Origin of the sequence: Mesorhizobium sp. ESP7-2 (assembly GCF_020164715.1) — a bacterium.
In the GTDB taxonomy this organism is placed as follows: Bacteria; Pseudomonadota; Alphaproteobacteria; order Rhizobiales; family Rhizobiaceae; genus Mesorhizobium.
The window spans coordinates 1-53,303 of sequence record NZ_JAIUGQ010000044.1 but is presented as its reverse complement, the minus strand read 5'-3'; the positions used below and the strand labels follow the sequence as shown (position 1 = coordinate 53,303).

Sequence of the window (53,303 nt, the reverse complement as noted above, 5' to 3'; positions counted from 1 at the left end):
CTCCCAGCATGCATGTTGAATCAGAACTGCGATGATTTGGGAATCCCACGACTCTTATAAATCTCATCCCGCTCTAGAGCCGCTGCCTCTGGCCTCAATGCCGGCCGGTTCTGCCGCTAGAGAATCCCGCCTTGGGTGCCCATGATGGAAAACGTGGCCGCCCAACCGGTCCAAGGGATGAAAGTCCCGTCTCAGAGTCGGCATATTTGGTTCGAACATCCCTATGACCGCTGAACTATCAGCCGGCGCCACCGATCGCGCCGATGTGCCGGCAAGAGCGATGCTCCTACTGCCGCTGACGGTCGCCTGCGGCGTGTTCATGACCAGCCTCGACCAGAATGTCGTGGTGACGGCTTTGCCGGGCATCAGCGAAAGCCTTGGCCGGCCGCCCAGCCAGCTCGGCCTGCTGATCACCGCCTACGTCGCCAGCCTGATCATCTCGATGCCGCTCGGCGGCTGGGCGGCCGACCGTTTCGGCCTGCGCAACGTCTATTGCTTCGCCTTGCTGGTGTTTGCCGCTTCATCGGCCCTGTGCGGACTGTCTGATAACATCTGGATGCTGGTCGGCGCCCGCGCGCTGCAGGGCTTCGGCGGCGCGCTGATGGGCACGCTCGGCCAGGTCGTCATCCTGTCGACCTTCCCGCGCAGCCGGACCCTGAAGATCAACATGTATATCTCGCTGGCCGGACAGTCCGGGCCGCTGGTCGGTCCGCTCGTCGGCGGTGCGCTGACCACCTACATCTCCTGGCGCTGGATCTTCTTCATCAACGTGCCGTTCGCGCTCGCGGCGGCAATCCTTGCCGCCTCACTGTTCCCGACAATGACCAAGCCGGTGCGCACGCGGTTCGATTTTCCAGGCTTTTTGCTGGTCGGCAGCGGCATGGTCCTGCTGGTCTTCGGCATGGACTCGCTCGCGGCGAAAGACGCGGCCGGCAGCATGATCGCCGCCGAGCTCGTGCTGGCGCTCATCATCCTTGCGTCCGCCTCCTTCTACTGTCTGCGTGTGCGCAATCCCCTGCTCGATCTCAAGCTCCTGCGCATCCGCACCTTCCGCATCTCCTTCCTTACCGGCGGCGGGCTGGATACGATCGGTCTCAGCTCCGTCGTCTTCCTGCTGCCACTGATGTTCCAGCTCGGCTTCGGCATGAGCGCGGTGCAGGCGGGATCGCTGACCTTCGTGGCAGCGGTCGGCTCGGTAGGTATGCGTGTCTTCATGCCACGCCTTCTCAACCGCTTCGGTTTTCGCCGCGTGCTGGTCTTCAACACGCCCGTTGTTGCCGGCATGGTCGCGGGCTTCGCCTTGATGCAAGCAACGACGCCGGTCTGGATCACGCTCACCTACATCTTCGTCTTTGGCGTCTTTCGCTCGGTGCAATGGGCTTCGACCGGCAACCTCGCCTATTCAGACATCGCGCCCGAACAGCTCGCCCGCTTCAGCGCGCTCTACTACATCCTCTGGCAGCTGGCGGTCGCGATCAGCGTCGGCCTGGCGGCTGCGATGCTGTCATTTCTCGCCGGCAACGGGCCGGCCGTCGCCGGCGACTTCCGGATCCTGTTCGTGATCGAAGGCGTCATCACGCTCTGCGCCCTGCTCGCCTATCTCAAGCTGACGCCACAGGACGGCGCCCATGTCAGCGGTCACGGTGCGCACATGAATACGGAATAGCGGGCCTGCGGCGGGCGAAACCTACTCGCTGAACGTCACCCATTCCTCGAGCGGCTCACGATCGGTGCGGAAGGCGTTCTCGGGCTTGGAAGTGTCTTCATAGCCGAGCGCCATGCCGCAGACGACGATCTCCTCGTCGGGAATGCCGAGCACCGGCCGGATCTGCCGGTGGTAGGGCGCGAAGGCCGCTTGCGGACAGGTATGCAGACCCCTGCCCCGCGCCGCGACCATGATGTTCTGCAGGAACATGCCGTAGTCGATCCACGAACCCTGGTTGAGCCGGCGGTCGATGGTGAAGATCATGCCGACCGGCGCGTCGAAGAAGACGAAGTTGCGGTCGTGCTGGGCGCGCATCTTGTCGACTTCCCGGCGACCTATGCCGAGCGCGCCGTAGAGGCCGAACCCGTTGGCACGGCGGCGGGTGAGATACGGTTCGAAGAACTGGGTCGGATAATAGCGATATTCGTCCCAGTCGGCTTTTTCCGCGCGGATGCCGGAATTCATGATGGCATCCGTGATCCGCTGCTTGGTCCCGCCCTTGGTGACGTAGACCCGCCAGGGCTGCATGTTGGTGCCGGAGGGAGCGCGCGCCGCGACAGCCAGTATGTCACGGATCGTCTCGTCGTCGATCATGTCGGGCAGAAATGCGCGCACCGAACGGCGCGACATGATCGCATCGTCGACGATCTCGGCATCAACCGCGATTCGAGCCTTCTTTTCCAGCATGGGCCGTCCCTTAGCCATGTTCTCGATCGGACGTCCCCACTCGCCGCTCGCGGCGGAGCCTTTGCATGAACCGTCAGAATCCTGCAAGCAAATCTTGAGCATTGGTGAAAATCTACTTGATTTTTTCATGAGCTTCATTTCTCATGAAATTCGACTGTAATTTTTCATGAAGTGAGCGATTTGGTCTCCCCTACCGCACGAACATTACAGGGACCTGACGAGCGAGTCCTGGCCGGCGATATCAGGGCCTTGCGCCGGGTGCGAGGGCTGACGCTTGCCGAGATCGCGCTGCAACTCGGCCGTTCGGTCGGCTGGGTCAGCCAGGTCGAGCGCGGACTGTCGACGCCGTCGCTCAGCGACCTCAGGGCTTTCGCCGATTTGTTCGGCGTGCCGATCAGCCTGTTCTTCAGCCATGACGTGCCCGTGGAAAGCGAGCGCGGCGTGGTGGTGCGCGCCGGCAAGCGCCGCACCCTTGGCACCAGCGAATCCGGCCTTGTGGAGGAGCTTCTGTCACCGGACCTCGGTGGTAGCTTCGAGATGGTGCGGTCAGTCTTCGCACCTGGCGCGGAGTTGAAGAACGAGGCCCGCCGCCCGACCGAGGAGGCTGGATACATCGTGTCCGGGCAGTTCGACATCGAAATAGCCGGGGTCTGGCACCGGCTCGGCGAAGGCGACTCCTTCCGCTTCGAAGGCAAGCCTTACCGCTGGCGCAACCCGGGTAGCGAGCCGGCGGTCGTAATCTGGGTGGTTTCGCCACCCGTCTATTGAATGCATGGCACCTAGAACCGTGCAGCGGTTTTGGGAAAAGGACGTGCATCAAACAAAGATAGAAGCGCGACGCGCTCGAAGATTGGGAGAAGAACATGGCGGGTTTGCCGAGCACGGCGCGCGTGGTGATCATCGGAGGTGGCGTTGTCGGCACCTCTTCGCTCTATCATCTGGCCAAGGCCGGCTGGACCGACTGCGTTCTTCTGGAAAAGAACGAGCTGACCTCGGGCTCGACTTGGCATGCCGCCGGCAATGTGCCGACCTTCTCCTCCTCCTGGTCGCTGATGAACATGCAGCGCTATTCGACCGAGCTCTATCGTGGCCTCGCCGACGCGGTCGACTATCCCATGAACTACCATGTCACCGGTTCGCTCAGGCTCGCCCACACAAACGAGCGCATGCAGGAATTCCAGCGCGCCAAGGGCATGGGCCGCTACCAGGGCATGGACATAGACGTGGTCGGGCTCGACGAGATCAAGCGCCGCTACCCCTTCCTTGAAACGCATGAGTTGAAGGGCGCGCTCTACGATCCGAGCGACGGCGACATCGACCCGGCGCAGTTGACGCAGGCGCTGGCCAAGGGCGCGCGCGACATGGGCGCGAAAATCATCCGCTTCTGCCCCGTCACCGGCGTGCGCCGTGAGAAGGACGAGTGGGTGGTCGTAACGGCGCAAGGCGAGATCCGCTGCGAGATCGTCGTCAATGCGGCCGGCTACCGTGCCGCCGAAGTCGGCAGGGTGTTCGGCCGTGAAGTGCCGATGATGGTGATGAGCCACCAGTACATATTGTTCGAGGAAATACCCGACCTGGCCGCCTGGTCGAAGGAACAGGGCAAGAAGCTGCCGCTGCTGCGCGACGTCGACACCTCATACTATTTGCGCCAGGAAAAGGCCGGCATGAATCTTGGTCCCTATGAGCGCAATTGCCGCGCGCATTGGGCAACCCACGACGATCCCATGCCGGACGACTTTTCCTTCCAGCTTTTCCCCGACGATCTCGACCGGCTGGAGCATTATCTGGCGGATGCGGTCGCCCGCGTCCCGATCCTGGGCACCGCCGGCCTGTCCAAGGTCATCAACGGCCCGATCCCTTATACGCCGGACGGCAATCCGCTGATCGGGCCGATGCCGGGCGTTCCCAATGCCTTCGAGGCTTGCGTCTTCACCTTCGGCATCGCCCAGGGCGGCGGCGCCGGCAAGGTGCTGGCCGAATGGGTGACGCAAGGCCAGACCGAATGGGACATGTGGTCCTGCGATCCGCGCCGCTTTACCTCTTTCGCCTCAGCACCGGATTATTGCGTGGCCAAGGGCATGGAAATCTATGGCAATGAATACGCCATCCAGTTCCCGCGTCACACCTGGCCGGAAGGACGTGACAGGAAACTGTCGCCGATCCACGATCGCATCAAGGCGTTCGGCGCCCGCTTCGATGCCTATAATGGCTGGGAACGCGCCACCTGGTACGCGCAGGACGGCGACGACGTCTCCGAGGAAGCGACGCTGACCTTCCGCCGCGAAGGGCCCTGGCAGCAACGCGTCCGCGAAGAGTGCCTGGCGGTCCGCGACGCCGCCGGCATCCTCGACCTGCCCGGCTTCTCGCGCTTCAACCTCGAGGGTCCAGGTGCCGCCGAATGGTTGAGCCGGCAAGTGACCGGCCTGGTGCCGAAGCCGGGCCGCATCGGCCTCGTCTATTTCTCCGACGACAAGGGCCGCATCGTCACCGAAATGTCGGTGGTACGCCATGGCGAAGAGTCCATGACGCTGATCACCGCGGCGGTGGCGCAGTGGCATGACTTCGAATGGCTGAAATCGCACATGCCTGGGGATGCCGCGTTCAAGCTGATCGACCGGACGGAGGAATTCTCCACGCAGATCCTGGCCGGTCCCAATTCGCGCAAAATCCTTGCCGATGTCTGTGAGGCCGACCTGACCTTGCCATGGCTGACGCATCAGGAAACCAGGATCGCCGGCCGCTGGGCCAAGCTGGTCCGCGTCTCCTTTGCCGGCGAGCTTGGCTGGGAGATCCACACCAGGGTCGACGACACCGCGGCAATCTTCGACGCGATCTGCGCCGCCGGGCAAAATCATGGGCTGAAGCCGTTCGGCATGTACGCACTGGATTCGCTGCGTCTGGAAAAGGGCTACCGCACCTGGAAGGGCGACCTGTCGACGGACTACTCGGTCCTGCAGGGCGGGCTCGAGCGCTTCGTCAAATGGGAAAAGCCCGACTTCCGTGGCAAGGCGGCCCTCCAGAACGAGAAACAGCAAGGCGTGAAGAAGCGCTTCGTCACGCTGGTGATCGAAAATCCCGGCGATTGCGACGCGCCTTACATGTCGACGCTCTGGCATGACGGCCAGATCGTCGGCGAGACGACCTCGGGCGGCTGGGGCCATCGCATCGACAAGTCGATCGCGCTCGGCATGCTGCGCGCCGACCTGAGCGAACCCGGTACCGCCGTCGAGGTCGAGATCTTCGGCGACCGCTTCAAGGCAGTCGTGCAGCAGGACGAGCCCTTGTGGGATCCCAGGAACGAAAGACTGCGCGCATGAAGCCGGTTATCCTCACCGATGGCGGCATGGGTCAGGAGTTGGTGCGGCGCAGCAAGTCCGAGCCGACGCCGCTGTGGTCGGCCAGGGTGCTGATCGACGAACCGGACCTCGTGCGCGGCTTGCATGCCGAATTCATCCGCGCCGGCGCCCGCGTCATCACCATAAACACCTATTCGGCGACGCCGGAACGGCTGGCGCGCGAAGGTGCGGAAGACCTGTTCAAGCCATTGCAGAAGCGTGGCATCGACCTCGCCAGGCAAGCGCGCGACGAAGCCGGTGAGGCGGCGATCGCCGGCTGCCTGTCACCGCTTTTCGGCAGCTACGCGCCGGCGCTGACCATCTCCTATCAGGACACGCTCGACATCTACCGCCGTATCGTCGCCGAGCAGGCTGATGGCGTCGACCTGTTCCTGTGCGAGACCATGGCGTCGGCCGAAGAGGCACGCGCGGCGGTCACCGCCGCATCGGAAAGCGGCAAGCCTGTCTGGGTGTCATGGACCCTGGCCGACCACGGCACGCCGCGCTTGCGCAGTGGCGAGACGATTGCTTCGGCGGCGGAGGCGCTCGGAAATCTGCCGGTGGCGGCGCGTCTGCTCAACTGCTGCCGCCCGGAAGCGATCGCGGCGGCCTTGCCGGAACTGATCGAGCTCGGCGGCCCGGTCGGCGCCTATGCCAATGGCTTCACCTCCACCGAAGCGCTCAAGCATGGCGGCACGGTGGATGTACTGCATGCCCGCCACGACCTCGGTCCGGATGCCTACGCCGACCAGGCTGTCGGCTGGGTCGAAGCCGGTGCGGACATCGTCGGCGGTTGCTGCGAGGTCGGTCCTGCCCATATCGCCGCCTTGCGCGACCGGCTGCAACAGGACGGCTACGCCATCTCGGGAGTCTCACATGCCTAAACCATCATCGCGCATCACCGGCATCGTGCCATCGGGCAAGGACGGCTGGGAGGTTCATTTCGCCGCCTGGAGCCGCAAGGAAGCCGGCGAGGACATCATCATGCTGTCGGCCGGCGACCATGATTTCGACACGCCGTCGGAAACGATCGAAGCTTGCGTGGTAGCGGTTCGCGGCAGCAACCATCACTACACGCCGCTCCCCGGCCTGCCGCGCCTGCGCAAGGCGATGGCGGCGGCCTCCAGCGCCTGCACCGGCGTCGAGACGATGCCGGAAGAGGTCATCGCCACATCGGGCGGCCAGGCCGCACTCTACGCGGCCGTGCAGGCTGTTCTCGACCCGGGCGACCACGCCATCGTCGTCGCCCCCTACTATGCCACCTATCCCAACACCTTCAGTGCGGCGGGTGCCAGTTTCACCGTGGTCGAGACACCGGCCGAGGATGGGTTCCAACCCCGCACCGACATGATCCGCGCGGCACTCAAGCCCAACACGCGCGCCATCCTGATCAACACGCCGAACAACCCGACCGGCGCTGTCTATTCGCGCGAGCGCCTGGAACAGCTGGCCGAAATCTGCCGCGAGCACGATCTCTGGCTGCTGTCCGACGAGGTCTACTGGACGCTGGGCGGCGGCGAGCATGTCTCACCGCGCTCGCTGCCCGGCATGGCCGAGCGCACGCTGGTTATCAATTCCATGTCCAAGAGCCATGGCATGACCGGCTGGCGCATGGGCTGGCTGACCGGTCCGGAGAAAATGATCACACTGCTGATCAACCTCAACCTGGTGACGACCTACGGCCTGCCGGCCTTCATTTCGATCGCTTGCACCGAGGCGCTGGAGCAAAACTATGGCGTCAAGGACATCGCCGAACGCTACGCCGCACGCCGCACCGTCCTGCTCGATGCGGTACGCGGCATGAACGATGTCACCGTGCGCGGTTCCGAAGGCGGCATGTATGTCATGCTCGACATATCGGACGTCGAACCCGATGACGAGAAATTCGCCTTCGCCTTCCTCGACAAGGAGAAGGTCGGCGTCATGCCGGGCTCGAGTTTCGGCGAAGCCGCGGCCGGTCATATCAGAATCAGCCTGTGCCAGCCCGAACCCGTGCTCAGAGAAGCCGCCTCCCGGCTGCGCCGTTTCGTTTCCAGCTACCGCCGCGAGGCCGCATGACCACCAGGACTCTTCCCACCAAAGCGCGGGCCGTCATCATCGGCGGCGGCGTCTCGGGCTGCTCTGTCGCCTACCATCTGGCCAAGCTCGGCTGGACCGACATCGTGCTTCTGGAGCGCAAGCAGCTGACGTCGGGCACGACATGGCATGCCGCTGGCCTGATCGGCCAGTTGCGCGGTTCGCAGAACATGACCCGGCTGGCGAAATACTCGGCCGATCTCTACGTCAAGCTGGAAGCCGAAACCGAAGTCGGCACCGGCATGCGCCAGGTCGGCTCGATCACCGTGGCGCTGACCGAGGAGCGCAAGCACGAAATCTACCGCCAAGCGTCGCTGGCCCGGGCCTTCGATGTCGACGTGCGCGAGATTTCTCCCAACGAAGTCAAGGAGATGTACCCGCACGTCAACGTCTCCGACGTGATCGGCGCCGTGCATCTGCCGCTCGACGGCCAGTGCGACCCGGCCAACATCGCCATGGCGCTGGCCAAGGGTGCGCGTCAGCGCGGCGCCACCATCGCCGAGAATGTGAAGGTCACCAAGGTCCATACGAAAAATGGCCGCGTCTCCGGCGTGTCCTGGGCGCAAGGCGAAGACCAAGGCACGATCGAGACCGACATCGTCATCAACTGCGCCGGCATGTGGGCGCGCGACCTCGGCGCCCGGAACGGCGTCAACATCCCGCTGCACGCCTGCGAGCATTTTTATCTCGTCACCGAGCCGATCCCTGACCTCGGCCGCCTGCCGGTGCTGCGCGTGCCGGACGAGTGTGCCTACTACAAGGAAGACGCCGGCAAGATGATGCTCGGTGCCTTCGAACCGGTGGCCAAACCATGGGGTATGGACGGCATCCGCGAGGATTTCTGCTTCGACCAGTTGCCGGAGGATATGGACCATTTCGAGCCGATCCTCGAAATGGGCGTCAACCGCATGCCGATGCTGGCCACCGCCGGCATCCACACTTTCTTCAACGGCCCTGAAAGCTTCACCCCCGACGACCGCTACTATCTCGGCGAGGCGCCGGAACTGCGCGGCTACTGGATGGCGACCGGCTACAATTCGATCGGCATCGTCTCGTCCGGCGGCGCCGGCATGGCGCTGGCGCAGTGGATCAACGACGGCGAAGCGCCGTTCGACCTCTGGGAGGTCGACATCCGCCGCACGCAGCCGTTCCAGAAGAACCGCCGCTATCTCAAGGAGCGCGTTTCCGAAACGCTCGGCCTGCTCTATGCCGACCATTTTCCTTACCGGCAGATGGCGACATCGCGTGGCGTGCGCCGCTCGCCCCTGCATGAGCATCTGAAGGCGCGCGGCGCCGTGTTCGGCGAGGTCGCCGGCTGGGAGCGCGCCAACTGGTTCGCGCGCGAAGGCCAGGAACGCGAATATCGCTATTCCTGGAAGCGGCAGAACTGGTTCGACAACCAGCGCGAGGAACACCTCGCCGTCCGCAACAAGGTCGGGCTGTTCGACATGACCTCGTTCGGCAAGATCCGTGTCGAGGGCCGCGACGCCTGCGCCTTCCTGCAAAGATTGTGCGCCAACGACATGGATGTGGCGCCGGGCAAGATCGTCTACACCCAGATGCTCAACCAGCGCGGCGGCATAGAGAGCGACCTCACCGTGTCGCGGCTTTCGGATACGGCCTATTTCCTCGTCGTGCCGGGCGCCACGCTGCAACGCGACCTCGCCTGGCTGCGCCGGCATATCAGCGAGCAGTTCGTCGTCATCACGGACGTAACCGCGGCCGAAAGCGTGCTCTGCCTGATGGGGCCGGATGCGCGCAAACTGATCCGGAAGGTCAGCCCGAACGACTTCTCCAACGAGAACAATCCGTTCGGCACCTTCCAGGAGATCGAGATTGGCATGGGCCTCGCTCGGGCGCACCGCGTCACCTATGTCGGCGAACTCGGTTGGGAGCTCTACGTCTCGACCGATCAGGCCGCCCACGTCTTCGAGGCGATCGACGAGGCTGGTGCCGATGTCGGGCTGAAACTCTGCGGCCTGCACACGCTGGATTCCTGCCGCATCGAAAAAGCTTTCCGCCATTTCGGCCACGACATCACCGATGAAGACAACGTGCTGGAGGCGGGCCTCGGCTTCGCCGTGAAGACGGCCAAGGGCGATTTCATCGGCCGCGATGCCGTGCTGCGGAAGAAAGAGGCCGGATTGAACCGCCGTCTGGTCCAGTTCCGCCTGAAGGACCCGCAGCCGTTGCTCTTCCACAACGAGGCGATCCTGCGCGATGGCAAGATCGTCGGTCCGGTCACTTCGGGCAACTATGGTCATCATCTCGGCGGCGCGATCGGGCTGGGCTATGTGCCATGCAAGGGCGAGAGCGAAGCGGATGTGCTGGGTTCGACCTACGAAATCGAGATCGCCGGCGAACGGTTTGCCGCCGAAGCATCGCTGAAGCCGATGTATGATCCGAAGGCGGAACGGACGAAGATGTAGCGCCTCTTACCCTTCTCCCCGTTCTACGGGGAGAAGGTGGCCCGAAGGGCCGGATGAGGGGCGGCGCCGAGTTGGCAAGGCTAGCGCTGCCCCTCATCTGCCTGCCGGCATCTTCTCCCCGTAGAACGGGGAGAAGGACGCTAATTTCGCCGCCTAAAACCGCTCCAGCTTCGCCCGCACCTTCACCAGGAACGCCGCCCTCGTCGCGGGCGTCGAGGCATCCATCAAATAATGCGCCAGGAAGAAAGTCTTGCAGCGTCTGGCGCACAGCGCCCGCATGCCGCGCAGCAAGGTCTTGCGTCCGGGTTGGCCGACGACGACGCTCCACCAGGTCGGCGCACCACAGGTGGTGATGACGCCGACCTTGGTCACATGCGTCATCAGCGACTTGATCCCGCCCTTGCCCGCCGGCAGCTTGAAAGCAATGTCGGTCGCCCACACCCGGTCGAGCCAGCCTTTCAGCATCGCCGGCAGCCCGTACCACCAGGTCGGATAGACGAACAGGATCGCCTCGGCCCAGCTGAGAAGCTCGAAATGCGGTTTCAGCGCCGGATCCTGCGGCGCCTGATTGTTATAGCTGCGCCGCTCCTCGCAGCTCATCACCGGGTTGAATTTTTCGGCATAGAGATCGAGCAGCCGCACGTCCCAGCCTCGTCGCGTCAGCACATCCACGGCGGTGTCGCGGATCGCGGCGCAAAAGCTCTCCGGCACCGGATGGCAATAGACGACAAGCGCACGCATCAGAATGCATCCATGCTGGCCGCGACCTTCGCCGTGAAGGTCTTCCGGGTTTCGTCGGTCGACAGGTTCATCGCGTAATGCGCGAGGTAAGTTACCGGTGCGCCCGGCTTTACCGTGGCGCGCAGCATGCGCTTGATCAGCTTGCGCGGCGGGTCGCCCATGAGCATGGCGCGGAACCGGCTGCCGCCATAGGTGGTGACCGCCGCGACTTTTTGTATGTTGTGCAACGACGGCTGCACCTTGCCGTCGACCAGCTTGAACGAGACGCCCGGCAGGAAGACGCGATCGAAGAAGCCTTTCAGGATCGCGGGAAAGCCGTAATTCCAGACGGGATAGGAAAGCACCAGCGCATCGGCATGCAGCAGGCGCTCGACATAAGGCGCCGCAGGGTCTCCGGGGCCGCGCTGATCGTGATAATCCAGCCTCTCCCTGCGCGTCAGCCGTGGATCGAAATCCTCGGCGTAGAGATCGCAATCGTCGACCGTATGACCCGCCGCAGCCAGCCGCTCGACGATCATCCGATGTAGGCCGGCACTGAAGCTGGTCTCGACCGGATGGGCGTAGAGGACGAGGATGTTCATGGGAGGACATCCCGCAAGTCAGCGCGAGGCGCCGCCCTCTGCCCTGCCGGACATCTCCCCCTCGAGGGGTGAGATTGGCAGGTTCGACGTCCCCGATCCGTTTCGGCGTTGGTAATTGTCGAAAGCCCAAGCGACATCCAATCTCCCTCCTTGGGGGGAAGATGGCCGGCAGGCCAGAGGGGGGCGGCTTGGCGCCAACGCTTCATGGATCAGCTTGCCCTCTGCAGCCCCTTGAACAGAAACGTCCGGCCGGAACGATAATCGTAGTCCGGATTCTCCCAGGCGATCATCTTGCCGGGGTTGAGCAGGCCTTGCGGGTCGGTCTCGCGCTTGAAGGCGAGTTGCACCGCGTCGGTCTGCTTCATGCCGCCCTCTTCCAGCGTGTAGCGGTGTGGGTTGAAGATCGGGCAGCCATTTTCCTCATGCAGGCGGATGATCTCGTCGAGCCGCGCCTCGGTGGTGAACTTGACCAGCGGCAGGCCGAAGCAGGTGATATTGCCGTCCAGCCGCACGAACTCGAGATGAGAAAACACTTCGCCGGGAAACATCGCATCCATTTTCTCGACCAGTGCCAGCTGGTTGGGAAAGGGATAGAGCGACTGTAGGTAGGTGATGGCGGGATCGACCCGCAGCGCCCTGAGCGTGGTATGGTTCCAGGCCAGTTCATAGGCCGGCGGCAGGCCCTTTTTCTCTTCCGGCGCAGCAAGAGCGGCGTTGAAGATCACTTCGCCCCCGGCGCGTCGCGTAAAGGCAAGGAACGCGTCCAGCCCATGCTGCGCCACCATGACGACGCATATGCTTTGCCCTTCCCGGAAGAATTTCTGGTGCCGCTTGAAGTAGAGCTGCGGCACGGGCGCTGCGATCGGCGTGATCAGCTTGGTCAGGATGCCGTCCTGGCAGGCCAGCGCGTTACCATAGCGGGCCGCATCCATGAAGGCGTCGAAGCCGACGATGACGTCGATCCACTCATAGGCTGCCGTCAGCGGCATCTCGACTTCCGAGATAATGCCGTTGGTGCCATAGGCATGGGTCACCTTGTGCAGGTCTTCGCCGGTGAGTTCGAGCGTTTTCGGCTCGGCCTCCATCGTCACCACGCGCAGCCGCAGCACATTGCCGAAATCACGCAATCCGCCGAAATTGATCGAGCCGACGCCGCCAGAGCCGCCGGCGATGAAGCCGCCGATCGAGGCGGTGTTGTAGGTTGAGGGCGACAGCCGCAGTTCCTGTCCGGAATGCGCCCGTGTCGCCTTATCGATGTCGGCCAGCACCGCGCCCGGACCAGTCACCACGCGGCCCGGGGCGATTGACTTGATCTCGTTCATCTCGGCAAGGTTCAGCACCACCCCGCCCGACAGCGGCATCGCCTGGCCGTAATTGCCGGTGCCGCTGCCGCGCGGCGTCACCGGCACGCCATGGCGATGACAGGCGGCAAGCACGCGGATCAGTTCGGCCTCGGTCTTCGGCGTCACGATCAGGTCACCGGTGACATGGTCGAGCTGCTGTTTCAGCACCGGGCTGTACCAGTAGAAGTCGCGGCTCTTCTGCTGCACGATGGCCGGATTGTCGTCGAGTTTTATCCCGTCGAGATCGCTTTTGAGTGCCGAAACATCCATCATTCCACCATCAGCCCGTCGAGTTCGGCATAGTCGGGCAATTGCCGGTCGATCGCGCGTCCGGCGCGCACGACGATGCGATCCGATTCGGGTCGCGACAGCAATTCCGTCCAGCTTCGACCTTTGAACAGGACGAAGTCGGCATCGCCTCCGGCGGCAAGCGTGCCGAAGCCATCGAGCCGCATCACCTTGGCCGGCGTTGCGGTGACCGCCTGCGGCCAGTCGGCGACCGGATGGTCGAAATGCAGGATGCGCGTCGCCATGCGGTAGACCTCCAGCATGTCGAGATCGCCATAGGCGTAGAACGGGTCGCGCGTGTTGTCGGAAGCGACGGCCACTGGAATGCCCCTCGCCTTCATCTCGTGCAGCAGCGTCACGCCACGCCAGCGCGGTGTGGTTTGGTCAGCGCGACGGTCCTGCAAATAGAGATTGCACATCGGCAGCGATACGATTGCCAGCCTGGCTTTCGCCACTTTGTCGAGCGTGTCCAGCACCTCGAGATCGGGCTGCCGTGCCAGCGAGCAGCAATGGCCGACGAGGATTTTTCCCTCGAATCCGTTCCACAGGGCTGCTTCGGCGATCTTCTTCAGCGAGATCGCGGCGACATCGTCGGTCTCGTCGGCGTGAAAATCGAGGTCGAGTCCGTGCTTGATGGCCTGCGCGAAGACGTGGTCGAGCAGCTCTTCCAGGTCCGGCACCATATAGGTGACGACGCCGAGCACACCCTTGGCGGCGGCCACCCTTTTGGCCAGCCTGTCGAACCATTTCTTGTCGCGCACGCCCTCGATGCCGAGCAAGCAGGCACCCTGCAATTCGATGCGGCCGCGCCATGCCTCGCGCATCGTCTCGAACACCGGCCAGGAGATTTCCTCCTGCGGCGCGACGCTATCGATATGAGTCCTGAGCGCCCTGGTGCCATGCGCGTAGGCCGAGCGCAGCGAGAAGTCCATGCGGCGCGCGACGTCCTCGGCGCTCCAGCGCGCCACGCGGTCGGCGCCGGTGGCGTTCAGAGCGCCCATGAACGTACCGTCGGGATTGGGCTTTCGTGGCCAGATATGACCCTTGTCGATATGCGTGTGGCAGTCGACGAAGCACGGCAGCACGATACGGCCGCCAAGGTCGATGGCGCCGGCCGGTACCTTTGATGCGGCGTGCGCGGCGACGCTGGAAATCTTGCCGTTCGCGACGGTGATGTCGGTCAGAGCGAAACCATCTCTGTCGAAAGCCGCGGCAAGGCCCGGCGTCAGCGACGCATGAAGCCGGATGTTGGTTAGGTGGTAAGGACCGGAGGTTGGTATCAAGGCACTAGCGCTCCTGCTTCAGCGCGCTCTCGTGCCAGCGCCGCAGAATGAGATGCGAAATCAGCGACAGCACGAGGAAGATCAGGATGCCGGTAAGCGAAATCAAAAACAGCGCCGCGAACAGCCTGGGCGCATTCAGCCGGTAGCCGGCCTCGATGATGCGCGACGCCAGCCCCGAGGACTGGCCGGTGGTGCCGGCGACGAACTCGGCGACCACGGCGCCGATCAGCGACAGGCCGCCGGCGATCTTCAGCCCACCGAGAAAATACGGCATCGCCGCCGGCAGCCTGAGATAGCGCAGCTGCTGCCAGCGCGTCGCGCCGTTGAGCTTGAATAGGTCGCGCAGATTGCGGTCGACCGAGTTGAGGCCAAGCGTGGTGTTGGACAGGATCGGGAAGAAGGCGACGATCCAGGCGCAGAGCAGAAGCTTGGTCGTCTGATTGTCGACATAGATGTTGATCAGCGGAAAGATCGCCACGATCGGCGTTACCTGCAGCACGATGGCGAACGGGAAGAACGACATCTCCACCCACTTAGACTGGGCGAACAAGACCGCCAGCCCGACCCCGCCGACAACCGCGAGCAGCAGACTGAGGAAGGTGATGCGCAAGGTGACCAGCAGTGCGGAAAACAGCAGGCCGGCATCGTTGTAGAGCGTTGTCAGCACGACGCCGGGTCGCGGCAGGATGTACTGCGGAATCCCGTTCCAAACGCAGATACGGTCCCACAGCCAGATCGCCAGGATCATGATCGCCAGCGGCAGCACCCAGCGGCCGATCCGCTCGAGCCGTTCCTGGCGCACGCGGCGCGCTTCCTCGGGGTCGAGTTTCAACGTGCCGTCAATGACCGTCATGATGCGAGCCCGCTGTTGAATTGATGGCATTGACCAGCACATCCGAGGCTTGCCGGCAGAGGGCCGCATAATCCGGCGAGGTGCGGAAAGCCTCGTCGCGCGGATAGGAGGCCTCGATGGCGAGTTCGTCGAACACCCTGCCCGGCCGCGCCGCCATGACGACGACGCGGTTGGATAGAAAGACGCTTTCGAACACACTGTGGGTGACGAAGACGACGGTGAAGCGCTCGTCCTGCCACAGTTCCAGCAGATCGTTGTTGAGCTTGAAGCGGGTGATCTCGTCGAGCGCGGCGAACGGCTCGTCCATCAACAGCACACGCGGCTTGGTCACCATGGCCCGCGCGATCGAAACCCGCATCTTCATGCCGCCGGACAGCTCGCGCGGCACGGCGTCATCGAAGCCGGTCAGGTGCACCCGCGCCAGCATCTCCGTGATCGCCGGGGCGGCCTTGGCGCGGGAAATGCCTTTCAGCCTGAGCGGCAGCCAGACATTGTCGAAGACGCTGGCCCAGGGCAGCAGCGTCGGCTCCTGGAAAACAAAGCCGATATTGGCGCGGTCGAGCGAACCGCCGCCGCGCCAGTCGAGCCCACCCGATGTCGGCGTCGACAGGCCGGCAATCAGCCGCAGCGCCGTCGACTTGCCGCAGCCCGACGGCCCGAGCAAGCTGAGGAAATCCCCTTCCCGGATCGTCAGGTCGACATCGCTGAGCGCCGTCACGCCATTGGAAAAGACCTTGCCGACGCCACGCAGCGCCAGCAAGGTCGGAGCCATGTCCGAGGCGGGCGTTTTCGCCACCTGTTCCCGCATCATGCCGGGCCGGCCTATTTCTTCAGCTCGAGCCCGACACCCTTGTTGATGAAGGCCAGCGTGTAGGCCTTCGTGATGTCGATGCCTGCAGGCGTGACCTTGGCCTTGACCATCTTGTCGTAGAAACTCTTGATCCGCGCATCGGTCATGGCGCCGATGCCGAGTTTCTCTGTGTCGCCGGAATCGGCAAGGCCGAACTTCTTCATCTGCTCGATCGAGAAGGCGATCTGCTCGTCGCTCATGTCAGGATTGTCTTTCTTGATCATGTCGTTGGCGGCCTTGTTGTCGCCGTAGAGGTACTTGTACCAGCCCTTGGCCGAGCCATCGACGAAGCACTGGACCACCTCGGGTTTCTTGTCGATCGTGTCCTGCATCACCTCGATCGTGGTCGAATAGGTGTCCCAACCGTAGTCGGCGAGCAGGAACTGGTTCGGCACGAAGCCGCCTTCCTTCTTGACCGCGAATGGCTCCGAAGTGACGTAGCCCTGCTGGATCGACTTCTTGTTGGCGATGAAAGGAGCGGTGTTGTAGGTGTAGGGCACGCGCTTTGACGCGTCGAAACCGAGTTCGATGACCATCCACTGGAAGAAGGTCTGCGCACCTTCATCGCCCAGAATGTACTGGTCGGCGTTCTTCAGGTCTTCCCATTTGTCGAGCCCCTCACCTGGGTGGGACATGATGACCTGCGGATCCTTCTGGAAGTCGGCGGCCACGACACGCATCGGAATGCCCTGCTGGACGGCATCGAAGGCCGACAGCAAATTGCCGCCCATGTAGAAATCGATCTTGCCGGCCAGGAGCATCGGCCGGCCGCTGACCTGCGGGCCGCCCTGCATGATGGTGACGTCGAGACCACAGGCGGCATAGGTGCCATCCGCCACGGCCTGGTAATAGCCGCCATGTTCCGGCTCGGCGAGCCAGTTGGTGCCGAAGGTGACTTTTTCATTCGCCGCCGCACCCAGAGTGCTGCCCGCAAGGAGCGCCACCACCGCGACCGAAATCTTCTGTTTCACGTACATTGACACCGCCCTTATTTTGCACCGGCGCGCTGCGCGCCGTGCTTGACACCAAAGATTCAAGAAGCAAGACACATGCCACCGGCGTCGCTCGCCAGGACCCGCCCGCCTGCACCACAGCCATCTGCGAAAGCCGGAAAGGTCGTGCTGCACCGAAGGGCATCGTGCCTATTTTTTGAACGCCTGTCCACAATCGCACCGGCGACATGCACTGCCATCTTGATGGTGCAATGCATCCGGCCTTAGGCTGACGATATCCAGGAGATTGCCATGTTCAAGTTCCTCGCCCCGAAGTCGATCAAGCCGCCCTTTGCCCGTTACAGCCACGGCGTCGAGGTGCCGGCCGGCAAGCGGCTGGTGCTGTGCTCCGGCCAGGTTGCCATCACGGTGGACGACCAGATCCCGGAAGACGCCGGTGCGCAGGCAGAACTCTGCTTCAGGAACATCGCGGCGATCCTGGGCGAGGCCGGGCTGGGACTTGGCGACATCGTGCGCATCAATGCCTACGTCACCGACCGTGCGCATCTGCGGCCCTATATGGAGGTTCGCGACCGGCTGTTTTCGAGCCCGGCGCCGGCCTCGACGCTGATGATCGTTTCCGGCTTTGCCCGGCCCGAATTCAAGGTCGAGGTCGAAGCCATCGCGGCCGGGTGATCGACAGGCCGGCCGCACCGCGCTAGGTCTGCCCTGTTCATTTGAAGAGGCGTGACATGACCGTAGCAAAAAGACGCGTCTGGTGGGGCGACTACCGGACAACCGAGTATGCCTCGATGGATCCCGAGGCGACGATAGCCGTGCTGCCGGTCGCGGCGATCGAGCAGCATGGGCCGCATCTGCCCGTCTCGACCGACACCTCGATCATGAACGGCATGCTCGACACGGTGATTTCACGCCTGCCCGAGGACCTCGACATCCGCATCCTGCCGGTCCAGGCGGTGGGCAAGTCGAACGAGCATCTGCACGCGCCGGGCACACTGACCCTGCCGGCAACGACGCTGATCGAGGCGTGGACCGAGCTTGGCCTGTCGATCGCGCGCGCCGGCGTGCGCAAGCTCATCGTCGTCAATTCGCATGGCGGCAATGAAGAGATCATGGGCATCGTCACGCGCGAACTGCGCGTGCGCGAAAAGATGCTGGCGGTGAAGACCAGCTGGCAGCGCTTTGGCCGCCCGGCCGGCATGTACACCGAGCTCGAGGACCGTCACGGCATTCATGGCGGCGACGTCGAGACTTCGCTGATGCTGCATTTCCGGCCGGATCTCGTCGACATGGGCAAGGCCGACAATTTCGTTTCCAACGTCGCGGACGCCGAGAAGGAATTCGCGCTGCTGCGCCAGACCGGCACGCATGCCTTTGCCTGGATCGCCAGCGATCTCAACCCGAACGGCGTGGTCGGTGATGCCAGCATTGCAACGGCAGAGAAAGGCCGATTGACCGCGGAATATCAGGCCGACGGCTTCATCGGCCTGGTGCGGGACGTGCGCAAGGCAAAGCTCGCCGAGTGGCTGAAGTAGCTAGCCGTCGATCTTGAGGGCGAAGGGCGTGCCTTCGAAGGCGTCGGCGCCGCGCCCGATCGCCTCGATCGCCTCGATCATGCGGCCATTGCGGTCGAGCAGCGTGTCCGCCGCCGCGATCAGCCGCGGATTGGGCGTCGCCGAAGGCGACAGCGCGCGCAACGTCTGCGCCAGTTCCACCTCGTCGCGTTTCGGCGCCAAAGCTGCGGCGATAATATAGGCCGAAGCGGTCGAGCGGCTGATGCCGGCATAGCAATGCACGACCATGGGCTTCACCCGGTCCCAGCGGCGCGCGAAATCGAGCAGGTTGCGCACATGCTCCTCGCCCGGCATGGTCATGCCCTCCTGCGCCACCGCGATGTCATGCATGACCAGATGCAGGTGGTTTTCCCTGGGGATCGAAGCCGGACGCACCACCTCGGTGCCGGCCGCAAGCAGCGACAGCATGCGGTCGGCGCCGGTCCTGGCCACGGTTTCCTCGATCTTCGCCAGCGAGCAGACATGGATCATTGTTTCGAACCTTTCGACCGATCCTCGCGCCGCGACGCCCAGTCCGCAAGAGCGGATTCAAGCCTGCGCCATTCCTCCTCACTCCCCGGCAGACCGGCGCGCAGGACATGCGGCCGGTCGGAGAAATGCCGGAGCAAGATGCCGCTCTCGCCAAGCGCGGAAAACAGGCCGGCGGCATCGGGCAGGCTGAGATAGCGGAACAATGTGGTGCCGCCCGCGACGCGAATGCCGAAACGACCGAACAGCGCATCGAGCCGCGCCGCGGCATCCGCCAGCGACGTCCGCATCGCATCCTGCCAGTCGAGATCGGCGAGCGCGCGGATGCCGTATTCCAGTGCCGGTCCGGCGACGGCCCACGGCCCGAACTGCATGTTCAGCCGTTCAGCCGTCGGCGCATCGGCAAGCGCGAACCCAAGCCGTAGACCGGCCAGACCAAAGAACTTGCCGAAGGAACGCAGTACGATGATGCCACCTTGGCCGACGTAGGCGGCGAGACTGTGCTCGCGTGGGCCGACATCCATGAACGCCTCGTCGACGACCAGCAGCCCGCCCTTGGCGCGAAGTCCGGCAGCCAGCGCCAGCAGCCGGTCACGCTCGATGATGCGCCCATCCGGATTGTTCGGATTGACGATGATGGCGAGGTCGGCTTCGGCCAGCGCCGCGAAGTCACGGACCTCGACCATCTCGTGCCCGGCAATCGCGGCCGCCCGGGCGTGTTCGGCATAGGTCGGCCCCAGCACCAATGCCTTGCCGGGCTTCACCAGCGAAGTCACCCGCGGCAGCAGGATCTGCGTACCGGGCGCCGCCACGACGTTTCCTGCGGAAGGCGCGCCATATGTCTTGGCCGCGATCTCAATCAGTTCGCGCCCACGCGCGGCCTCCGGCAATCGCCACAGGGAGGTGGCGGGCAGGTCGAAAAGCGGGTAGGAGTGCGGATTGATACCGGTCGAGAGGTCGACGAAAGGCAGCACGGCACTGGGGAAAAGCGCCCTTGCCCGGCCAAGACTTCCACCATGGTCCACCGCTCCTTCAAGAAGCCTCATGTCAGTCCTGATCGCTTTCCTGTCATTGGTTGTCGAATTCGCCCTCGGTTATCCCGACTGGCTGTTTCGCGCCATCGGCCATCCGGTGACGTGGTTCGGCAGGCTCATATCCTTTCTCGACTTAAGCCTCAACCGCGCCACTGATCCCGACGCGCTGCGTCGTCAACGCGGTGTCCAGGCGCTTTTGGTCATTGTGCTGATGCCGGCGCTAACAGGTCTTTGCGTGCAGCTTGTTCTACTCTGGTTCGTCCCCTTGGGGTGGATCATTGCCGTCCTTCTGGCGACATCGCTTCTGTCGCAGAAGAGCCTCTATGAACATGTCGAAGCCGTCGCCGACGCGCTCGACAGTGGAGGCCTCGACATGGGCCGAGCCGCCGTCTCGCGGATCGTCGGCCGTGATCCCGAAACGCTGGATCGCGCCGGCGTCTGCCGTGCCGCGATCGAAAGCCTGGCGGAGAATTTTTCCGATGGCATCGTCGCCCCAGCCTTCTGGATCGGCGTCGGCGGGCTGGCCGGCGGCGCCGCCTACAAGGCGGCCAACACCGCCGATTCGATGATCGGCCACCGCACCCCACGCCACGAGGCCTTCGGCTGGGCGGCGGCGCGCTTCGACGATTGGATCAACCTGCCGGCATCACGGCTGACGGCGCTGCTGATCGTGCTGGCGGCTTTCCTGGTTAAGGGCACCGACCCCAGCAATGCCTGGCAGGCGGTACGGCGCGACGCGAAAAAACACCGCTCGCCCAATGCCGGCTGGCCGGAAGCAGCGATGGCCGGCGCGCTTGGCCTGGCGCTCGCCGGGCCACGCAGCTATGGCGGCGTGGTGGTGGACGACATTTTCATGGGCGAAGGCGGCCGGCGCGAAGCCGACAGCCTCGACATAAGGCGGGCGCTAACCCTCTATCGAGTCGCCGATTATCTGCTGATTGGCCTGTTTGGGCTGGTCTCGGTCGTTGTTTTTGTAGTGTGATCGTCCGGAGCGGTTGCGAACTGCCTCACCAGCTAACACGGGCCTCTTTTGCATTTGGATTTGCTGCCTTCCCGAACCTTTGATCGCATAGCCACCGGTAGCTGCAGGAGAAGATTTGAGCACGGGTTCGATGACAGCAAAAAGTCGTTCGGCATCCGGTCCATACATGTAGAGGACACATTTGCCCCCACCAAATTCATCGCCATCAAACTCGCCTGCGGATGCGTTCCCGACAGCTTGCTCCAGTCTCTGCTCAAGAGCGATAATGGTTTCTCGTTCCTGTGGCGTTCCGAACTGACCATCGCTGAGAAGAAGATAGACGATTACTGCTTGCTCCAATGAACAGCCTCCGGTTGGTGAACAATCAGAACTCGATCCCCTGCTGAGCTTTCACGCCCGCCGAGAAATGATGCTTGGTCACGCCCATCTCGGTGACCAGATCGGCGGCCCCGATCAGCGCTGGCTTGGCGTTGCGGCCGGTAACGACGACATGCAGGCCCTCGCGCCGGCCCTTCAGCGCCGCTACCACCTTGTCGAGATCGAGATAATCGTAGCGCAGCGCGATGTTGAGTTCGTCGAGCACGACAAGGCTGATCGAGGGATCGTCGATCAATTCCCGCGCTTTGGCCCAGGCAGCCTCGGCGGCCGCGATGTCGCGCTTCAAATCCTGCGTCTCCCAGGTGAAACCCTCGCCCATGGCGTGCCAGACGACCCGGTCGCCAAAGGCGGCGAAAGCGTCCTTCTCGCCGGTGTGCCATCTGCCCTTGATGAACTGGACGACGCCGACGCGCTTGCCGTAGCCGAGCATTCTAAGCGCCAGCCCGAAGGCGGCCGTGGTCTTGCCCTTGCCGGGACCGGTGTTGACGATCAGCAACCCCTTCTCGATCGTCTTGCCAGCAACCTCGGCGTCCTGCACCGCCTTGCGCTTGGCCATTTTGGCGCGATGGCGTTCTTCATCCTTGTCGTCGATGTCAGTCATTTCACTTCACCTTGAGCGGTAGCCCCGCCACCATCAGGAGCACCGTGTCGGCGACTGCGGCGACCCGCTGATTGAGCCGGCCGGCGTCGTCGCGAAAACGCCGCGCCAGCGCATTGTCGGGCACGATGCCTTGCCCGACCTCGTTCGATACCACGAACCACGGCCCGCGCGGCCGCGACAGCACGTCCGCCAGCCGTCGGCACGCCGCGTCAACGTCGTGATCGGCCAACATGTGATTGGTCAGCCACAGCGTCAGGCAGTCGACAAGCACCGGCTGATCATCCGGCAAGGCTTCCAGCGCTTCGGCAAGGTCGAGTGGCGCATCGATGGTCGACCACCCTTCGCCGCGCCGCGAGCGGTGCAACGCGATGCGCTCGCGCATCTCGTCGTCATAGGCTTGCGCCGTGGCGATATAGGCCCATGGCGAGGGCAATGCCGCCACCAGGGTTTCGGCGTGGGGGCTCTTGCCGGAGCGCGCGCCACCGATGATGAAAGTCAGCTTGCAGCGATCAGGCAAAGCTGTCGCGCAGGCTGGTCGCCGTGCCGGTGAAGCGCCTGCGCACCACGCCGACGACGGCGCCGAGCACCAGCCAGAACACCAGATTGGTCACCGTCACCGCCACCACGAACTGATGGTGCAGGCCTTCCGGGATCGGTGTTTCGAAACTGGCGGGCTGCGGCGCGCCGACGACATGCGGGGCGACGATCAGCAAGACGGCGAGGATGGTCAACGGCAGCGATCTGCGAAACACGATCAGGCCAAGGCCGATGGCGGTCGCCGCCGCCGTTGCCGTCCACCAGATCTGACGCGGAAGAAGATCGGCCGCCGGCATTGCCGGCAATTCCGGCTGCAGGCCGAGGCCAGGCGCCAGCGTGAACACGGCAAAGCCGGCCAGCCCCCAGAACACGCCCTGGCGCCAATTGCCGATGCCGCCGGCAAACTCGGAAACCGCGACCAGGACCAGCGCGAAACCGATGCCGGTGACGATATTGGCAACCACGCTGAAGGCGAAACGCTCGAAACCGTCGGCCGGCGCCCAGGCTTCGTCTTCCTCCGCCGGCGTCTTGGCTTCGACGGCTGCTGGCGCGGCAGAACTCATCGCATTCCCAGCGGGCGCGACCGTGCTTACGGCGCTGGTATCGGGTGCCGCGCCATGGTCGTGGTGATGGCCGCCGCCGGCCTTTTCGTAGACCTCCGCCTTGAGGATCAGCGGCACTGTCGCATAGGCCTGCATGCAGGCGAGAACGACACCGGCCACGAGCCCCGCGATCGCCGCGACGAACACGACGTTGCGAAACAGATTCATGAAGTCAGATCCTCGTCAGTGGCAGGGAAACGCCATCGAGTGGCGATAGTCGTGGGCGGCATTGTGGACCGCATCGATATGCGAGAAACCGACAAAGCCGACGACGAAGATGCCGAGCAGCGCCGCGAGCGCGAGCTGCATCAAGCGCGACTGCGAGGAGACGGAGGCGCCGAGGGAGACGGAAGCGGTAGTCATGTCTTGTCCTTTCGCCCTCCACCCGAGGGCATCGAAGTCAGTTTCCTGTCGCCGGCAGGTCTCCTGGCTCGCGGATAAGCGCCCTTCCCCACCTTCCCGAAGGAAAACCTTCAGTGGCATATGGAGAGGACTACCGCACACAGTTGCGGGGGCAGCCACGGCATTAGACAGGAATTCCTGTCCGCACCGCATTCCCTCTTGGCTCCAAAAAGGAACCGACGACGCTGGTGATTATAGGGAAATTCGCCGCGCGCGGCAAACCAAATTCCGACAGCCGCCAGCGCAGGAGCGTCGTATCGGCAAAGCCGCTCCCATCCCGTCCTGATTGACAAACTCCATGGCCGGGTGTCGGCTGGCAACCCTCACAGGAAGCCAGCCATGCAGCCCGATGCCAGCGAGCGCGAGCCCTATAACGGCCTGACCCGAACCGAGCCGTCGCTGCCCTCATCGGCCTATTGGCATCAGGAGAACTATCAGCGTGATCTCGACGCCATCTGGTACAGAAATTGGCTGCTCGTCTGCCGCGAGGCCGACCTTGCCCAGCCTTTGGCATTCCGCACCTTCCGCGTCGGTACGCAGGAAATTCTTGTGTTGCGCGACGAGACTGGCGCGTTGCGTGCCTTCCACAACACGTGCCGGCATCGCGGCTCGCAGCTTTGCCAGGAAAGCGAAGGACGGCTGAAGGCGCGGCTGATCACCTGCCCGTATCATGCCTGGTCCTATTCGCTGCACGGCGACCTTGTGCGCGTGCCATCGAAGTCGCTGCCTGATGGCTTCGACAAGGCCGATTATCCGCTTTATAGCGTCGCACTCTCGGTGTGGCGGGGCTTCGTCTTCGCCAATCTTGCTGAAGATGCCGCCGGCTCGGCGCAGTCATCCTTCGACCCGGCCTCCGGCGACCTCGGCAACTGGCCGCTGGACACGCTGGTGTCGGGCCATGTGCTGCGCAAGGTGATGAACTGCAACTGGAAGATTTTTTGGGAAAACTTCAACGAATGCCTGCACTGCCCGGGCGTTCACAAGGACCTGTCGCGGCTTGTGCCGATCTATGGCCGCGGTCTGATGAGCCGGCACGACGATCCCGAATGGGCGCGCCATGCCGCCAATGATGCGCCGGAGTTTTCGGGCGGCCTGCGCGCCGGGGCTGAAACATGGTCGCGTGACGGGCGGACGCACGGGCCGGTCTTCCCGGGCTTGACGCAGGCGGAACGAACCGCTGGCCAGACCTACGTCACCAGCCTGCCCTCGATGTTCATCGTCGGCCATGTCGACTATGTCAGGACCGTGCGGCTGGTGCCGCTCGGCCCGGAGCAGACCGAATTGACCGCCGAATGGCTGTTCGCGCCCGAGGCGCTCGCCGAGACCGACATCGACAACATCGTCGCCTTCGGCACACAGGTGCTGGAGGAGGATGCCGCCATCTGCGAGGTCAACCAGAAGGGCCTGCGCTCGATGCGCCATCAAGCCGGCGTGCTGATGCCCGAGGAGTACGACTTGCATCGTTTCCACAATTGGGTGCGCGAGCGCCATACGGCGCTTTCGCTCTGATTTTCAGAGGGATTTCGGCAGATAGCGCCAGGTCATGAAGCCGCAAAACGCTGCCAGCAGGCCGAGCGTGACGAACACCGATCCCAGTCCGAAGAAGGCCAGCACCACCGAATAGACCAGCGGCGGCGTCAGTTCGGAAAAGTCGAGATAGGTGCGGTAGACCGCCGCCATCTGCGCGCGCTCATAGGAGCGCACCGAGCGCATGAAGGCGGTCGAACCCAGCGCATCGAGTGCGATGGTGAAGAAGGCGCCACACAGCAGGAAGGCGCCGGTGAGCAGCGGTACGGTTTCGCCCACGGCACCGGCGGCCAGCAGCGACGCCGACATGGCGAAATAGGCAAATGTCATGGTCCGGCGGCCGCCAAAGCGCTTTCCCGCCTTGCCCCAGAAGATCGCCATGAACAGCAGCGCATTGCCGGCCGAGACCAGCAGGCCGCCCGCCAGTTCACCCTCGCCGGTGATCACCATGAACAGCGGTCCATAGACGAAGAACGTCGTCCAGAAGCAGGATCGGCCGAAGGCGATCAGCCAGGCGAGCCTGAGCCTCGGCTGCGCCACGAAGCGGCCGATATTGGCGAGCGGATTGGCCGGCCGCGTCTTGCCGGGGCGGATCGACGGGTTGTCGCCCAGCCGGTACGTCCAGAACAGCGCCAGCAAGGCCATGGCGAAAACCGCCACCGCGCCATGCGCGGCGTAGATGCCGAAATGCGCATAGAGGAAGATGCCAAGCGTCGGCCCGCCCGTCCAGGCGACCATCGACCACGCCATGCGCAGCGATTCGGCTTGCATGAAGTCGGTCTTGCGGATGTGGTCCATGATGTAGAGGTTGAGCGTGATCGAAAGCGCACTGGCACCCATCACCCGGCACAGCATCCCGGCCACTTGCCCGGCGAGCGTATGAGTGACGAAGAACAGCGAGCCGATGGCGAGCAGGCAGGCGCCCGCCGTGTAGACCCAGCGCCGCGCGAAGCGGCGGATCAGCATCGGCATGAACAAGGTCACCGACAGGCCGAGCATGGACACGACGGTATAGAGGATCGAGACGATCTGCTCGTTATGGAGGATCTCGTAGGCCTGGATCGGTATGACGCTCGAAACCATGGCGCGGGCGAAGGATTCCACCGCGTAGAGCGAGGCGAAGGTGCGCGCATCCGCGGCCTTGAGGGCCGGAAGCCAGATCGGATGGCGCACATGCGTGGACATTGCTTCCCCAAAGCAGAATCGCGGCGTCAAATCTGCCGTGGACATTTCAGGCCCATTAAGAGGAAACCGACGCACATCCGGCAAAAGCGAAGCCGGTCAAAGGCTTTCCGGCGCTGGCCCAACCCGGCGGCTGACGCGCACCCGCCGCGCGACCCAGGCCAAGGCGACCGGCCTTCTTCTATCCGGTGCAACCGTGATAGTCGTCTTGTAGGGGCTGAATCAGATCGCGAGACCATGAGCATCCACACGCCGACCGCACCCGCTCCGGAGCCATCGAAGCGCATCGTCCACATCGATATCTTGCGCGGCGTCGCGCTAATCGCGATGGCGAGCTACCATTTCACCTGGGATCTGGAATTCTTCGGCTACACCGATCCCGGTCTCACCGCCTTCGGCTGGTGGAAGATCTACGCCCGCTGCATCGCCTCGACCTTCCTGTTCCTGGTCGGTGTCAGCCTGTATCTCGCGCATGGCCGACAGATCCGCTGGAACGGTTTCTGGAAGCGGTTCGCCATGGTTGCAGGTGCCGCGGTCGCCATCTCGATCGTTACCCGCATCGCCACGCCCGATGGATTCATCTTCTTCGGCATCCTGCACGAGATCGCACTCGCCAGCCTGCTTGGCCTCGCCTTCCTGCGCCTGCCGGCCCTGCTGACGCTTGTCGTCGCCGCGCTCGTCATCGCCGCGCCAGTCTACCTGCGCTTCGAGGCCTTCGATCACCCCTGGCTGTGGTGGATCGGCCTTTCCGCCATCAATCCGCGTTCCAACGACTACGTGCCGCTGTTCCCCTGGTTCGGCGCGGTGCTTCTCGGCCTTGGGGCGGCGAAACTGGCGTCCGCTTCCGGCATACGGGCACGCCTGGCGAGCCTCGTGCCCGGCCGTTGGGCCAATCCGCTGGTCTTCATCGGCCGCCACAGCCTGGCCTTCTACCTGATCCACCAGCCGCTGCTGATCAGTTGCGTCTGGCTGTTCTCGCAAGTGATGCCGGCGCAGGTCGAGCCTCCGCAAGTCAATTTCCTGAAAACCTGCCAGCGCTCGTGCGAGCAGATGCGCAACGCAACCTTCTGTTCGAGCTATTGCGGCTGCATGCTCGAGACGCTTCAAGGTGAAGGCTCTCTTGATCGGCTCTTCAACAACGACCAGACTGCCGACTTCAGGGCGCATCTGTCCGATCTTGCCGCAACGTGCACCGCCAAGACCGACGACAAGATGACGGAGGGAGGGACACAATGATCGAGCCGAAGCCTGGGACCGAACCGAAGCCTGGGGTGATACCGTGGCCGCCGGTGATCTACGCTGCCGCGATCGCGATCAGCATCATCCTCGGCATGCTCTATCCCTTGCCCTGGATCGGCGACCTCCTGGGCGACATTCTGTTCGCCGCCGGCTGGGTGGCGTTATTCACCGTCGCCGTACTCTGGTTCACCGCGATCCGCACCATGATACGGGCCAGGACAACGCTCAATCCCAACGCCGTACCCGATCATCTCGTCACGACCGGTCCCTTCGGCGTCACCCGCAACCCGATGTACCTGGCCAATACGCTGCTGTTGATCGGCGTTGCCTTCGTCTCGGGCATCGCCTGGTTTTTCCTGCTTGCCTTCGTCGCCGCCTTCGTCACCCAGAAGCTCGCGATCGAGCGCGAGGAAAAGATGTTGGCGGCGAAATTCGGCAAGAAATACCGCGACTATGCGAAAAGAGTGCGACGCTGGATCTGAGCGGGTTTAGGTGTTGACGCCGAGCTCGACCAGCCGCTCGACGCAAGACTCCTCGGCCTGGTCGAGTTCGGCCAGCGTCTCCTCGAGATCGCGGCGCTTTTGCCTGAGATCCTCGCGCTTTTCCTCGATGCGCTTGATCATCAGCTTGAGCTGCCCGACCTCGCCCGGCGGCTCCTTGTACATCTGGATGATCTCGCGGATCTCGTTGATCGAGAAGCCGAGCCGTTTTCCGCGCATGATCTGCCGGATGAGGTGACGGTCGGAAGGGCGAAACAGCCGCGTGCGGCCGCGCCGCACCGGCTGCACCAGTCCCTCGTCTTCGTAGAAACGCAGCGTCCGCGTCGACACGTCGAATTCGCGGGTCAGCTCGGTGATCGAATAATATTCCCGCATTGTCACTCCATGCGGGAATTCCGGGCATTCGCCATGCGGCGCCCTTCCCTCCCGAACCAAACCGTTGCCACACCGGAATCGACGCGGCACCCCGTGCGAGCCTCGCACGGCATTTACGTAAAAGTCAATTGAGACGCCTAACGGACGCTGAACCACCAGGTCGCGAGGCCAAGGAAAGCAAAGAATCCAACGACATCGGTAACGGTGGTGACGAAGACCGCCGAAGCGACCGCGGGGTCGACCTTGAACCGGTCGAGCAGCAACGGGATCAGGATGCCGGCAAGGGCCGCCACGAACATGTTGATGATCATCGCCGCGGCGATGATGCCGCCCAGATTGGGGTCGTGGAACCAGACGGCCGCGACGATGCCGATCAGGATGGCGAAGACGATGCCGTTGATGAAGCCGACGCCCATTTCGCGGCGGATGATGCGGCCGGCATTGTAGATGTCGAGATCCCTGGTCGCCAGCGCCCGCACGGTGACGGTCATGGTCTGCGAACCGGCATTGCCGCCCATGCCGGCCACGATCGGCATCAGCACGGCGAGCGCCACGATGTGCTCGATCGTGCGGTCGAACAGGCCGATCACCGAGGCCGCCAAAAATGCCGTCAGCAGGTTGACGAGCAGCCAGGGAACGCGCGAGCGCGAGGTCGCCAGGATGCTGTCGGAGAGCTCCTCGTCGCCGACGCCACCCATGCGCAGCAGGTCTTCCTCCGCCTCCTGCTGGATGACGTCGACGACGTCGTCGATGGTCAGCACGCCGACCAGCCGCTCGTTCTCGTCGACGACGGCGGCCGACAGAAGGTCGTATTGCTCGAATTCCCGCGCCGCCTCTTCCTGGTCCATGGTGGCTGGGATGGCGTGCCGCGTCTCATGCATGACTTCCTCGACCTTGACCGCGCGCTTGGTGCGCAGGATCTGGTCGAGATCGATGGCGCCCAGCAGCTTGAAGGTCGGATCGATGACGAAGATCTGGCTGAAGCGGTCGGGAAGGTTCTTGTCCTCGCGCATGTAGTCGATGGTCTGGCCGATGGTCCAGAACGGCGGCACCGCGACGAACTCGGTCTGCATGCGCCGCCCGGCGGTCTCTTCCGGGTAGTCGAGCGAACGGCGCAGCCTGATCCGCTCGGTGAACGGCAGCCGCGACAGGATTTCGTCCTGGTCTTCCGGCTCGAGGTCTTCGAGGATGTAGACCGCATCGTCGGAATCGAGTGCCTGCACCGCTTGCGCGATCTGCGCATTGGGCAGGTTGTCGACGATATCCATGCGGATCGCCTCGTCGACTTCGGTCAGCGCGGAAAAATCGAAGTCGGCGCCCAACAGTTCGACCAGCGCGCGCCGCTGTTCGGGGTGCAGCGCCTCGATGAGGTCGCCAAGTTCCGACTGATGCAGGTCGTCGACCTGGCGCTTGAGGATCAGCGTATCGCGATCGGCGATCGCCGCGCCGATCTGGGCAAGGAAGGACGATAGGACGGCACCGTCCTCGCCATAGATGTCGGCGTGGTGCTCGTCGGCGGCCCTGGCGCCGGTCGTCCGTTCGTCCTGGCCTTCCACCAGCGCCTCCCGCCATCAGAATCCCGGAAAAGGTGCAAATCAGGTCTAGACCATGAGTCCGCAAAGTGGAAACCGGTTTTCGGTCCGGTGCCCATACAAAAGTAACGGCAACCCGGCACGCTTCAACTTCGCAACATGTTCTTCTAACGCACGGGAATCTCAGGCCAAACGCGTTCTTGTCAGCTCATCCCGTGTTTTTACCGATGCCGAGTTGTCGTACCCGCGGACTGCCGATTTCATCAAATGCCGGCCACGCTTCGGCTTCCGGCGGCGCGACAGCCGATGTCGCTGGGGAAAGAGCACCCCCGCGCCATTGGAGCAGAATTGTCATGATGCAGGTCCAGGCATCGGCTGGACCCGCCAGGCCATAACAAAAAAAGCCGGAAGCCCTTGAAGATCAGGTCACGGACAGAGGACAAGGCAATCGAAGAGCAGCGCGTTCGCGTGGTCGTGGCCGAGCGCAATCCGCTCGTCATATCGGCGCTGCGTGAAATGCTGGACTGCGACGGGCGCTTCGAACTTTTGGCCTCGGTACAAAGCGGCAGGCATTTCCTGGAGCTTGCGGCGGCACAGGAGTTCGATGTCGCCGTGATCGGCTGGAAGCTCTCCGACATGGACGGCGCCGACGTCCTGGCCGAGGTCCAGGGCAGCAAGCTCGACGTCCGCATCGCGGTCTTTTCAAATGACCATGACATCGGCATCCTGAAACAGTGCGTCCGCCTCGGGGCGCAAGGCTACTGCTTCCAGTTCGACGATCCCGCCATCATCTTCGACACGATCCTGGCTGTCGCGCACGGCCGCATCTGCATCCCCTATATCGACATCAACAAGGTCAACGACACGCCTCTCTCCCGGCTTACCGTGCGCGAGCGTGAACTGCTGGCGGTACTGTCCGATGGCTGGACCAATTTGCAGATCGCGACCCGGACCGGCATCTCCGAGAATACCGTAAAATACCATCTCAAGAATCTCTACGACAAGCTGGACGTCCGCAACCGCGCCATGGCGGTCGCGCTCTATTCACGAGAGAGGCGCAGCCAGAAGCAGCCTTTCGGGTAGGGCGACCGGGTAGGCCATGCCCACCCGCACGCGGCAAATTCTTACCCGCCAAGGTGTTGTTGCAATCAGCCGTCGAAACGAAACTCCCCACCACCGCTTTGCTGGATCAGGAGGAGTTCGCACCATGGCCGGTTTCACCCATCTTTTCATTCCCGGGCCGACCAATATCCCCGAACAGGTGCGGCAGGCGATGAACCTGCCCATGGAGGACATGCGCGCTGCCACCTTTCCCGACCTCACCCTGCCGCTGTTCGAGGACATCAAAAAAGTCTTCAAGAACGAGACCGGCCGCGTCTTCATCTATCCGTCCTCCGGCACCGGCGCCTGGGAAGCGGCGATGACCAATGTGCTCAGCCCCGGCGACCGCGTGCTGATGTCTCGCTTCGGCCAGTTCTCGCATTTGTGGGTCGACATGGCCGAGCGGCTCGGCTTCGAGGTCGAGGTGATCGACTGCGAATGGGGAACCGGCGTTCCGCTGGAACTCTATGCGGAGCGGCTGAAGGCAGACAAGACGCACCGCATCAAGGCGATCTTCTGCACCCAGAACGAGACGGCGACAGGTGTCACCAGTGACGTGGCCGGCTGCCGCGCGGCACTCGACGATGCGAACCACCCAGCGCTGCTCTTCGTCGACGGCGTCTCGTCGATCGGCTCGATCGATTTCCGCCAGGAAGAATGGGGTGTCGACTGCGCCGTCAGCGGCTCGCAGAAGGGTTTCATGCTGCCGGCCGGCCTCGGCTTCTTGTCGGTCAGCAAGAAGGCGCTCGTCGCTTCCAGAATCGCCACTCACCGGCGCTGTTTCTTCTCCTTCGAGGACATGATCCGCGCCAACGATGCCGGCTATTTCCCCTACACGCCGGCGACACAGCTGCTGCGCGGCCTGCGCGCCTCGCTCGACCTGATCGCCGAGGAAGGGCTCGACGCCATCTTCGCCCGTCACCATCGCCTTGCCGAAGGCGTGCGCAAGGCGGTCGATGCCTGGGGCCTGAAGCTCTGTGCCAAGGCGCCGAAATGGCATTCGGACACGGTCAGCGCCATTCTCGTGCCCGATGGCATCGACAGCGGCGACGTCGTCAAGCGCGCCCACCAGGCCTACCAGACATCACTCGGCGGCGGCCTCAACAAGGTGTTCGGCAAGGTTTTCCGCATTGGCCATCTCGGCTGGCTGAACGAGGTGATGGTGCTGGCCTCGCTGTCATCGGCTGAAATGGCGCTGCTCGATTGCGGTGTGCGGCTGGCGCCGGGCTCGGGCGTCGGCGCCGCCATCCAGCATTTCCGCGCCTCGGCCGCAATGCCTGTCGCCGAAGCCGCCTGAGGGGAGAGAAGATGAGCCACACCATCAACCACCTCAGGAAACTCAGGCTCCAGCGCAGCGAGCTGGCGGTTCCCGGCTCCAGCCCGGAGATGATCGACAAGGCGGCCAACAGCGCCGCCGACTTCGTCTTCCTCGACCTCGAGGACGCCGTCGCCCCGCCAGACAAGGAACGCGCCCGCAAGAACATCATCCAGGCGCTCAACGACATCGACTGGCGCGCCAAGGGCAAGACCGTTTCGGTACGCATCAACGGCCTCGACACGCACTACATGTATCGCGACGTCGTCGACGTGATGGAACAGGCCGGCGACCGGCTGGACACGATCCTAGTGCCGAAGGTCGGCGTGCCGGCCGACCTCTATATGGTCGAGGCCATGGTCAACCAGGTCGAGATGGCCAAGGGTTTCAAGACACGTGTCGGCCTGGAAGCGCTGATCGAGACCGCGCTCGGCATGGCCAATGTCGAGGCCATTGCCGCGACGCCAGGCCGGCTGGAGGCCATGCATTTCGGCGTTGCCGACTATGCCGCCAGCAACAAGGCGCGGACCGTCAATATCGGCGGGCTCAACCCCGACTATCCAGGCGACCAGTGGCATTTCGCCCTGTCGCGAATGACCGTCGCCTGCCGCGCCTATGGATTGCGCGCCATCGACGGGCCGTTCGGCGATTTCTCCGATCCGGAAGGCTACAGGGCGGCCGCCAGGCGCGCTGCCGCACTCGGTATCGAAGGCAAATGGGCGATCCATCCCTCGCAGATTGCCTTGGCCAACGAGGTGTTCTCGCCGCCGGAGAAGGAAGTCACGCGCGCCCGCCGCATCCTCGAAGTGCTGAAAGAGGCCGAGGCGCAGGGCAAGGGTGCCGCCGCGCTCGACGGCAAGATGATCGACGCCGCGTCGGAGCGCATGGCGCGCAACGTGCTGGTGGTCAATGACGCCATCGAACGCGCCGGCCAGCTTAATTAGCCAACGAGAGCCGCGCCTCGCGGCATCTTGACGATTTGGGGAGGAGAAAAAATGGACATCCACGAATATCAAGCCAAGGAACTGCTCGCCCGGCATGGAGTGCATGTGCCGCGCGGCGGCCTGGCCTACAGCCCCGAACAGGCCACCTACCGGGCGCGTGAGATCGGCGGTGGCAAATGGGTGCTGAAGGCGCAGGTCCATTCCGGCGCGCGCGGCAAGGCCGGCGGCATCAAGCTGTGCGCCAATGACGAGGAGATTTCCAACGCCGCCGAAGCCATGCTCGGGCGCAAGCTGGTGACCCACCAGACCGGCCCGCGCGGCAAGCTGATCTCGCGGCTCTATCTGGAGGAAGCCGTCGACATCGCGCAGGAACTCTATCTTGGCTTCGTGCTCGACCGCAAGGAAGAGCGCGTCATGATCGTGGCCTCGGCCGCCGGCGGCATGGAGATCGAGGAGATCGCCGAAAGAGCGCCGGATTCCATCATCCGCGCCACCGTCGATCCGGGCGTCGGCATGCAGCGCTTCCAGGCGCGCGAGATCGCCTTCGGGCTCGGGCTGGAGGACAGCCTGATCGGCAAGGCGACCGAGACCATCTTCAGCTGTTACCAGGTGTTCCGCGACTACGACGCCTCGATGCTGGAGATCAATCCACTGGTGGTGACCCGCGACGGCAGCCTGGTCGCCCTCGACGCCAAGATGTCGTTCGACGAGAACGCGCTGTTCCGGCGGCCGGAAATCTCCGAATTGCGCGACAAGAGCCAGGAAGACCCGCGCGAAACCTTCGCCAGCGACCGCGGTCTCTCTTATGTCGGTCTCGACGGCAATATCGGCTGCATCATCAACGGCGCAGGCCTCGCCATGGCGACGATGGACATGATCAAGATCGCCGGCGGCGAACCGGCCAATTTCCTCGACATCGGCGGCGGCGCTTCGCCCGAACGGGTGGCGAAATCCTTCCGCGCCGTGCTCGGCGACAAGAATGTCGAGACCATCTTGGTCAACATCTTCGCCGGCATCAACCGTTGCGACTGGGTTGCTGAGGGCGTCATCAAGGCGATCCGCGAGGTCGGCGTCAACGTGCCGCTGGTGGTGCGGCTTTCCGGTACCAGGGCCGAGGAAGGACGCAAGATCCTGGCCGATTCCGGCGAGGCGGTGATCGTCGCCGACACGCTCGCCGAAGCCGCCGAAAAAGCTGTCGCCGCTTGGCGCGCGGCCACCAAGAAAAAAGCAGCCTGAGGGAGGACGGAAAAATGGCAATCCTGCTCAACCGCAGCACGCGCGTCATCGTGCAAGGTTTCACCGGCAAGATCGGCAGCTTCCATGCCGAGGACATGAAGCGCTACGGCACCAAGCTCGTCGGCGGCGTCACTCCCGGCAAGGGCGGACAGACGCATCTCGGCCTGCCGATCTTCAACACCGTCAAGGGCGCGGTGCGCGAAACCCGGGCCGAGGCCAGCATCGTCTTCGTGCCGCCGCCCTTCGCCGCCGATTCGATCATGGAGGCCGCGGATGCGGGGATAAAGCTCTGCGTCTGCATCACCGACGGCATCCCCTCGCAGGACATGATGCAGGTCAAGCGCTACATGCGCCGCTACCGCTTCGAGGACCGCATGCGGCTGGTCGGGCCGAACTGCGCCGGCATCATCACGCCGGGGCAGGCGCTGATGGGCATCATGCCCGGCTCGATCTACCTTCCCGGCCGCGTCGGCATCGTCGGCCGCTCGGGCACGCTGGGCTACGAGGCCGCCTCGCAGATGAAGGCGCTCGGCATCGGCGTCTCGACCAGCGTCGGCATCGGCGGCGATCCGATCAACGGCTCCTCCTTCAAGGACGTTCTGAAGCTGTTCGAGCAGGACGACGAAACCGACGCCGTGGTGATGATCGGCGAGATCGGCGGACCGCAGGAAGCCGAAGCCGCGATCTGGGCGCGCGACAATATGAGGAAGCCGCTGATCGCCTACATTGCCGGGCTCTCCGCCCCGAAAGGCCGCCGCATGGGCCATGCCGGCGCCATAATCTCGGCCTTCGGCGAGTCCGCGCAGGAAAAGGTCGAGATCCTGAAAGAGGCCGGCGTCATCATCGTGCCGACGCCGTCGTCCTTCGGCGATGTGGTGGCGGAGACGCTGGAGCGAACGAAGAAGGCGGCTTGAAGCGGTTTGGAACAGAGCAGACGCATCAAATTTCGGGAGGACGAGCGCAGCCTCTTGTTGCGCCTGCTGCTTCAGGTCGCAAGCGCGCGCGAGCCCGAGATCGCCGCCGTTCTGACCGGACGCAGGTCACTTGTCTCGCTTGCGGCGGAGCAGCGCATCCCGGCGCTTCAGGCGAGCGGCGTTTGGTTCCAGTTGCTGGCGATTGCCGACGAGTTGCTTGCCATGCGGGCGCGTCGCGAACTCGAACAAGGCGCCGGTGTCGACGAAATGCCCGGCTCCTTCGGCAGTGTGATCGCGCGGATGGCGGCGAACGGCCATTCGGCGGCGGAGGTCCAGGCGAGGCTCGACGAACTCTGCGTCGGCCCGACCATGACCGCGCACCCGACCGAGGCCAAACGCGTCACGGTGCTGGAGATCCACCGACGTATCTATCGCAAGCTGACCGAGCTCGACCAGCCGCGCTGGGCGCCACGCGAACGCGACCTGCTGGTCGCCGATCTGGAAAGCGAGATCGAGCTTCTGTGGATGACAGGCGAGCTGCGGCTGGAGCGCCCAACGGTCGAACGCGAAATCGCCTGGGGCCTGCATTTCTTTCGCGAAGTCATCTTTGAGGCAACGCCGCAGCTCTATGGAAAGCTTGAAGGCGCCATCGAGCGCCACTATCCGGCGGCGCCGATCAGAATCCCCTCCTTCATGCGCTATGCCTCGTGGATCGGCGGCGACCGCGACGGCAACCCGAATGTGACGGCCGCCGTCACCGCCCATGCCCTGGCCGAATACCGCGATACCGCCTTGGGCTGGTATTTGGCGCAGATGCAGCGGCTGGTGACGGTGCTCAGCGCCAGTTCGAACGTCATCGACCTGCCGGCCAGCTTCAAGCCGGTGTTGCATACTGCGCTTGATAAAAGCGGACAGGCTGACGTGATCAGCGCCCGCAACCCTGACGAACCGCTTCGCCAGTTTGCTTCGGCCTTGTTTGCCCGCCTAATAGCCACGCGGGACGGCAGCGCGGCAGCGTACCCGTCGGCAGAGGGGTTTCGTTCCGATTTGAACGCGCTGTCTCGCGTTCTCGAAGCAATCGGAGGGCGCGCGGTAGCCAGGCGTTTCGTCCAGCCCCTGCTTTGGCAAGTCGGAAGCTTCGGCTTCCGCACCGTCTCGCTCGACATCCGGCAGAACTCCACGGTCGTCAACCGCGTGCTGGCCGAGCTGTTTGCACTGACAAATCCCGCCGATCCGGCCGAAGCCGGCACGCCGCAATGGTCGGCGCGCATTCGCAAAGCTATCGCCGAGGGTGAGCGGCTGGAGATCGACGCCAGGTACCTCTCGCCTGAAGCAGGTGAACTGCTTTCGACATTCTCCGTCATCGCCAAGCACATCTCCAGCTCGGATCCCGACGCTGTCGGCTCTTTCGTTCTCTCGATGACCCGCTCGGTCGACGATCTGCTCGCGGTCTATCTGCTGGCACAATATTGCGGACTCTCAACCGCGCCCGCCGGCGGCACAATCAGGCTGCGGATCGTGCCATTGTTCGAGACCATCGCCGATCTGCAGGCCGCGCCGGGCATATTGAACGGATTGCTCGACGTCTCTTTGGTGAGGCGCACGGTGCGCGATTTCGGCGCGCGCCAGGAAATCATGCTTGGCTATTCGGATTCCAACAAGGACGGCGGCTTTCTCGCTTCCAATTGGGAACTGGCAAAAGCGCAAAAGCGCCTCGCTGCCGTCGGGCGCAAGCACAAGGTCAGGATCAGTTTCTTTCACGGTCGCGGCGGCTCCGTCAGCCGTGGCGGCGCGCCGACCGGCCGAGCAATCGCGGCGCAGCCGCAAGGCACCGTCACTGGCACCATGCGGGTGACCGAGCAGGGCGAGGTCGTATCGTCGAAATTCGCCAATCGCGGCACCGGCCTTAACCAGCTCGAAATTCTCGCCGCCGCCGTTCTGGCCCACAGCGTCGTATCGCCCGGAGATGTCGAACCGAAGGAAACGCCGGAGTTCGATGAGGCGCTGGAAGCGCTGGCGGGCATGTCACAGGCATCCTATGCCCGGTTGATGGCCGAGCCCGGCTTCCTCCAGTATTTCAACGAGGCAAGCCCGGTCGCGGAACTGACGCTCCTGAAAATGGGCTCACGGCCGGATCGCCGTTTCGGTGCCAGCAGCATTGCCGACCTGCGCGCCATTCCATGGGTGTTCGCCTGGAGCCAGAACCGTCATCTGCTGACCGGCTGGTATGGCATTGGCAGCGCGCTCAGCGCTTTCGTCACGGTGCGTGGCGAGGCTGGGCGCGAACTTCTGGGCCGCATGTTCGAGCACTCGCGCTTCTTTCGCCTGATCGTCGACGAGGCCGAGAAGACGCTTTACCAATCGGACATGGAGATCGCGCGGCTCTACGCCGGCCTGGTGTCCGACAGCGACGCGGCCCACCGAATCCATGCCCGCATCGCCGCTGAACACGAGTTGACGCGACGCCTGATCGGCGACCTTACGGGAGGCGATCTTCCCGAGCGCTTTCCGATGTTCAGGCGGCGTTTCGACAGTCTGCGGCGACAGATGGACGACATCCACAGGCTGCAGGTCGATCTGTTGCGCGATGTCAGGGCAAAGACGGCGGATCCAAAGCGTGCGACCGATGCTCTGCTTGTATCGATCAATTGCATCTCGGCTGGCCTTGGGTGGACGGGATAGCTCGCCGGCTGGTCGAGCTGCCACATCAAGGCGCTTACGCAACGCCGTTTCCAGAAAGCCCCACATCAACAAAACCTCGCCGATCGTCGCCATCAAATCGCGCATGGTTCGGCTGGGAGCTAGGGCGTCGGTCATGGGAACAGATTTGCACACGAACTGTGGCGTTGGAAAGCTGAGCGTGCCGAGGCCACTCCACGTTTCAAGAAGAACCGAGGAGGAAAACCTTCATAGGTCTTGGCTAAGGAAGCCATTGGTGCGGTCGAGACGGCTCGAACTGAAATTTAGATGCTTTAAATCAGATAGTTACCTGTCGTATTTCGAAATTTTGTAGTGCAATTAGCAGTGCATTTTACCGGTAGATGTGAATACGCTCCGCGACCCTTTCTGGAGAATCGCCGACCGAGAAACCCGGGGTCGACCGTAGAGTCCTCACGGATTTGGCGACCTTCCTTCGGAGATTTGGTGGGCCCGGAGGGCGTCGGAAGAAAATCGATTTCATTGGCTTCTTCGTGGGCCCGAACCGTCAAATTTCCCGCATTGTTCCGTATCATCCCGCGACGAATTGCTGACTGGAGGCGATCGAGGAAACGCTATCGCCTCGCTACGCGGGCAATTCGCGTCGGAACCTAAAATTCGAATGCTAAGCTTGCTGTGCCACGATTGGCCCTGGCGCCAAAATTCATGAACTAGCGAGGCCAAATGCAGAAGATGACGCCTCAGATATTGGCCAGCGTAGCCAGCATCAGAGCCTGATCGCCAGCGTCGTCATGCCGGGCGGCAGCTCCAGCATCGGCTCCTACTCGTGCAGATAACAGTGTCGGGCGCATCGAAAGATCAACCATTCGACCTATTGGTGAGTACAAGTTTTGGCCGTTCATGACGGGCGAATAAAGCCTCGTTGGACCGTATCTGCTCGTCGTCCTGCGGAAGCCATGGACAGGAGTATCCATCGGCGTCTCGGCTCAAGACGCTCGCCGGTCGTCGGCGATGGGAAAGCTCTAAGCCTCCTCCTTCTTTGCTTTCGCAAAGCCGCGATCGGTTGCGATGAACCGTTCAAGCATCGGCGCGATCAAGCGCGATGGATTGGCAGATGGCTGCCCGGTCTCGCGCCCAAGAATTTCTGCGTATTTCACCAAATCACGGTGCAAAGGCGCCGGCAATTCCACCGTAATCTTGACTGGCTTGTCGTCGCTGATCGTTGCGAGTTTCAACTTGGCCATATCAACCTCCGTATGGTTCCAGCGCAAGGTCGCGGGTGACGAGGACGCGAACGGGAAACCCGGGTCGGATCGTAAGCGTCGGCGCCACATCGAGTTGCCGCTGAACGACCTGTTGGCCTACTTGGCTAACGCTATCGGAGGCGCCGCTGCGCAGAGCACGCACGATATCGCTGTCCTGGTCGGACGAACCGGCCTGCGCGCCAACGCTTAGAACGGTCGACAACGCCGCAGCCTTGAACAACTCGCCCCAATGATAGTCGACGCCGTCCTCGAGCCCGGCATACCCCTGCTCATCCGCCCCAGGCTGCCGCTCCAGAACGATCGAGCGTCCGTCGGGAAAGATCAGTCTGTTCCAGACGAGCAGCACGCGACGCTGTCCCGAACCAATTGCGTTATCGTATTGCCCAATAATACGAGTGCCTTGCGGGATGAGCAGCGAGCGGCCGGTGGGACTGTCATAGACATTTTCGGTTACCTGAGCGCTGATCTGCCCCGGAAGGTCCGACCGGATACCCGTGATAAGCGCGGCCGGGATCACGGCACCGGCTTGAAGCACATAAGGTGACGCCGGCGGCGTGACGCGATCTGGCGCCACGGTCCGCCGGTCAGCGGCAGCGGACAGGAAGGCAAGCTCGCGATCCTGCGCATTTGGTTGACCGTTCTGACTGGCAGGGTCGATAACTGCAGGGGCGGACGCCTCCGCGGTCCTGGCATCTCCTTGCGTTGTCTGGAAAAAGATGCGTGAGGTTCTGGCCGCTTCCTCTTCGGCTCGCCGGCGTTGCTCGGCTTCGTCAATCGCGGCGCTGGCGATCGACGGTGGCACGACGGCCTGTCCCTTGTTTTGGGCATCAAGGATCGGCCTGCCGAGATCACCAGGCAGCGGCGGCCCAAGGATCGGGCCGGCATAGTCGCGCGGCAGGCGCGCCAGTCCGTCGGCGGGCGGCCGATTGGAGGTAGGGTAGAGCTCTTCACCCTGCTTGATTGTGTTAGCATCCTGCAGCGCGTAGATCAGCGCGCCCGCGACACCGAGCGAGGCGACGAAGCCGATGCCTGCGAGCATCTTGCGCGACAGGCGCGTCACACGCGGCGGGTCGGCGCGAAGCCGCATGGGTTCGACGGCCATATCATTCTCGTTCATGCCTAAAGCTCTCCCCTGTGCCTTGCGTTCGGCGCCTTCGACGCGACGCCGTCGCTTGGTCTCCGCCACAACCCATCGGTTCTTCCTCCATCGATCCGGACGATCCTTACCGTCTGCTGCCGCTTTCCAGCGCCAAGACGCAGTTCGGCCGCACCAAAAAGGCGGTCGACGATCAGGACGTTTCGATAGACGCGGCTGTTGGTGATTTCAGCCTCGCCGTCCGGACCGATCACGAAAATCGGCGGCATCTCGCCTTGCACGATGCCGCGCGGAAACTCGATGTAGACCCGGCGGCCATCGTCATAGGCGCTCACCGGCTTCCAGGGCGGGCTGTCACCGGTAAGGCCGTAGCGATAGTTGCGTGCTGTAACGTCCGGTATGGTCGGTGTTGTGGTGACGGTCTGCAGGAGGCCCGCTTTCAGAGCCGGATAGGACCACGCAACGGCAGGCATGTAGGGCTTCGCGCCTGAGCGTAGCTCAAGCATATAGCTGCGCCGGTCGGTGGCGATGACAAGGTTCGTTGTGATGTCCGCCCGCGAGGGTTTCACCAGGACGTGGACGCGTCGGGCAATGCCGGACCCGCTTTCGGTGTCGCCGATGATCCAGCGCGCGGTATCACCGGCCGCGATCGGACCGTCGCCGGTCAGGCTCTCGCCCGGCTCAAGCGCGATGTCCGTTATCTGGCCAGGTGCGGCGTAGACCTGATAGAGCGCTCCTTCGCTCCATGGGTAGATCTGGATCGCGTTGTAGTAGCCCTCGCGGCGCGGTTCCACGCGCGCCGCGGCGTTGGCGTTCTCGACACGGGCGGCCGGCGTTTCGCCGATGGCGCCGCCCCGTGCCGGGGCCCAGCCCGGTGGCACGCGAAGAGGTTTCGGCCTTGGATCGGTCGCGGCGGCCGGAGCCGGCGGCAAGGGCGGAACATAGGTATCGTAGCTGATCTTCGGCGGCTTCTTCGCAGGCGTGGCGCAACTCGCAAGCAGCGTCGTCCCCGAGACCAGCATGGCCGATAGCAGGTATCTTGAGAAAGTCGTGCCGGCAACAAGACGCGACGTCGGGCTCATTGGCTCATCTCCCGCGACCAGTTGATGGCGTTGACGTAAATGCCGAGGGGATTGGCGCGAAGCCGTTCGGCGTCGCTTGGCATCTGCGTCACGATCGTCAGGATCGCGGTCCAGCGCTCGGTGCCTGAAAGCTGACCGTTTTCGTAGTGATGCTCGATCCAGGCGACACGAAAGGAGTCCGGCGAGGCCCTGATGACCGAAGAAACGTCCACGGCGACTTGGCTCTTGCCGACCTTGGAGAAAGGATCCGCTGCGCGAGCATAGTCGTTGAGCGCCGCCGCGCCCTGGTCGGTGGTCCATTCATAGGCGCGCAGCCAGTCCTGACGCAGGATGATTGGGTCAGCTGGAACAGAGCGCACCTGTTCGATAAAGCGGGCGAGATGCCACGCGATCTGCGGATCGGTCGGCTTATAGTCCGCGGTTGCTGGCGCGGTCGCTTGAGCCTGGCCCAGCCTATCGACCTGCACGACCCAGGGCACGACAGTGCCGCGGCCCGACTGCCAGACGAGTGAAGTGGCGAGCCCCGCCGACAGGATGAGCGACCCGAACGCCATGGCGCGCCAGTTCCGTGCCTGCACGCGTGCCGAGCCGATGCGTTCGTCCCAGATCTGCTCGGCCTTTTGATAGGGGGTTTCCGGTCGAGGGGTCTTGCCGTAGTGGACGGCGGGGCGCCTAAAGATGTTCATGGGTCATTCGCCTTCAGAAAGAGAAACGGAAGCGCCGCCGCCATGGCTGTCGCCGGCGCGCACCGCGTGGGCAGCGGTCTGGGCGCCGTGAGAGAGGCGCTGGGAGCGATGCAAGCGTCTGGCCCATTCGGGCTCTCCTTGAGCGCTGGATGGCCTGCCCGCGCCGGGCGCAGGAGCGGCTGAGGTCTCGGCGCCTCCGATTGTACCCATGGTCGACGAACCGCCGGTGGTTTCAGCGGCCGAACTGGCGCCGGAGGCGAAGCTTGACCTAAGCGATTGACCGGTGTTTGCGGCGGCGCGCTTGAGCGGAGAGGCTGCCGCCGAAGCGCCAGCGCGCGCGATGCCGCCCAAGCCGGAGGCGATGCCTGCCACGCCAGACTGGCTGGCTGCGCCAAGCGTATAGGCGGCCGAACCGCCGCCAGCGAGTGACATACCGCCACGCGCGGCCGACATCGCTCCCGAGGATGCGGCGGTCGCGCCTCGCGCCGCCAGGCCGGCTGCGCCATAGCTCGCCACCGCCATGCCGCCCGCGGCAAGGCCGGGCCGAGGTGTTCGGCCTCGGCGTCGAGCAGCCGGCCGTGAGGGCCGCCAACACAGTAGGGACGAAGCGCCTGTTTCAGGTCATTGGCTTGCAAAAGCACGCTGAGCCCGGTGATGGTGCGCTCCTCGACCGGAGCCGAGGCGAGCGAGGTCAGCGCCGCCCAGATATGCTCCTTTGCGTCCGGGGTGATCACGATGCCCTCGCGTGTCAGGATCGCGACGATCCAGTCAGCCGCCCAGGCGCGCTCGTACGTGTCATGAACGCGGGCGAGCGGCTGCAGCGAAACGGAGGCGTCCATGCCTTCGGTGAGATGACCGCCGAGATCGTGCCAGTCGCCGCCCATGGCGAGCGTCGCCGCCCGGATCGAGCCGCCGAAGTCGAAGGCGAAGATCTGAGCATTGCGGTAGCGGCAGAATTGCAGCGCCATCAGCGCCAGCAGCACCGACTTGCCAGCGCCGGTGGGGCCGACGACCAGCGTGTGGCCAACATCGCCGACATGAAGGACCAACCGGAACGGGGTCGAGCCTTCGGTCTTGCCGTAGAGCAAGGGAGGACTGACCAGATACTCGTCCCGTTCCGGCCCCGCCCACACGGCCGAGAGGGGGATCATGTGGGCGAGATTGAGCGTTGAGATCGGCGGCTGGCGGACATTGGCATAGGCGTGCCCGGGCACCGAACCGAGCCAGGCGTCGACGGCGTTGACGGTCTCGACAATCGCCGTGAAGTCGCGGCCCTGGATGACTTTCTCTACGAGCCGCAGTTTTTCGTCGGCCACGCGCGGGTCGGAATCCCATATGGCGACGGTCGCGGTGACGTAGGCCATACCCGCCATGTCGGCGCCGAGCTCCTGCAGGGCCGTGTCGGCGTCGGCCGCCTTGTTGGCGGCGTCGGTGTCGAGGAGTGCCGATGCCTCGTTGGTCATCACCTCCTTCAGAATCGAGGCGATACTCTTGCGCTTGGCGAACCATTGCCGCCGTATCCTGGTCAACAGGCGGACGGCGTCGACCTTGTCGAGCAGGATCGCGCGGGTCGACCAGCGGTACGGGAAGGCCAGCCTATTGAGGTCGTCAAGCAGGCCGGGTGTCGTGGCGGTCGGGAAGCCGACGATGGTGAGCACGCGAAGATGCTTGTCGCCAAGCCGCGGTTCGAGCCCGCCGGCGAGCGGCTCGTCGGCCAGCAGCGCATCGAGATAGATCGGGGTCTCGGGGACGCGCACCTGATGGCGTTTGGTTGAGATCGTCGAGTGCAGGTAGGTCAGCGTTTGGCCGTCATCGAGCCAGTGGCATTCCGGCATGAACCCGTCGAGCAGGGACAGCACGCGCTCTGTGCGGTCGACAAAGGCACGCACGATCTCACCCGGATCCGCGCCGGACTGGTCGCGGCCCTCATAAAGCCATCCCTCGGCGCGCGTGGCGTCTTCGGGCGGCGGCAGGAAGAGAAATGTGAGAAAGTAGCTGGATACGAAATGAACCCCTTCCTCGTCGAAGTCGGCTTTGCGCTCGGCATCGAGCAGGCCGGAGGCCGCATTGGGAAACTGGCTTTCGGGATAGGAAGCCGCTTCGTGCCGCTGTGCTTCAACGAAGATGCTCCAGCCCGAGCCGAGGCGACGGAAGGCATTGTTGATGCGCGATGCCACCGCAACGAGTTCGGCCGCTACGGCGGAGTCGAGATCTGGCCCGCGAAACCTCGCGGTGCGCTGAAAGCTGCCGTCCTTATTGAGCACGACCCCGGGGGCGACGAGTGCCGCCCAAGGCAGATAGTCGGCAAGGCGAGCAGCAGTCCGCCGGTATTCGGCAAGGCTCATCATAGCGGCGCCCTCAAACCGAGAGATGCCCGGGCAGCCGCAGATGCCGGCGCCCGACCTCGAAGAACAGCGGATCGCGCCTGGCAGCCCACACCGCCGTGACATGTCCAATTGCCCAGATCAGCAGACCGACCAGCCAGAGCCGCAGCCCAAGACCGACCGCACCGGCCAGCGTGCCATTCAGGATTGCGATCCCGCGCGGCGCGCCGCCAAGCAGGATTTGCTCGGTCAGGGCCCGATGAACGGGCACCGTCCACCCCGGCACCGCGTCGAGTTGTTCGAAAGTAGTTGTCATGAGATCAACGCTCCGCCGCCGAACGAGAAGAACGATAGGAAGAAACTCGACGCCGCGAAGGCGATCGAAAGGCCAAAAACGATCTGGATCAACCGCCTGAAGCCACCCGAACTGTCGCCGAAGGCCAGCGTCAGGCCGGTGACGATGATGATGATGACGGCGATGATCTTGGACACCGGTCCCTCGACCGACTGCAGGATCTTTTCGAGCGGCTGTTCCCACGGCATCGAGGAACCCGAGGCATGGGCGCTCGACGCGACCAGGAGATTGACGGCAAGGGCGACGGCTCCTGCGGCCATGTTGCCGTGGCAGCGTGAAAGGAGGCGGATCACGAGGTTTCTCCTGGGTTGGTGGACGTGGCTTCAGCAATGCGATAATCGCCGTCGGGACCGAGGCCCTCGACCCGGACCAGCTCGCTAAGGCGTCGCGCGGCGCCACGTCCGGAGAGGACAGCGACGAGGCCGATCGTGTCGGCGATCAACGCGCGCGGGACAGTGATGACGGCTTCCTGGATAAGCTGCTCAAGTCGGCGCAGGGCGCCTATGCCGGAGCCGGCATGAAGGGTGCCGATGCCACCGGGGTGCCCGGTGCCCCATGCCTTCAAGAGGTCCAGGGCTTCGGCGCCGCGCACTTCGCCGATTGAGATGCGATCGGGCCGCAAGCGCAGCGAAGAGCGAACCAGGTCGGAGAGCGTGGCGACGCCATCCTTGGTGCGCATCGCGACGAGGTTAGGGGCCGCGCATTGCAGTTCGCGGGTGTCCTCGATGATGACGACCCGATCCATCCCTTTCGCCACTTCGGCGAGCAGCGCGTTGGTCAGCGTCGTCTTGCCAGTCGATGTGCCACCGGCAACGAGGATGTTTAAGCGCCCGGTAACGGCGGCGCGCAATATCGCGGCCTGGCCGCCCGCCATTATGCCTGCCGCGACATAGTCATCGAGCGTGAATACGGCGACGGCGGGTTTGCGGATCGCGAAGGCCGGCGCGGCGACCACGGGCGGCAACAGGCCTTCGAAACGCTCGCCGGTTTGCGGCAACTCGGCCGAGACGCGCGGGGAACGGGAATGGACCTCGGCGCCGACATGATGGGCGACCAGGCGCACAATCCTCTCGCCAGCGGCAGGCGCGAGCATTTCCCCCGTATCGGCCAAACCTTCCGAAAGCCGATCCACCCAGATCCGGCCATCCGGGTTCAGCATAACCTCGACGATCGCGGAATCGTCGAGAAACCGGGCAATGGCGGGTCCAAGCGCGGTGCGCAGCATGCGCGAACTGCGCGCGTGTCCCTCGGTATCGTTGCGCGAGATAGCCATCCTGTCCCCGTTTGCGCCGGGAACAGGTCGAACAGTCCCCGGTCGGGGACGATCAAAACAGCCTTGGAGCAGTCCGATTCAACGGGTTTCAGCCGTCATCGTAACGTAGCGCGCAAATACCGGCTAACGGCGGCGCCGAAGGCCGTGGCGCTCTATGGCGACGCATTGCGCCATTCACGGCAAATGCGCGCAATATGAACTTTCGCAATAGTATGTTCATATTTATTGACACTCGACTCCCGCCGGGTTTAAGAGAGAGCCATCGATCGCCTGGCCGTACAGGCGATCGTCCTTTTCACGGCGCGGAGGATTGCCATGAGGTCCGGTCCGGAGGGCACGATTTCTCAGCGCAAAGTCGCCTTCGTTCGGCACGGCGAAACGATACCGGCATCGTTGCCACCCGCCTCGGCAAAGAGTGGTGGCACCCCGTGAGCATGCTCGACATCTGGCTGGGCATTCTACAGGGGCTGGGTATCACCGCACAGGTCACAGCCTATGGCCTGGTCTTCGCGGTCCCCTTCGCGCTCGTTTTCGGCGTCGCGCAGTTTCTGACCACCGGTATGGCGCGCTTTCTGGTTACCGCCGTGATCGAATTCTGGCGCAGCTCCGCGGTCGTCGTCCTGCTTTTCGTCTTTTACTACGTGCTGCCGGTCGTGGGCGTCACTCTATCGGCGCTGACCGTCAGTGCATTGGTGCTCGGCCTCAATAGCGGCGGCTATGCCAGCCAGGCGGTGCGCGCCGGGCTCCAATCTCTTCCTGCCGGCCAGCGCGAGGCTGGCATGGCGCTCGGCCTCTCGCGCCCGGCGATCCTGCTTCTGATCGAGCTCCCCCAGGCGTTGGTCGCCATGAGTCCCACCTTCGTCAACAACCTTATTCAGCTCGTCAAGGCGACTTCCCTTGTCTCGTTGGTCACATTGACGGACATGACGTTCCGCGCCAAGGAAATCTCGCAGACCGAATACGACCCGGTCGCGATCTATTCGGCGCTGCTGCTAGCCTTCTTCGTCGTCTGTTATCCGATCGCACTCGCCGGACGCTGGCTCGAGAAGCGGGTCAATCCCGAAAGAGGAACGCCTCGTGGGATTTAACCTCGATTTCGCACTCTCGACCATCCCGACCATAATCGGCGCGATAGGGAATACGCTGCTCGCCACGGTCTTGAGTTGCCTCGGTGCGTCGGCGCTTGGCTTCATGTTCGAAATGATCCGCCGCGGGGGCGGAGCGCCTGGCCTCGCCGTGCGCTTCCTGATCGACTTCATCCGCTCAACGCCGGTTCTGGCCTGGCTCTATTTCCTGTATTTCGTCATGCCCTTCTACGGGATCCGGCTTGGCGCCATGACGGTGGGAATACTGGGGCTGAGCCTGTATTACAGCGGTTATCTGGCGGAGGTGTTCAAGGCGGGCATCGACGCCATTCCGAGGGGGCAGCAGGAAGCAGCCAGAGCCTTGTCCCTCACCCGCCGCGACACGATCATTTTCATCATCGGACCGCAAATGCTGCGCAACATCGCCGCGCCGCTCGGCAACTACCTGGTTTCGATCCTCAAGGCGACGCCTTATCTCGCGATCCTGGCCGTGCCGGAAATGCTCGGGCGCGCCTTCGATATCGCTTCCGAGACCTATCGTTACGCGGAGCCGCTGACCGTCGCCGGCGTTCTGTTTCTCGCCCTGGCGCTGATCGTTTCTTATGGCGTGAAGTGCATCGAGCAGCGCCTGCTTGCAGCTGGACGTCGCTGATGCTCGCTCAAGCCCCAATCTCCACCGCTCAATCCTTCCCCCTTGTGCGTATCGACGGCCTCAACAAGTGGTTCGGTGCCCTGCAGGTTTTGAAAGACATCGATCTGACGGTACGAGCGGGCGCACGCGTCGTCGTTTGCGGACCGTCCGGGTCCGGCAAGTCGACATTGATCCGCTGCATCAACGGTCTCGAACCTTTCCAGAAGGGAACGATCCAGTTCGAAGCGATAACTCTGGGAAAAGATGCTCGCGATACCGCGCGGGCGCGCCGACAGACAGGTATGGTCTTCCAGAGCTTCAATCTCTTTCCGCACCTCACCGTGCTCGCCAACTGCACGCTGGCGCTGCGCCGGGTTCTCCTGAAACCGGCGCGCGAGGCCGAAGAGATCGCCATACAGCATTTGACGACGGTGCACATCCCCGAAAAGGCGCATGCCTACCCGGCCCAGCTCTCGGGCGGTCAACAACAGCGAGCGGCGATCGCGCGCGCTCTCTGCCTCAATCCCCGCATCATGCTGTTCGATGAACCCACCTCGGCGCTTGACCCGGAAATGATCAAGGAAGTCCTGGACGTGATCATCGCGTTGGCGGGAACCGGCGTGACCATGGTCTGCGTGACCCATGAAATGGGTTTTGCACGCGAAGTCGCGGACGAGATCGTTTTCATGGACGAAGGCCGCATTGTCGAGCATGCCTCTTCCAATGACTTTTTCTCTAGAGCCGCTCACCCACGCGCCCGGCTGTTCCTCGATACCATCCTGAGCCATTGAGGGCAGATGCCTGTGACCCGGCGTGCCGGCCAAGAGCTCGGACGGACGCCAACACGCGTCCGGCAGGTGCCGGACGCGCCAAGCAGGTTACCACTCCGGCGCGAACGCGTAGCCTGCGGAGCGGACGGTCCTGATCACATCGCTTCCCACGGATGCCCGAAGCCTTTTGCGCAGCCTTGCTATATGAACGTCGACGCCCCGCACATCAGTTGCGGCGGCATGTTCAGGCCATGCGGTCGCGACCAGTTCCTCGCGGCTGAAAACCTTGCCTGGTTTTGCCAAAAGGCTTCGCAAAAGCTTGAACTCGATCGGCGGCATGACAATCTCGTTTTGCTTGAAGAATGTCCGGTGGGTCTGTCGCTCGAGCCGAAAATCGCCATGCACCACATCTCCCGAGTCCGTTTCGCGCGATAGCTTCGCAAGACCCGCTTTGCCATGCAGCCAGGTCAGCAGCTGTTCGGGCGCAAACGGCCGCGAAAATATCTCGTCGACGCCAGCCTTGATCAGTTCGAGCTGCAGCTTGCCGGAACGGGGAGCGACGAGGGCTGCGATGGGGATGCCTCCCGTCGCTTCGCTCGATTTCAGCGACAGGCACTGTTTGGCGATTTTGCCGTCGCCGGGTTGACAGTCCAGGATAACGGCAAGCGGCGCCGCCGCCTTGATGACACGTGCGATTTCCTTGTCTGCCGTGATCAGTCGGGTTTCGAAGCCGGCAACCGAGAGGATGTGGCCGAAAACCAGGAAGAAATCCGGGTCCTTTGAGGAGATCAGGGCCAGTGGCTTCATGCGTCCATCAACCGAATCCGAGGCACCATGGGCGCAAACGGCCACTCTGTCTGATTTTTCGCCATTTTTTATGTAACATCAAATCGGTAGAAGCTGCCGAGTGCACACGAATTTACGCCAGAATGCGACAATTTTCGCCACTTTTCGATCTCTCGTCGCACACGGAGCGCACACGAATATATGGCCACCTACCCAAAGCTCTCGTCCGGTTCCTGGCGTGTCCAAGTTCGTCGCAAAGGTCACTACGTCAGTGAGACCACCTTCCTGCGCCGAGACGACGCGCGTCGCTGGGCGACCGAAACCGAGCGCTTAGTCGAACGCGGTGAGTCGCCGACCAAGTCCCGTATAGCGCGCCTTAAAACTTTCGGCGCCTCATCGACCTTCATATCGACGACATGAGCGATGTAGGCAAGTCCCCTCGCCGCTCCAAGGCCGCACCCCTCAATATGCTCCAATGACATCTGGGGAAGATCATCCGCCACGTTTTCGGGGCGCGTCCAGGCGGACGACAAGCATGACTTACAAGGTTGGAATTCTCGCCTTCGACTCGTTGGTCGGCGACCCGAGCAAGGAGCTCGGAGCTCAAATCATCGTACGCCTCCGGCGAGGGCCGCCTTGCGCGAACATGGGCCGGTAGCGAGGCTGCGCTCTTAAGGTCGTCCTTACGAGCGGAGTTCGCAGCACAGCCATGAGCCAGATGACGATATTGACCGGGCCCGAACGCCGTCGTCGTTGGAGTGAAGAGGATCAGTGCCGGATACTGGCCGCAGCATTCGCGCCGAGGGCCACAGTGGCGGCGGCGGCGCGTCAGTACGATGTCGCGACCAGCCTGATCTATAAGTGGCGCCGCACGTTAAGAGCCCGGGAAACGGGCTTTGCCGAAGTTGTCGTGGTTCGCGATGAGCCTGCCGCCGCTTCGGTGCCGGCGCCACCAGCCGTGATCGAGCTGGAGATCGCCGGCAAGGTGCGGCTGCGGATTCCGCTGACCACGCCGCCGACCCTTGCGGCGGCGATGGTGAAGGCGCTGGGCGTATCATGATCCCGGTTCCGAGCCAGGTGCGGATCTGGTTGGCGGTCGGCCGGACCGATATGCGTCGTGGGATGCAAGGCCTCGCTCTGCAGGTCCAGGAGACGTTGGGCCGGGATCCGCATGCCGGCGATCTATATGTCTTCCCCGGCCGCAACGGCAATCTGATCAAGACTATCTGGCATGATGGGCTCAGCATGTCGCTGTATGCAAAACGGCTCGAGAAGGGCCGGTTTCTATGGCCGTCGCCGGCGGACGGCACGGTTTCCATATCACCGGCGCAGCTCGCCTACATGCTCGACGGGATCGATTGGCGCAACCCGCGCCACACGTTCCGCCCGCGGCGCGCGGGCTGAGTTTTTCTTTGATTTGCGCCATTTTCCGCGAGCCAGCGGACGCGTTTTATGATTCACTCCAGGGCATGGTTGCCACCGCCCAGGATGCTGTTCCGGACGATATCGGCGCGCTGAGAGCAGCGCTGAGCGCGGCGCTGGCCAGAGCCGAAGACGAGGCCGCGCGCGCTGCGCTGGTCGAGGCCGAACTGGCGGTCGCCAGGGCCAAGGCATCGGATGATGCGGCGCTGATCGCACATCAGGACCTGACGATCCGGGAGCTGCAGCGGGCGCTGCACGGTCAGAGTTCTGAAGGCTCAGCCCGCCTGCACGACCAGATGGAGCTCACCTTCGAGGAACTCGAGAGCACGGCGACGGAAGACGAGATCGCCGCCGCACAAGCCGCGGCCCGGACCACCGAGGTGGCGCCTTATGTGCGCAAGCGAGCGGCGCGCCAGCCATTTCCCGAGCATCTGCCACGCGAGCGCGTGGTCGAGCCGGCGCCGACCGCTTGCGACTGCTGCGGCGGTCACCGGCTGCGCAAGCTGGGTGAGGACATCACCGAGACGCTGGAGGTGGTGCCACGGCAATGGAAGGTGATCCAAGACGTGCGGGAGAAGTTCACCTGCCGCGACTGCGAGGCGATCAGCCAGGCTCCGGCGCCGTTGCACGCCACCCCACGCGGCTGGGCCGGTCCCGGCCTACTGGCGATGATCCTGTTCGAGAAGTTCGGCCAGCATCAGCCGCTCAACCGCCAGGCTGAACGCTATGCCCGCGAAGGCGTGCCGCTCAGCCTGTCGACGCTCGCCGACCAGGTCGGCGCCGGCGGCGCGGCGCTGATGCCGCTGTTCAAGCGGCTCGAAGCCCATGTGCTGGCCGCTTCACGTCTGCACGGCGACGACACGACGGTGCCAGTCCTGGCCAAGGGCAAGACCGATACCGGCCGATTATGGACCTATGTGCGCGATGACCGACCGTTCGGCGGCGCCGATCCGCCGGCGGCAGTGTTCTACAATTCCCGCGATCGCCGAGGGGAACATCCCGCGGCGCATCGCCGGCTGGAGCGGCATTCTGCAGGCCGATGCCTTTGGCGGTTATGTCGATCTCTATGCGTCGGGTCGTCAGCCGGCGCCTGTTCTGGAAGCCAGCTGCTGGGCCCACGGCCGGCCCAAAGTGTTCGAGCTGGCCGATATCGAAGCGGCGGCGCGCAAGAAGGCGCGCGGCGACAAGCCCAACCTGGTCCATCCGCGAGCGGTTGAAGCCGTGAAGCGCATCGATGCCTTATTCGATATCGAGCGCGCGATCAACGGCATGTCGCCAGGCCAACGCCACGCCGCGCGCCAGGTGCGGAGCCTGCCACTGATCACCGAGCTCAAGCGCTGGATGATCGAGACACGCGACAAGCTCCCCCGCGGACACGATCTGACCAAGGCCTTCAACTACATGCTGCGCCGCTGGTCATCCTTCACCCGGTTCCTGGACGATGGGCGGATTTGTCTGTCGAACAATGCAGCCGAGCGAGCCCTGCGCCGCATCGCTCTCGGCAGAAAGTCATGGCTGTTCTGCGGTTCCGATCGCGGCGGACAGCGCGCTGCCGTTCTCTACAGCCTGATCGTCAGCGCCAAGATGAATGATATCGACCCGCAGTCCTGGCTCGCCGACGTCCTCGCCCGACTGCCCGCCTATCCGGCCCATCGGATCGATGATTTGCTGCCATGGAATTGGAGATCCGCAAAACTGCGGACTCAACCAGCGGCGGCCTGATATGCAGCGCAATAAGGTGCTTCACGTTCACACCGTCGAACGTGTCGCCAGGGACCTCGGCGTCAGCGAAGAGCTCATCCAGGACCTGACGCTCGGTCTCGAGCCCGAGGACGGCGTCATCTGGGTCTACGGGCCAACGATGACGACGGGATCTTGGCCTTCACCGATGAAGGCATCGAGGAGGTCGAACTCCTCCTCGAAGAATATCATCGCGTCTCCCCATCGAAAGCTTGACCTCAGCACTGCGGTGTCATGGCCGCCGGATACGAACGCCTGCGGTCTTCACCGGATGAGTACAAATCATCGCGACCATTCCGTGTAAAACGCCGGTGCCAACTTGTTGACCGCGAAGCCTGGCGAGGGAAGGTCTGCGCTAGGCTAGGGCAGTTTGTGTTGAAGACTGGCTGTTTGGGTCCGGCTGATCGTCGCCCACGACGATTGTGTGCCAGTCCAACAATAAAGCCGTCTCGATTGTTCAGATCGAGACGGCCGGTGATTTATGGCAAAATTGGTTGCGGGGACAGGATTTGAACCTGTGACCTTCAGGTTATGAGCCTGACGAGCTACCGGGCTGCTCCACC

51 protein-coding genes and 1 riboswitch are annotated in these 53,303 nt (G+C 63.5%); of the genes, 24 read left to right on the top strand and 27 right to left on the bottom strand.

All coding sequences use genetic code 11. The features are described 5' to 3' along the window. Positions 1–223: 223 nt before the first annotated feature. Complete coding sequence (locus LB543_RS28900) at positions 224–1,666, top strand: MFS transporter (RefSeq protein WP_224616579.1); 1,443 nt, start codon at positions 224–226, stop codon at positions 1,664–1,666. A 21-nt stretch (positions 1,667–1,687) separates the two neighbouring features. Here the strand turns inward: LB543_RS28900 and LB543_RS28895 are convergent, their stop codons facing one another. Continuing rightward, positions 1,688–2,392, bottom strand: a complete 705-nt coding sequence (locus LB543_RS28895; RefSeq protein ID WP_224616578.1) for a nitroreductase — start codon at positions 2,390–2,392, stop codon at positions 1,688–1,690. 171 nt (positions 2,393–2,563) lie between these two features. On the opposite strand from LB543_RS28895, the gene LB543_RS28890 reads away from it, so the two are divergent. The 5 genes from LB543_RS28890 to LB543_RS28870 all read left to right on the top strand — a co-directional run bounded on the left by LB543_RS28890 (position 2,564) and on the right by LB543_RS28870 (position 10,232). Then, the gene (locus LB543_RS28890) at positions 2,564–3,160 is read left to right on the top strand and encodes a helix-turn-helix domain-containing protein (protein WP_181178478.1); all 597 of its coding nucleotides are present in this window, start codon (positions 2,564–2,566) and stop codon (positions 3,158–3,160) included. 95 nt (positions 3,161–3,255) lie between these two features. After that, positions 3,256–5,709, top strand: coding sequence for an FAD-dependent oxidoreductase (locus tag LB543_RS28885; protein WP_224616577.1), 2,454 nt, complete (start codon positions 3,256–3,258; stop codon positions 5,707–5,709). Further along, positions 5,706–6,611 carry a homocysteine S-methyltransferase family protein gene (locus LB543_RS28880; RefSeq protein ID WP_140758220.1) on the top strand — a complete coding sequence of 302 codons (906 nt, stop codon included), beginning with the start codon at positions 5,706–5,708 and terminating at the stop codon, positions 6,609–6,611. The genes LB543_RS28885 and LB543_RS28880 overlap by 4 nt, the downstream gene beginning before the upstream one ends. Further along, positions 6,604–7,785, top strand: a complete 1,182-nt coding sequence (locus tag LB543_RS28875; protein WP_224616576.1) for a pyridoxal phosphate-dependent aminotransferase — start codon at positions 6,604–6,606, stop codon at positions 7,783–7,785. The genes LB543_RS28880 and LB543_RS28875 overlap by 8 nt, the downstream gene beginning before the upstream one ends. Continuing rightward, positions 7,782–10,232: an FAD-dependent oxidoreductase gene (locus tag LB543_RS28870; protein ID WP_224616575.1), complete on the top strand. Its 2,451-nt coding sequence runs from the start codon at positions 7,782–7,784 to the stop codon at positions 10,230–10,232. The genes LB543_RS28875 and LB543_RS28870 overlap by 4 nt, the downstream gene beginning before the upstream one ends. 153 nt (positions 10,233–10,385) lie before the next feature. Here the strand turns inward: LB543_RS28870 and LB543_RS28865 are convergent, their stop codons facing one another. The 7 genes from LB543_RS28865 to LB543_RS28835 all read right to left on the bottom strand — a co-directional run bounded on the left by LB543_RS28865 (position 10,386) and on the right by LB543_RS28835 (position 17,148). Beyond that, positions 10,386–10,973, bottom strand: a complete 588-nt coding sequence (locus tag LB543_RS28865; protein ID WP_224616574.1) for an NAD(P)H-dependent oxidoreductase — start codon at positions 10,971–10,973, stop codon at positions 10,386–10,388. After that, positions 10,973–11,554: an NAD(P)H-dependent oxidoreductase gene (locus LB543_RS28860; protein WP_224616573.1), complete on the bottom strand. Its 582-nt coding sequence runs from the start codon at positions 11,552–11,554 to the stop codon at positions 10,973–10,975. Before LB543_RS28860 ends, LB543_RS28865 begins: the two co-directional genes overlap by 1 nt. Before the next feature lie 209 nt (positions 11,555–11,763). After that, positions 11,764–13,167 (bottom strand): FAD-binding oxidoreductase, encoded by a 1,404-nt coding sequence (locus tag LB543_RS28855; protein ID WP_224616582.1) that lies wholly within the window; start codon positions 13,165–13,167, stop codon positions 11,764–11,766. Further along, positions 13,167–14,468 (bottom strand): cytosine deaminase, encoded by a 1,302-nt coding sequence (locus tag LB543_RS28850; protein WP_224616572.1) that lies wholly within the window; start codon positions 14,466–14,468, stop codon positions 13,167–13,169. The genes LB543_RS28855 and LB543_RS28850 overlap by 1 nt, the downstream gene beginning before the upstream one ends. Before the next feature lie 4 nt (positions 14,469–14,472). Next, the gene (locus tag LB543_RS28845) at positions 14,473–15,321 is read right to left on the bottom strand and encodes an ABC transporter permease (RefSeq protein WP_140812388.1); all 849 of its coding nucleotides are present in this window, start codon (positions 15,319–15,321) and stop codon (positions 14,473–14,475) included. Further along, positions 15,308–16,132 carry an ABC transporter ATP-binding protein gene (locus tag LB543_RS28840; protein ID WP_224616571.1) on the bottom strand — a complete coding sequence of 275 codons (825 nt, stop codon included), beginning with the start codon at positions 16,130–16,132 and terminating at the stop codon, positions 15,308–15,310. Before LB543_RS28840 ends, LB543_RS28845 begins: the two co-directional genes overlap by 14 nt. Positions 16,133–16,143: 11 nt before the next feature. Next, on the bottom strand, positions 16,144–17,148 hold the full coding sequence (locus LB543_RS28835) for an ABC transporter substrate-binding protein (protein ID WP_140758211.1): 1,005 nt from the start codon (positions 17,146–17,148) through the stop codon (positions 16,144–16,146). Positions 17,149–17,415: 267 nt separating this feature from the next. On the opposite strand from LB543_RS28835, the gene LB543_RS28830 reads away from it, so the two are divergent. Further along, positions 17,416–17,799, top strand: a complete 384-nt coding sequence (locus LB543_RS28830) for a RidA family protein (RefSeq protein WP_224616570.1) — start codon at positions 17,416–17,418, stop codon at positions 17,797–17,799. Between the two features lie 56 nt (positions 17,800–17,855). Continuing rightward, positions 17,856–18,659 carry a creatininase family protein gene (locus tag LB543_RS28825; protein WP_140758209.1) on the top strand — a complete coding sequence of 268 codons (804 nt, stop codon included), beginning with the start codon at positions 17,856–17,858 and terminating at the stop codon, positions 18,657–18,659. Here LB543_RS28825 and LB543_RS28820 read toward each other — a convergent pair whose 3' ends face one another. After that, on the bottom strand, positions 18,660–19,169 hold the full coding sequence (locus tag LB543_RS28820; RefSeq protein ID WP_140758208.1) for a tyrosine phosphatase family protein: 510 nt from the start codon (positions 19,167–19,169) through the stop codon (positions 18,660–18,662). It abuts the gene before it with no gap. Then, positions 19,166–20,212 carry a threonine-phosphate decarboxylase CobD gene (gene cobD / locus LB543_RS28815; RefSeq protein ID WP_224616569.1) on the bottom strand — a complete coding sequence of 349 codons (1,047 nt, stop codon included), beginning with the start codon at positions 20,210–20,212 and terminating at the stop codon, positions 19,166–19,168. The genes LB543_RS28820 and cobD overlap by 4 nt, the downstream gene beginning before the upstream one ends. Here cobD and cbiB point away from each other — a divergent pair. Next, entirely contained in the window at positions 20,211–21,182 is a 972-nt protein-coding gene (cbiB, locus tag LB543_RS28810; RefSeq protein ID WP_140812385.1) for an adenosylcobinamide-phosphate synthase CbiB, read from the top strand. The two genes, cobD and cbiB, sit on opposite strands and share 2 nt — an antisense overlap. Here the strand turns inward: cbiB and LB543_RS28805 are convergent. Genes LB543_RS28805 through LB543_RS28785 form a run of 5 tightly spaced genes read right to left on the bottom strand, consistent with a single transcriptional unit; the run spans position 21,105 to position 23,663 of the window. Beyond that, the gene (locus LB543_RS28805) at positions 21,105–21,521 is read right to left on the bottom strand and encodes a hypothetical protein (RefSeq protein WP_224616568.1); all 417 of its coding nucleotides are present in this window, start codon (positions 21,519–21,521) and stop codon (positions 21,105–21,107) included. The genes cbiB and LB543_RS28805 overlap by 78 nt on opposite strands. A 25-nt stretch (positions 21,522–21,546) precedes the next feature. Continuing rightward, a complete protein-coding gene (gene cobO, locus LB543_RS28800) occupies positions 21,547–22,161 on the bottom strand; it encodes a cob(I)yrinic acid a,c-diamide adenosyltransferase (RefSeq protein WP_140812383.1) in 615 nt (204 codons plus the stop codon). A 1-nt stretch (position 22,162) separates the two neighbouring features. Continuing rightward, positions 22,163–22,678 carry a bifunctional adenosylcobinamide kinase/adenosylcobinamide-phosphate guanylyltransferase gene (cobU, locus tag LB543_RS28795; RefSeq protein ID WP_224616567.1) on the bottom strand — a complete coding sequence of 172 codons (516 nt, stop codon included), beginning with the start codon at positions 22,676–22,678 and terminating at the stop codon, positions 22,163–22,165. Continuing rightward, complete coding sequence (locus LB543_RS28790; protein WP_224616566.1) at positions 22,671–23,468, bottom strand: CbtA family protein; 798 nt, start codon at positions 23,466–23,468, stop codon at positions 22,671–22,673. Before LB543_RS28790 ends, cobU begins: the two co-directional genes overlap by 8 nt. A gap of 15 nt (positions 23,469–23,483) precedes the next feature. Beyond that, entirely contained in the window at positions 23,484–23,663 is a 180-nt protein-coding gene (locus LB543_RS28785) for a CbtB domain-containing protein (protein ID WP_140812380.1), read from the bottom strand. Positions 23,664–23,698: 35 nt separating this feature from the next. Then, a riboswitch (cobalamin riboswitch) is annotated at positions 23,699–23,898 on the bottom strand. 143 nt (positions 23,899–24,041) lie between these two features. On the opposite strand from LB543_RS28785, the gene LB543_RS28780 reads away from it, so the two are divergent. After that, on the top strand, positions 24,042–25,211 hold the full coding sequence (locus LB543_RS28780; RefSeq protein WP_224616565.1) for an aromatic ring-hydroxylating oxygenase subunit alpha: 1,170 nt from the start codon (positions 24,042–24,044) through the stop codon (positions 25,209–25,211). Positions 25,212–25,214: 3 nt separating this feature from the next. On the opposite strand, the gene LB543_RS28775 is transcribed toward LB543_RS28780, so the two are convergent. After that, positions 25,215–26,414 carry an MFS transporter gene (locus LB543_RS28775; RefSeq protein WP_224616564.1) on the bottom strand — a complete coding sequence of 400 codons (1,200 nt, stop codon included), beginning with the start codon at positions 26,412–26,414 and terminating at the stop codon, positions 25,215–25,217. Between the two features lie 234 nt (positions 26,415–26,648). Between LB543_RS28775 and LB543_RS28770 the strand changes: the two genes are divergently transcribed. Together LB543_RS28770 and LB543_RS28765 are read left to right on the top strand one after the other, a co-directional pair. Further along, complete coding sequence (locus tag LB543_RS28770) at positions 26,649–27,647, top strand: heparan-alpha-glucosaminide N-acetyltransferase (RefSeq protein WP_224616563.1); 999 nt, start codon at positions 26,649–26,651, stop codon at positions 27,645–27,647. Beyond that, a complete protein-coding gene (locus tag LB543_RS28765) occupies positions 27,644–28,132 on the top strand; it encodes a methyltransferase family protein (protein WP_224616562.1) in 489 nt (162 codons plus the stop codon). The genes LB543_RS28770 and LB543_RS28765 overlap by 4 nt, the downstream gene beginning before the upstream one ends. A 6-nt stretch (positions 28,133–28,138) precedes the next feature. Here LB543_RS28765 and LB543_RS28760 read toward each other — a convergent pair whose 3' ends face one another. Together LB543_RS28760 and mgtE are read right to left on the bottom strand one after the other, a co-directional pair. Next, positions 28,139–28,525 carry a MerR family transcriptional regulator gene (locus LB543_RS28760; RefSeq protein ID WP_006203215.1) on the bottom strand — a complete coding sequence of 129 codons (387 nt, stop codon included), beginning with the start codon at positions 28,523–28,525 and terminating at the stop codon, positions 28,139–28,141. A gap of 137 nt (positions 28,526–28,662) precedes the next feature. Then, a complete protein-coding gene (gene mgtE / locus LB543_RS28755) occupies positions 28,663–30,081 on the bottom strand; it encodes a magnesium transporter (protein WP_140758198.1) in 1,419 nt (472 codons plus the stop codon). Positions 30,082–30,471: 390 nt separating this feature from the next. Between mgtE and LB543_RS28750 the strand changes: the two genes are divergently transcribed. The 6 genes from LB543_RS28750 to LB543_RS28725 all read left to right on the top strand — a co-directional run bounded on the left by LB543_RS28750 (position 30,472) and on the right by LB543_RS28725 (position 38,249). Continuing rightward, positions 30,472–31,140: a response regulator transcription factor gene (locus tag LB543_RS28750; RefSeq protein ID WP_224616561.1), complete on the top strand. Its 669-nt coding sequence runs from the start codon at positions 30,472–30,474 to the stop codon at positions 31,138–31,140. A 124-nt stretch (positions 31,141–31,264) separates the two neighbouring features. Beyond that, the gene (locus LB543_RS28745; RefSeq protein WP_224616560.1) at positions 31,265–32,455 is read left to right on the top strand and encodes an aminotransferase class V-fold PLP-dependent enzyme; all 1,191 of its coding nucleotides are present in this window, start codon (positions 31,265–31,267) and stop codon (positions 32,453–32,455) included. Positions 32,456–32,466: 11 nt separating this feature from the next. Further along, positions 32,467–33,417 (top strand): HpcH/HpaI aldolase/citrate lyase family protein, encoded by a 951-nt coding sequence (locus LB543_RS28740; RefSeq protein WP_224616559.1) that lies wholly within the window; start codon positions 32,467–32,469, stop codon positions 33,415–33,417. Positions 33,418–33,468: 51 nt separating this feature from the next. Continuing rightward, entirely contained in the window at positions 33,469–34,653 is a 1,185-nt protein-coding gene (locus tag LB543_RS28735; RefSeq protein WP_140758194.1) for a malate--CoA ligase subunit beta, read from the top strand. A 14-nt stretch (positions 34,654–34,667) separates the two neighbouring features. Continuing rightward, complete coding sequence (gene sucD, locus LB543_RS28730) at positions 34,668–35,567, top strand: succinate--CoA ligase subunit alpha (RefSeq protein WP_127871573.1); 900 nt, start codon at positions 34,668–34,670, stop codon at positions 35,565–35,567. Positions 35,568–35,573: 6 nt separating this feature from the next. Then, positions 35,574–38,249 carry a phosphoenolpyruvate carboxylase gene (locus LB543_RS28725; protein ID WP_224616558.1) on the top strand — a complete coding sequence of 892 codons (2,676 nt, stop codon included), beginning with the start codon at positions 35,574–35,576 and terminating at the stop codon, positions 38,247–38,249. A gap of 998 nt (positions 38,250–39,247) precedes the next feature. On the opposite strand, the gene LB543_RS28720 is transcribed toward LB543_RS28725, so the two are convergent. From LB543_RS28720 to trbB, 8 genes are read right to left on the bottom strand one after another with little or no spacing between them, the layout of a single operon-like run. Continuing rightward, positions 39,248–39,469 carry a DUF2274 domain-containing protein gene (locus LB543_RS28720; RefSeq protein WP_140812367.1) on the bottom strand — a complete coding sequence of 74 codons (222 nt, stop codon included), beginning with the start codon at positions 39,467–39,469 and terminating at the stop codon, positions 39,248–39,250. Position 39,470: 1 nt separating this feature from the next. Further along, positions 39,471–40,607 carry a TrbI/VirB10 family protein gene (locus LB543_RS28715; protein WP_224616581.1) on the bottom strand — a complete coding sequence of 379 codons (1,137 nt, stop codon included), beginning with the start codon at positions 40,605–40,607 and terminating at the stop codon, positions 39,471–39,473. Between the two features lie 2 nt (positions 40,608–40,609). Further along, the gene (gene trbG / locus LB543_RS28710) at positions 40,610–41,668 is read right to left on the bottom strand and encodes a P-type conjugative transfer protein TrbG (protein WP_140812366.1); all 1,059 of its coding nucleotides are present in this window, start codon (positions 41,666–41,668) and stop codon (positions 40,610–40,612) included. Continuing rightward, positions 41,665–42,354, bottom strand: a complete 690-nt coding sequence (gene trbF, locus LB543_RS28705; RefSeq protein WP_140812365.1) for a conjugal transfer protein TrbF — start codon at positions 42,352–42,354, stop codon at positions 41,665–41,667. Before trbF ends, trbG begins: the two co-directional genes overlap by 4 nt. Then, positions 42,351–44,702, bottom strand: coding sequence for a conjugal transfer protein TrbE (gene trbE / locus LB543_RS28700; protein ID WP_224616557.1), 2,352 nt, complete (start codon positions 44,700–44,702; stop codon positions 42,351–42,353). The genes trbF and trbE overlap by 4 nt, the downstream gene beginning before the upstream one ends. Before the next feature lie 10 nt (positions 44,703–44,712). Then, positions 44,713–44,994, bottom strand: a complete 282-nt coding sequence (locus LB543_RS28695; protein WP_224616556.1) for a VirB3 family type IV secretion system protein — start codon at positions 44,992–44,994, stop codon at positions 44,713–44,715. Beyond that, a complete protein-coding gene (locus LB543_RS28690) occupies positions 44,991–45,326 on the bottom strand; it encodes a TrbC/VirB2 family protein (protein ID WP_411908793.1) in 336 nt (111 codons plus the stop codon). Before LB543_RS28690 ends, LB543_RS28695 begins: the two co-directional genes overlap by 4 nt. After that, positions 45,323–46,306 (bottom strand): P-type conjugative transfer ATPase TrbB, encoded by a 984-nt coding sequence (trbB, locus tag LB543_RS28685; protein WP_224616555.1) that lies wholly within the window; start codon positions 46,304–46,306, stop codon positions 45,323–45,325. The genes LB543_RS28690 and trbB overlap by 4 nt, the downstream gene beginning before the upstream one ends. Positions 46,307–46,734: 428 nt before the next feature. Between trbB and LB543_RS28680 the strand changes: the two genes are divergently transcribed. The 3 genes from LB543_RS28680 to LB543_RS28670 are packed head-to-tail and all read left to right on the top strand — an operon-like array spanning position 46,735 to position 48,813. Next, positions 46,735–47,394 (top strand): amino acid ABC transporter permease, encoded by a 660-nt coding sequence (locus LB543_RS28680; protein ID WP_224616554.1) that lies wholly within the window; start codon positions 46,735–46,737, stop codon positions 47,392–47,394. Then, positions 47,384–48,043, top strand: a complete 660-nt coding sequence (ehuD, locus tag LB543_RS28675) for an ectoine/hydroxyectoine ABC transporter permease subunit EhuD (RefSeq protein WP_224616553.1) — start codon at positions 47,384–47,386, stop codon at positions 48,041–48,043. The genes LB543_RS28680 and ehuD overlap by 11 nt, the downstream gene beginning before the upstream one ends. Then, positions 48,043–48,813 carry an amino acid ABC transporter ATP-binding protein gene (locus LB543_RS28670; RefSeq protein WP_140812428.1) on the top strand — a complete coding sequence of 257 codons (771 nt, stop codon included), beginning with the start codon at positions 48,043–48,045 and terminating at the stop codon, positions 48,811–48,813. The genes ehuD and LB543_RS28670 overlap by 1 nt, the downstream gene beginning before the upstream one ends. 87 nt (positions 48,814–48,900) lie before the next feature. On the opposite strand, the gene LB543_RS28665 is transcribed toward LB543_RS28670, so the two are convergent. Continuing rightward, positions 48,901–49,599 (bottom strand): winged helix-turn-helix transcriptional regulator, encoded by a 699-nt coding sequence (locus LB543_RS28665; protein ID WP_140812358.1) that lies wholly within the window; start codon positions 49,597–49,599, stop codon positions 48,901–48,903. Between the two features lie 688 nt (positions 49,600–50,287). Between LB543_RS28665 and tnpA the strand changes: the two genes are divergently transcribed. The 3 genes from tnpA (at position 50,288) to tnpC (ending at position 52,722) form a co-directional block, all read left to right on the top strand. Then, positions 50,288–50,638 (top strand): IS66-like element accessory protein TnpA, encoded by a 351-nt coding sequence (gene tnpA / locus LB543_RS28660; RefSeq protein WP_224595414.1) that lies wholly within the window; start codon positions 50,288–50,290, stop codon positions 50,636–50,638. Beyond that, positions 50,635–50,982: an IS66 family insertion sequence element accessory protein TnpB gene (gene tnpB, locus LB543_RS28655; protein WP_140812357.1), complete on the top strand. Its 348-nt coding sequence runs from the start codon at positions 50,635–50,637 to the stop codon at positions 50,980–50,982. Before tnpA ends, tnpB begins: the two co-directional genes overlap by 4 nt. Before the next feature lie 65 nt (positions 50,983–51,047). After that, a protein-coding gene (gene tnpC / locus LB543_RS28650) for an IS66 family transposase (protein ID WP_224595420.1) occupies positions 51,048–52,722 on the top strand; the annotation gives its coding sequence in 2 pieces (ribosomal slippage) (positions 51,048–52,012 and positions 52,011–52,722; 1,677 coding nt in all). The last annotated feature ends 581 nt before the right edge of the window (positions 52,723–53,303 follow it).

Coding starts and splice junctions, on each gene's coding strand:
- LB543_RS28900 (WP_224616579.1), top strand. CDS start 224: ATGACCGCTGAACTATCAGCCGGCGCCACCGATCGCGCCGATGTGCCG.
- LB543_RS28895 (WP_224616578.1), bottom strand. CDS start 2,392: ATGCTGGAAAAGAAGGCTCGAATCGCGGTTGATGCCGAGATCGTCGAC.
- LB543_RS28885 (WP_224616577.1), top strand. CDS start 3,256: ATGGCGGGTTTGCCGAGCACGGCGCGCGTGGTGATCATCGGAGGTGGC.
- LB543_RS28880 (WP_140758220.1), top strand. CDS start 5,706: ATGAAGCCGGTTATCCTCACCGATGGCGGCATGGGTCAGGAGTTGGTG.
- LB543_RS28875 (WP_224616576.1), top strand. CDS start 6,604: ATGCCTAAACCATCATCGCGCATCACCGGCATCGTGCCATCGGGCAAG.
- LB543_RS28870 (WP_224616575.1), top strand. CDS start 7,782: ATGACCACCAGGACTCTTCCCACCAAAGCGCGGGCCGTCATCATCGGC.
- LB543_RS28865 (WP_224616574.1), bottom strand. CDS start 10,973: ATGCGTGCGCTTGTCGTCTATTGCCATCCGGTGCCGGAGAGCTTTTGC.
- LB543_RS28860 (WP_224616573.1), bottom strand. CDS start 11,554: ATGAACATCCTCGTCCTCTACGCCCATCCGGTCGAGACCAGCTTCAGT.
- LB543_RS28855 (WP_224616582.1), bottom strand. CDS start 13,167: ATGGATGTTTCGGCACTCAAAAGCGATCTCGACGGGATAAAACTCGAC.
- LB543_RS28845 (WP_140812388.1), bottom strand. CDS start 15,321: ATGACGGTCATTGACGGCACGTTGAAACTCGACCCCGAGGAAGCGCGC.
- LB543_RS28840 (WP_224616571.1), bottom strand. CDS start 16,132: ATGATGCGGGAACAGGTGGCGAAAACGCCCGCCTCGGACATGGCTCCG.
- LB543_RS28835 (WP_140758211.1), bottom strand. CDS start 17,148: ATGTACGTGAAACAGAAGATTTCGGTCGCGGTGGTGGCGCTCCTTGCG.
- LB543_RS28830 (WP_224616570.1), top strand. CDS start 17,416: ATGTTCAAGTTCCTCGCCCCGAAGTCGATCAAGCCGCCCTTTGCCCGT.
- LB543_RS28825 (WP_140758209.1), top strand. CDS start 17,856: ATGACCGTAGCAAAAAGACGCGTCTGGTGGGGCGACTACCGGACAACC.
- LB543_RS28820 (WP_140758208.1), bottom strand. CDS start 19,169: ATGATCCATGTCTGCTCGCTGGCGAAGATCGAGGAAACCGTGGCCAGG.
- cbiB (WP_140812385.1), top strand. CDS start 20,211: ATGTCAGTCCTGATCGCTTTCCTGTCATTGGTTGTCGAATTCGCCCTC.
- cobD (WP_224616569.1), bottom strand. CDS start 20,212: ATGAGGCTTCTTGAAGGAGCGGTGGACCATGGTGGAAGTCTTGGCCGG.
- cobO (WP_140812383.1), bottom strand. CDS start 22,161: ATGACTGACATCGACGACAAGGATGAAGAACGCCATCGCGCCAAAATG.
- LB543_RS28790 (WP_224616566.1), bottom strand. CDS start 23,468: ATGAATCTGTTTCGCAACGTCGTGTTCGTCGCGGCGATCGCGGGGCTC.
- LB543_RS28785 (WP_140812380.1), bottom strand. CDS start 23,663: ATGACTACCGCTTCCGTCTCCCTCGGCGCCTCCGTCTCCTCGCAGTCG.
- LB543_RS28780 (WP_224616565.1), top strand. CDS start 24,042: ATGCAGCCCGATGCCAGCGAGCGCGAGCCCTATAACGGCCTGACCCGA.
- LB543_RS28775 (WP_224616564.1), bottom strand. CDS start 26,414: ATGTCCACGCATGTGCGCCATCCGATCTGGCTTCCGGCCCTCAAGGCC.
- LB543_RS28770 (WP_224616563.1), top strand. CDS start 26,649: ATGAGCATCCACACGCCGACCGCACCCGCTCCGGAGCCATCGAAGCGC.
- LB543_RS28765 (WP_224616562.1), top strand. CDS start 27,644: ATGATCGAGCCGAAGCCTGGGACCGAACCGAAGCCTGGGGTGATACCG.
- LB543_RS28760 (WP_006203215.1), bottom strand. CDS start 28,525: ATGCGGGAATATTATTCGATCACCGAGCTGACCCGCGAATTCGACGTG.
- LB543_RS28745 (WP_224616560.1), top strand. CDS start 31,265: ATGGCCGGTTTCACCCATCTTTTCATTCCCGGGCCGACCAATATCCCC.
- LB543_RS28740 (WP_224616559.1), top strand. CDS start 32,467: ATGAGCCACACCATCAACCACCTCAGGAAACTCAGGCTCCAGCGCAGC.
- LB543_RS28735 (WP_140758194.1), top strand. CDS start 33,469: ATGGACATCCACGAATATCAAGCCAAGGAACTGCTCGCCCGGCATGGA.
- sucD (WP_127871573.1), top strand. CDS start 34,668: ATGGCAATCCTGCTCAACCGCAGCACGCGCGTCATCGTGCAAGGTTTC.
- LB543_RS28720 (WP_140812367.1), bottom strand. CDS start 39,469: ATGGCCAAGTTGAAACTCGCAACGATCAGCGACGACAAGCCAGTCAAG.
- LB543_RS28715 (WP_224616581.1), bottom strand. CDS start 40,607: ATGAACGAGAATGATATGGCCGTCGAACCCATGCGGCTTCGCGCCGAC.
- trbG (WP_140812366.1), bottom strand. CDS start 41,668: ATGAGCCCGACGTCGCGTCTTGTTGCCGGCACGACTTTCTCAAGATAC.
- trbF (WP_140812365.1), bottom strand. CDS start 42,354: ATGAACATCTTTAGGCGCCCCGCCGTCCACTACGGCAAGACCCCTCGA.
- trbE (WP_224616557.1), bottom strand. CDS start 44,702: ATGATGAGCCTTGCCGAATACCGGCGGACTGCTGCTCGCCTTGCCGAC.
- LB543_RS28695 (WP_224616556.1), bottom strand. CDS start 44,994: ATGACAACTACTTTCGAACAACTCGACGCGGTGCCGGGGTGGACGGTG.
- trbB (WP_224616555.1), bottom strand. CDS start 46,306: ATGGCTATCTCGCGCAACGATACCGAGGGACACGCGCGCAGTTCGCGC.
- LB543_RS28670 (WP_140812428.1), top strand. CDS start 48,043: ATGCTCGCTCAAGCCCCAATCTCCACCGCTCAATCCTTCCCCCTTGTG.
- LB543_RS28665 (WP_140812358.1), bottom strand. CDS start 49,599: ATGAAGCCACTGGCCCTGATCTCCTCAAAGGACCCGGATTTCTTCCTG.
- tnpA (WP_224595414.1), top strand. CDS start 50,288: ATGAGCCAGATGACGATATTGACCGGGCCCGAACGCCGTCGTCGTTGG.
- tnpB (WP_140812357.1), top strand. CDS start 50,635: ATGATCCCGGTTCCGAGCCAGGTGCGGATCTGGTTGGCGGTCGGCCGG.